35 protein-coding genes, 6 tRNA genes and 1 pseudogene are annotated in these 42,533 nt (G+C 52.0%); 24 read left to right on the top strand and 18 right to left on the bottom strand.

Annotated features, from left to right (window positions below; translation table 11 throughout):
* Positions 1 to 241: 241 nt before the first annotated feature.
* Positions 242 to 1,150, bottom strand: a pseudogene (locus tag IE092_RS18550) (IS3 family transposase); the annotation flags it as partial.
* 63 nt (positions 1,151 to 1,213) lie between these two features.
* Between IE092_RS18550 and IE092_RS18545 the strand changes: the two are divergent.
* Entirely contained in the window at positions 1,214 to 2,257 is a 1,044-nt protein-coding gene (locus tag IE092_RS18545; protein ID WP_189359175.1) for an IS110 family RNA-guided transposase, read from the top strand.
* 221 nt (positions 2,258 to 2,478) lie between these two features.
* On the opposite strand, the gene IE092_RS18540 is transcribed toward IE092_RS18545, so the two are convergent.
* Positions 2,479 to 2,760, bottom strand: a complete 282-nt coding sequence (locus tag IE092_RS18540; protein ID WP_189359183.1) for a transposase — start codon at positions 2,758 to 2,760, stop codon at positions 2,479 to 2,481.
* A gap of 375 nt (positions 2,761 to 3,135) precedes the next feature.
* Here IE092_RS18540 and pilV point away from each other — a divergent pair, with 375 nt between their 5' ends.
* From pilV to IE092_RS18475, 13 genes are all read left to right on the top strand, one after another.
* The gene (gene pilV / locus IE092_RS18535) at positions 3,136 to 3,705 is read left to right on the top strand and encodes a type IV pilus modification protein PilV (protein WP_189359173.1); all 570 of its coding nucleotides are present in this window, start codon (positions 3,136 to 3,138) and stop codon (positions 3,703 to 3,705) included.
* Positions 3,706 to 3,713: 8 nt separating this feature from the next.
* A complete protein-coding gene (locus IE092_RS18530; protein ID WP_229793266.1) occupies positions 3,714 to 4,733 on the top strand; it encodes a PilW family protein in 1,020 nt (339 codons plus the stop codon).
* 23 nt (positions 4,734 to 4,756) lie between these two features.
* Entirely contained in the window at positions 4,757 to 5,377 is a 621-nt protein-coding gene (locus IE092_RS18525) for a pilus assembly PilX family protein (protein ID WP_189359171.1), read from the top strand.
* On the top strand, positions 5,374 to 9,321 hold the full coding sequence (locus IE092_RS18520; RefSeq protein ID WP_189359169.1) for a pilus assembly protein: 3,948 nt from the start codon (positions 5,374 to 5,376) through the stop codon (positions 9,319 to 9,321). The genes IE092_RS18525 and IE092_RS18520 overlap by 4 nt, the downstream gene beginning before the upstream one ends.
* A gap of 18 nt (positions 9,322 to 9,339) precedes the next feature.
* On the top strand, positions 9,340 to 9,795 hold the full coding sequence (locus IE092_RS18515) for a type IV pilin protein (RefSeq protein WP_189359167.1): 456 nt from the start codon (positions 9,340 to 9,342) through the stop codon (positions 9,793 to 9,795).
* A gap of 4 nt (positions 9,796 to 9,799) precedes the next feature.
* Positions 9,800 to 10,357 (top strand): GspH/FimT family pseudopilin, encoded by a 558-nt coding sequence (locus tag IE092_RS18510; RefSeq protein WP_189359166.1) that lies wholly within the window; start codon positions 9,800 to 9,802, stop codon positions 10,355 to 10,357.
* Positions 10,358 to 10,662: 305 nt separating this feature from the next.
* Positions 10,663 to 11,400, top strand: coding sequence for an isoprenyl transferase (locus IE092_RS18505; RefSeq protein WP_189359165.1), 738 nt, complete (start codon positions 10,663 to 10,665; stop codon positions 11,398 to 11,400).
* 10 nt (positions 11,401 to 11,410) lie between these two features.
* Positions 11,411 to 12,862 (top strand): mannose-1-phosphate guanylyltransferase/mannose-6-phosphate isomerase, encoded by a 1,452-nt coding sequence (locus IE092_RS18500; RefSeq protein ID WP_308427158.1) that lies wholly within the window; start codon positions 11,411 to 11,413, stop codon positions 12,860 to 12,862.
* Between the two features lie 114 nt (positions 12,863 to 12,976).
* Complete coding sequence (locus IE092_RS18495) at positions 12,977 to 14,203, top strand: flippase (protein ID WP_189359162.1); 1,227 nt, start codon at positions 12,977 to 12,979, stop codon at positions 14,201 to 14,203.
* A 279-nt stretch (positions 14,204 to 14,482) separates the two neighbouring features.
* The gene (apbC, locus tag IE092_RS18490) at positions 14,483 to 15,574 is read left to right on the top strand and encodes an iron-sulfur cluster carrier protein ApbC (RefSeq protein WP_189359160.1); all 1,092 of its coding nucleotides are present in this window, start codon (positions 14,483 to 14,485) and stop codon (positions 15,572 to 15,574) included.
* Positions 15,571 to 16,662: a bifunctional diaminohydroxyphosphoribosylaminopyrimidine deaminase/5-amino-6-(5-phosphoribosylamino)uracil reductase RibD gene (gene ribD / locus IE092_RS18485; protein WP_373295343.1), complete on the top strand. Its 1,092-nt coding sequence runs from the start codon at positions 15,571 to 15,573 to the stop codon at positions 16,660 to 16,662. The genes apbC and ribD overlap by 4 nt, the downstream gene beginning before the upstream one ends.
* 189 nt (positions 16,663 to 16,851) lie before the next feature.
* The gene (locus IE092_RS18480) at positions 16,852 to 17,727 is read left to right on the top strand and encodes a glycosyltransferase family 2 protein (RefSeq protein WP_189359156.1); all 876 of its coding nucleotides are present in this window, start codon (positions 16,852 to 16,854) and stop codon (positions 17,725 to 17,727) included.
* 87 nt (positions 17,728 to 17,814) lie between these two features.
* The gene (locus IE092_RS18475; RefSeq protein ID WP_189359154.1) at positions 17,815 to 18,783 is read left to right on the top strand and encodes a glycosyltransferase family 2 protein; all 969 of its coding nucleotides are present in this window, start codon (positions 17,815 to 17,817) and stop codon (positions 18,781 to 18,783) included.
* A gap of 197 nt (positions 18,784 to 18,980) precedes the next feature.
* On the opposite strand, the gene IE092_RS18470 is transcribed toward IE092_RS18475, so the two are convergent.
* The 3 genes from IE092_RS18470 to IE092_RS18460 form a co-directional block, all read right to left on the bottom strand.
* Positions 18,981 to 19,057: transfer RNA gene (locus tag IE092_RS18470), tRNA-Pro, on the bottom strand.
* Positions 19,058 to 19,119: 62 nt separating this feature from the next.
* A tRNA-Pro gene (locus tag IE092_RS18465) sits at positions 19,120 to 19,196 on the bottom strand.
* A gap of 18 nt (positions 19,197 to 19,214) precedes the next feature.
* Positions 19,215 to 20,162: a pseudouridine synthase gene (locus IE092_RS18460; protein ID WP_189359152.1), complete on the bottom strand. Its 948-nt coding sequence runs from the start codon at positions 20,160 to 20,162 to the stop codon at positions 19,215 to 19,217.
* Between the two features lie 165 nt (positions 20,163 to 20,327).
* Here IE092_RS18460 and gltX point away from each other — a divergent pair, with 165 nt between their 5' ends.
* From gltX to IE092_RS18435, 5 genes are all read left to right on the top strand, one after another.
* Complete coding sequence (gene gltX / locus IE092_RS18455; RefSeq protein WP_189359150.1) at positions 20,328 to 21,716, top strand: glutamate--tRNA ligase; 1,389 nt, start codon at positions 20,328 to 20,330, stop codon at positions 21,714 to 21,716.
* A 75-nt stretch (positions 21,717 to 21,791) separates the two neighbouring features.
* A tRNA-Ala gene (locus IE092_RS18450) sits at positions 21,792 to 21,867 on the top strand.
* 21 nt (positions 21,868 to 21,888) lie between these two features.
* A tRNA-Glu gene (locus IE092_RS18445) sits at positions 21,889 to 21,964 on the top strand.
* Between the two features lie 54 nt (positions 21,965 to 22,018).
* Positions 22,019 to 22,094, top strand: a tRNA-Glu gene (locus IE092_RS18440).
* A 39-nt stretch (positions 22,095 to 22,133) separates the two neighbouring features.
* A tRNA-Glu gene (locus IE092_RS18435) sits at positions 22,134 to 22,209 on the top strand.
* Between the two features lie 514 nt (positions 22,210 to 22,723).
* On the opposite strand, the gene IE092_RS18430 is transcribed toward IE092_RS18435, so the two are convergent.
* Positions 22,724 to 23,062, bottom strand: a complete 339-nt coding sequence (locus tag IE092_RS18430; protein ID WP_189359149.1) for a winged helix-turn-helix transcriptional regulator — start codon at positions 23,060 to 23,062, stop codon at positions 22,724 to 22,726.
* 89 nt (positions 23,063 to 23,151) lie between these two features.
* On the opposite strand from IE092_RS18430, the gene IE092_RS18425 reads away from it, so the two are divergent.
* Positions 23,152 to 23,445, top strand: coding sequence for a YciI family protein (locus IE092_RS18425; protein ID WP_189359147.1), 294 nt, complete (start codon positions 23,152 to 23,154; stop codon positions 23,443 to 23,445).
* A gap of 78 nt (positions 23,446 to 23,523) precedes the next feature.
* Here IE092_RS18425 and IE092_RS18420 read toward each other — a convergent pair whose 3' ends face one another.
* From IE092_RS18420 to bcsZ, 6 genes are all read right to left on the bottom strand, one after another.
* Positions 23,524 to 24,372, bottom strand: coding sequence for a hypothetical protein (locus IE092_RS18420; RefSeq protein WP_189359145.1), 849 nt, complete (start codon positions 24,370 to 24,372; stop codon positions 23,524 to 23,526).
* A 144-nt stretch (positions 24,373 to 24,516) separates the two neighbouring features.
* Entirely contained in the window at positions 24,517 to 25,161 is a 645-nt protein-coding gene (locus IE092_RS18415; protein ID WP_189359143.1) for a CatA-like O-acetyltransferase, read from the bottom strand.
* A gap of 66 nt (positions 25,162 to 25,227) precedes the next feature.
* Entirely contained in the window at positions 25,228 to 26,163 is a 936-nt protein-coding gene (gene tal / locus IE092_RS18410; RefSeq protein WP_189359141.1) for a transaldolase, read from the bottom strand.
* A gap of 1 nt (position 26,164) precedes the next feature.
* Positions 26,165 to 27,241, bottom strand: coding sequence for a selenide, water dikinase SelD (gene selD / locus IE092_RS18405; RefSeq protein ID WP_189359139.1), 1,077 nt, complete (start codon positions 27,239 to 27,241; stop codon positions 26,165 to 26,167).
* A gap of 374 nt (positions 27,242 to 27,615) precedes the next feature.
* On the bottom strand, positions 27,616 to 29,217 hold the full coding sequence (locus IE092_RS18400) for a DEAD/DEAH box helicase (protein WP_189359137.1): 1,602 nt from the start codon (positions 29,215 to 29,217) through the stop codon (positions 27,616 to 27,618).
* Positions 29,218 to 29,540: 323 nt separating this feature from the next.
* Positions 29,541 to 30,698 (bottom strand): cellulose synthase complex periplasmic endoglucanase BcsZ, encoded by a 1,158-nt coding sequence (gene bcsZ, locus IE092_RS18395; protein WP_189359135.1) that lies wholly within the window; start codon positions 30,696 to 30,698, stop codon positions 29,541 to 29,543.
* A gap of 118 nt (positions 30,699 to 30,816) precedes the next feature.
* On the opposite strand from bcsZ, the gene modA reads away from it, so the two are divergent.
* The 4 genes from modA to IE092_RS18375 are packed head-to-tail and all read left to right on the top strand — an operon-like array spanning position 30,817 to position 33,576.
* On the top strand, positions 30,817 to 31,587 hold the full coding sequence (modA, locus tag IE092_RS18390) for a molybdate ABC transporter substrate-binding protein (RefSeq protein WP_189359133.1): 771 nt from the start codon (positions 30,817 to 30,819) through the stop codon (positions 31,585 to 31,587).
* Positions 31,584 to 32,012, top strand: a complete 429-nt coding sequence (locus tag IE092_RS18385; protein ID WP_189359131.1) for a TOBE domain-containing protein — start codon at positions 31,584 to 31,586, stop codon at positions 32,010 to 32,012. Before modA ends, IE092_RS18385 begins: the two co-directional genes overlap by 4 nt.
* Entirely contained in the window at positions 32,009 to 32,698 is a 690-nt protein-coding gene (gene modB / locus IE092_RS18380) for a molybdate ABC transporter permease subunit (protein WP_189359129.1), read from the top strand. Before IE092_RS18385 ends, modB begins: the two co-directional genes overlap by 4 nt.
* The gene (locus tag IE092_RS18375; protein WP_189359127.1) at positions 32,695 to 33,576 is read left to right on the top strand and encodes an ABC transporter ATP-binding protein; all 882 of its coding nucleotides are present in this window, start codon (positions 32,695 to 32,697) and stop codon (positions 33,574 to 33,576) included. The genes modB and IE092_RS18375 overlap by 4 nt, the downstream gene beginning before the upstream one ends.
* 100 nt (positions 33,577 to 33,676) lie before the next feature.
* Here IE092_RS18375 and fabI read toward each other — a convergent pair whose 3' ends face one another.
* The 6 genes from fabI to IE092_RS18345 all read right to left on the bottom strand — a co-directional run bounded on the left by fabI (position 33,677) and on the right by IE092_RS18345 (position 41,519).
* The gene (gene fabI, locus IE092_RS18370; RefSeq protein ID WP_189359125.1) at positions 33,677 to 34,471 is read right to left on the bottom strand and encodes an enoyl-ACP reductase FabI; all 795 of its coding nucleotides are present in this window, start codon (positions 34,469 to 34,471) and stop codon (positions 33,677 to 33,679) included.
* 316 nt (positions 34,472 to 34,787) lie between these two features.
* Positions 34,788 to 35,270 carry a type 2 periplasmic-binding domain-containing protein gene (locus IE092_RS18365; RefSeq protein WP_373295342.1) on the bottom strand — a complete coding sequence of 161 codons (483 nt, stop codon included), beginning with the start codon at positions 35,268 to 35,270 and terminating at the stop codon, positions 34,788 to 34,790.
* Positions 35,271 to 35,885: 615 nt separating this feature from the next.
* Positions 35,886 to 37,601, bottom strand: coding sequence for an ABC transporter ATP-binding protein (locus IE092_RS18360; protein WP_189359120.1), 1,716 nt, complete (start codon positions 37,599 to 37,601; stop codon positions 35,886 to 35,888).
* A 7-nt stretch (positions 37,602 to 37,608) separates the two neighbouring features.
* Positions 37,609 to 38,706, bottom strand: a complete 1,098-nt coding sequence (locus tag IE092_RS18355) for an ABC transporter permease (RefSeq protein WP_229793265.1) — start codon at positions 38,704 to 38,706, stop codon at positions 37,609 to 37,611.
* Between the two features lie 11 nt (positions 38,707 to 38,717).
* Entirely contained in the window at positions 38,718 to 39,656 is a 939-nt protein-coding gene (locus tag IE092_RS18350) for an ABC transporter permease (protein WP_189359117.1), read from the bottom strand.
* A gap of 42 nt (positions 39,657 to 39,698) precedes the next feature.
* Positions 39,699 to 41,519 carry an ABC transporter substrate-binding protein gene (locus tag IE092_RS18345; protein WP_189359115.1) on the bottom strand — a complete coding sequence of 607 codons (1,821 nt, stop codon included), beginning with the start codon at positions 41,517 to 41,519 and terminating at the stop codon, positions 39,699 to 39,701.
* Positions 41,520 to 42,533: the final 1,014 nt, after the last annotated feature.

The following is a 42,533-nucleotide window of genomic DNA, read 5'->3' as shown; positions in this document are numbered from 1 at the left end:
TCGAATGAGGCGGGGGTTTTGCTTTGTGCGCGCCAAAAGTGCGAAAGCGGAAAAAGAACAAGAACTAAGCAAAAAGCACAAACAACACAAAACCGGAAAGACAAAAACAAACCCGGCTGCCGCCGGGTTTATGTTTTAAGAGCCAAATGCTGATTCATGCATACCAGCTCCCCGCTCCACGGCAGAATGTCCGGCTCTCCGCAAAGGGCGCATGCGGATAACTGCACAGGCAGTGTAGCGGTCAACTAATTTTGGCCACATCATTATAGCCAAGCCTATAATTGCGCTCTGCCTCGTTGGGTGCCAAACCACCATTATGGTGATGCGGCCTGAGCTGGCTGTAGTAGCCCAGCATGTAATTCAGTATTTCCCGCTCAGCTTGCGCAAATGAGTTGTAGCCAACCTCTGGCACCCATTCTGTTTTCAAACTCCTGAAGAAACGCTCCATCGGGCTATTGTCCCAGCAATTACCTCGTCGACTCATGCTTTGCTGAATTTGGCATCGCCATAATAATTGCCTGAACTTGACGCTGCTGTAATGGCTGCCCTGATCAGAATGGCACATCACTCCGTCAGGTCGACCTCTGCTTTCAAATGCATGAACGAGCGCTTTGCAGGTTAAATCACTATCGGGCGAGAGCGACATGGCCCAGCCAATCGGCTTTCTGGCGAATAAATCCATCACCACCGCCAGATACGCCCAACGATTACCTACCCAGATATACGTTACATTGCCGCACCAAACCTGATTGGGTTGAACGACTGCAAACTGGCGCGCCAACAAAATCGGCACTTCAGTGTGCTCACGCGCAGTCTTTTTGTACGCATGACTTGGCTGCTGGCAACTCGTAAACCCTAGCTGCTTCATGTACTTGGCTGCCAGATAGCGACTCATCTGGATGCCTTGCGCACTGGCCATCGTGGCAATACTGCGTGAGCCTGCAGAACCATTGCTGGCGTTAAACAATTCGCGCACTTTACTTAAACGTTGCACCTGCTCTGGCCTGATTGGCTTAGTGCGTTTCCAGGCTTTAAAGCTGCTTCGGTGGACTTCAAACGTACGGCACAACTGTGCCACAGCGTAGCTCTCTTTGAGCTGAGCAATTATCTTAAATTGTTCAGCGAGTCCGACATCAAGAGAGCAGTAGCCTAATGGAATGGTCTGCCCCACCTGCTGATAATCGGCATACTGAGGTTTTTACGGGAGGTCATTATGAGCACACAAGCGATTCACATTATTGGCATTGATCTTGGCAAGAACTGGTTTCACTTAGTTGGCATGGATGAGAAAGGCAAGCCGCTGTTACGTAAGAAACTCAATCGCACTCAACTTGCCGAATTTGCGACAACTGCGTCAACATGCATCGTTGTCATGGAGTCCAGTCCTGGTTCGCAATATTGGGGGCGCAAATTTCAGAACGCCGGCCACACTGTTCGCGTAATTCCGGCGCAGTTCGTTAAACCTTATCTGAAATCCAACAAGAACGATTTCAATGATGCTGAAGCAATCGCTGAAGCCGCCAGCCGAGGCACAATGCGCACCGTGCCGTTGAAGACGACCGACCAGCTGGAGATGCAAGCAATGCATCGGGTACGTCAGCGACTGATTGTGGAACGCACTGCGCTCGTGAATCAGATGCGTGCGTTACTTCTCGAACATGGCATTGTTATTCCTGTAGGGCGTGCGTTATTCGCACGAGCATTGCCTCGTATTCTTGAGGCCGTTGACAATGCTCTGTCTCCCAGAATGCGACAACTGCTCTACAGATCGCGACAACGCTGGCTGGCGTTGGATGATGAGATTGACATTGCCTCTGTTGAAATCCATCAAATCGCCAAGGAGTCAGAATTATGCCGGCTTGTTTCAACAGTGCCGGGTGTGGGGCCTATTGTGTCAAGTGCACTGATCGCTGCCGTAGGTAATGGCCAGGCATTCGGTAAGGCCCGGGATATGGCAGCCTGGCTAGGCTTGGTTCCACGGCAATATTCGACTGGCGGCAAATCCAATCTTGGCAGTATCAGCAAGCGTGGCAACGGATATCTGCGAATGCTGGTGATTCAAGGCGCGCGAGCGCTTATGAGCCATATGAAGCGCGATCAGTCGCGAATGGAGCAGTGGCTTCATGAGATTGAGAGGCGTAGCCATCCCCACGTTGCGTTGATTGCATTGGCAAACAAGATCGTATGGATATGCTGGAAAGTCCTTACTGGTGGCGAAAACTATCGACCATTCCCGTATGAATCTATAAACGCATAACGAAGCACCATTGCAGTACCGTAGTAACACCTTCTGGTTTTTGCGAGCCGTAATTGTTGATGACAGAACCGTTGACCGACGTACTTTAAGCCTGACTAAAAAAGCAGTCTTCAATGACTGCACGCTTTATGAGGAAAGGTGCGTGCGGATTCCATCAAGGCCAGGAAATAGTCATTTCCAAACATAGGCCGGATACATTGACGCAAAACGTTTGTCTGAACTCAACAAAAACATGCTTGCAAATCCGGGGCAGACCATACATTTTTTAATATTTCTTTCTCAAGCTCGACCTGCTTCAGACGTTTTTCTAATTCACGAATTCTGAGTTGGTCCGGCGCCATCGGTGTCGCTTTGGGCGTTACGCTAGCATTCTCTTTACGTAGTTGCCGAACCCATTTATCCATGGTCGATTTGCCCACATTCATTGCTTGAGCGGCTTTGGCAACAGAATAGCCCTGATTCAGTAAAAGCTGCGCACATTCGAGACGGAATTCAGGACTGATGTTGGTCGTGTTTTTTTATTCATCATGTCACCTAATTGCTTACGAGGTGCAGCATAACACCTCTAATCAGGTGGCCAAATTCAGTATGCCACTACACCCTTATTGGCTTCCGTGTTTAAGTGTATTTGCAGAAAACATTTGCTAAAAGATAAGTGAGAGATTCTTCCTAGATCGTTGTTGTAAAAATAGTACTCTTGTTTGGAGTGTGCTAATTTTTGATTAAAATATTTCCATTTTGAAATTAATGTTTGAATCTCATTGTCATTTAATGACCTCGATAAGATGAGTGGTAAAAAACATCTGACAAGTGGCTAAAAAAGGCACAGTCAGTTGAATTAAACTGTATCTGTTGACCTTGGGAAAATGTAAGCAGCTATGAAGAATCGATCTCATGGATTTTCACTGATTGAAGTGCTGATTGCGGTATTCGTTGTGGCGATGGGTATCGTTGGCGCGGCGGGCTTGCAACTTGCCGCGATTCGTACTTCACAGCAAAGTGGATACCAGTCTACCGCTGTAGCGTTGGCTAATGAGCTTGCAGATAAGATGCGGGCAAATGATGCACAGATGCGGCTGACTGATGCTCAAAATCCTTTTTTAAAAATTAGCTACAACAAGGCAACGGACCCTGCTCCGACAAAGCCAGCCTTGTGTTACACAGCATCTGCCAGCTGTGATGCAACTGCACTGGCAAATGCCGAGATCTACGAATGGCTTATGCGTATGCGCGAGGCTCTTCCGGAGGGGCGTGTGGTGGTTTGTCGTGATTCAGCTCCTTTCGACAGTACAAAAAAAATGCTCACATGGACGTGTACCGCAGATACTAAAGCGGGAATTACGATCAAAATTGGTTGGAAAAGTAAGAATCCAGACGGTAGCTTCGTTCTTTCCGGTACTTCTGCCCCCCCGGGAGTGGCCATTACGGTTGAGTCATATGTTCAATGAGTGACGAAATGATAAGTCCTATTTTAAAAAGTCATACTCAGCGAGGTGTGACGATTGTTGAATTGCTGGTGTCAATTGCAATTGGCCTCCTGGTGGTTTTGTCAGCAACAGGTCTGGTTGCGTCAACCAAGACCTTATTCCAGGCGCAAACTGAAGGAAAAGAAACTCAGGATACTGCGCGGTTTGCGCTGGACAACATTGCGGCATCTATTCGGCAGGCCGGTTACGTTAACTACGACTTCAATAACTCTCCTCAAATCACACCATCGACAGCAAGCGCTGATATTGCTGGATTAGACGCGAACAGCGTTTCGGCGACTTCGACGGATATCTCAACCCCGCTTGGAACAGCGGTGAATTTCAGTGATGTACTCGCGGTACGTTTTTTTGGCTCAGGAACAGGTGCTGGAGACGGGATTGTTACAAACTGTGCAGGTTTTCCCGTGCCTGCTCCAACTTCTCCCAGTACAGCTGATCAGGATCGCGGGTGGAGTATTTACTATGTTGCTAACGACGCCAACGGTGAGCCGGAGTTGCTCTGTAAGTATTACAACCCTGTATCCGGAAAGTGGAGTGCGCAGTCGATTGTGAAAGGTGTGGAGTCGTTTCAGGTCTTGTACGGTATTGATCGTAGTGATCCGCCAGACGGAACGGTCAATCAGTATCTGAATGCAACAGCGTTAAATGCACTGGATGCCGGGATTGTTCTTTCCGGAACGAATGCTCAGGAGAGGGCGCAGGATCTGAACCGTAAAACTTTTTGGAAAAAAATCTCGACCGTTAAGATCGCTATGCTTGTGAGGGGGAGCCAGAATGCCCGTACTGATACGACATCTTCAAAATACGATTTGTTCGGTTCGGACTATGCAAGCGTAAACGGTGGAAACGATAAAGGAACGACGATTCAGGAGTCACAGTTACCTGCTCAGACGCTGAATCGGATCAGAAAGGTTTATGCAGCGACGGTCCAGGTTCGGAATCTCTGCTATGTCGACAGTACTCGCGGAACTTGTGTTCCACCTCCCTGATGAATGGTAAAACAGTGAAAAACATGATGAAACCGACTTTTGTATTATTGCGTCGGCAAGATGGTGCAGCTCTGATCGTTTCTTTAATGATGCTGATCGTCGTGCTGATATTGAGCATCGCTCTTGCGACAGTGTCTCTTCAGGGTGAAAAAGCATCGCGCAGTGATCGCGATCGTCAGATCGCGCTGATGGCTGCCGAAGCGGCATTGAAAGATGCCGAAATGGATATTGATCCGCAGGTTGCACTGGCAAACGGACGTGCAAATTTATTTGATCCGACCTCAAATCTTTATTTCGAGGCAGGCTGTGCCAGCGGTGACGGAAACGTTTATCAGGGATTATGCCTGCCTTCACTGGCTGGTCAAACGCCAGTGTGGTTTATCGCAAATATCGCGTCTGATGATTCGAGCTCGCCCTCAGTGAAATTCGGTAGATTTACCGGACAGACAATGGTTACCGGGAAAGGATCTTTTCCGGCAAAACTGCCACGCTACATTATTGAGGCGGTGCAAGATCTGGAAGCAGGTCGCAAAGCCGACGAACAAACAAAATATATATTTCGTATCACTGCTATCGGATTTGGCGCGAACTCTGATACTCAGGTTGTGCTGCAGTCCTTTTACAGAAAAGCGGAACGGTCATGAAGAAAATTTTTAAACGAACTTCCGGTATTGTTGTTGGCCTGCTAGGGGCTTTGCATTTATCTGCTTTTGCGGCGCCACCGACAGTAAATCTTGCAACGACACCTTTGTATTCGGGGGGCGGTAATGTTCGACCAAATTTGTTGCTCGATTTGTCCGTTGAATTCCCGACTGTTAAGGCGGCTTATACAAATTCGAATGACTATAACAAGCAGGTTGAATACATCGGTTACTTCAATACCAAGAAATGTTATCTGAATGGCACTTTTAAAACGTTCACAAAGGATAAAAACGGTAATGCCATCACAGCCAAAACGGTCAGTGTTTCGGATATGAGCAATGGGTATTTTTATATTTATAAAGATACTGATGCAAATTATGAGTGTGGCGGTGATTCTTTTAGTGGAAACTTTCTGAACTGGGCTTCCTCATCCGCTATCGATATGCTGCGCCTTGCGCTCACCGGTGGTGACAGGATTGTTGATACTGCGACACAAACAGTGCTGCAACGTGCATTTTTATACAGTGGTTTCTATAACTCCGGTGGTTACTTCCCGCGTAAGGTTGTGACGTCATCCGCAACAATGAGTGCGCCGAGTGCTGTAACACCTTATAACGTCACGACACTGTATGTATTAAATTGTGATAATAAAATTTTATTTACGGATGTAAATAAGACAGGTAACTGCGGTACACAAAGGACATATCCGACCAATAATGCGACGTCTGACAGTTGGCTGGACGTTTCAACTGATCGTGTACTCGGCGAATTTCTTGTCCGAGTACAGGTATGTGATAGTAAAGAAAATAAGACCCGTACCGACTTGTGCTTGCAATATCCAAACGGTAATTACAAACCGGTAGGGCAGATGCAGCGCAATCAGAATAGTGTACGTTACGGTGCGTTCGGATATCTGATGGATAACGTAAACACCCGTTACGGCGGCGTCCTGCGTGCTCCTTTAAAGTATGTTGGTAATAAGCAATATCGTGCTTCTAACGGTTTTGTTGAGGAGGTAAATGATCGTCCTGAGTGGAATGAAAGTACCGGGGTTTATGTAGTTAATCCAGAGGGAGATAGTACTGGTAACAGCGGTGTTATCAACTATCTCAATAAATTCGGACGAACCGGGACAGCAGGTGTTTATAAATCCTACGATCCGCTGAGTGAGCTTTTTTATGAAAGTATTCGCTATCTGCAAGGAAAGGCGCCAACCAGTAACGCGACATCCGGCATGACCACGGCGATGCAGGATAATTTCCAGGTAATCCAGAACTGGACTGATCCTATCGAGGCCTCATGTCAGAAAAATTATATTATCGCTATTGGTGATGCGAATACTCACCAGGATACCTTTATCCCGGGTACTGCGCGCACAGGTGCTGGGCGTGCCTTACGTGCAGCAGAGGCGGCGACGTCGCAATGGCCAGCATTTGACGTGAAGGCTGCAACTCAAACAATTGCAGATATGGAGTCGAGTAGTGCGTCTGGTAACTCTGCCCCGGTTGCAAGTCTGGCAAATATGGCCACAGTCGGTACCGGATCTGGTGGTAGTGCAACTTTCTATATGGCTGGTGCAGCTTACTGGGCGCATGTGAATGACATCCGTTTTGACAAACCTGTCAGAGTAAAAACGTTCACAATTGACGTAGACGAAAATGGCAATGGCTCGATTGATAATGCTACTCGGAGTGCAACCGCCCCTCGTTTATCGCAACTGTATTTAACAGCAAAATACGGTGGCTTTGGTGACTTAAATCTGGATGGTAATCCTTTCAAAACCTTTGATGCAGATGGTAAGACCGTGATCGCGAACAATAAGGAATGGGCTGCCGGTAATAACACCGATCCGGATAATTTCTTCCTGGCCAGCAATCCAAAGAAAATGATTGCTGCTATTACAGCCATTTTTCAGAACGTGACTTCGGCAGGCGGTACGGTTGCCGGTGTAGGTATCAGCTCTACCAGTGCCAGCGATAATCCGTTTGTCTACGAACCCGGGTTCCGATCGGATAAATGGTCGGGCAGTCTGCGCAAACAGTCGGCGACAATTGCGAATCCTCCAACAATCTGGGATGCCGGCGTAATCCTGACTGGCGACCCGGTGAAACAAGCGGCTCCAAGCCCGTTGCCGAACGACCGTAAGATTTATACGTCAAAAATTTCCACTGACGGATCTTTGAGTCTGCTGCCGTTTAGCTGGTCCGGTGGTGCGAACTTCAGTTCCGCACATCAGACTGCACTGAACACAGACCCGCACACCGGAACGCTTGATAATTTTGCCGCAGATCGTATTGCTTATCTCCGTGGTGACCGGACTCAGGAAATTACAAAAGACGCCAACGGAGTTGCGCAAGGAAAGTTCCGCCCACGAGACAGCGTTCTGGGTGATATTGTCAACAGCGCACCAGTTTATTATGGTGCTCCGGCGAAAAATGTTTCGGGTAATGGTTACTCTACTTTTTACGAAGCCAACAAAAACCGTAAGAAAGCAGTGTATGTCGGTGCAAATGACGGAATGCTGCATGCATTCGATGCAGACAGCGGTACAGAGTTGTTTGCATACGTGCCGAACACTCTTTTGTCGAAAATTTCCAATCTGACGGATCCGTACTATAGCCACCAGTCATTTGTAGACGGACGTATTTCTGTTCGTGAAGCGCAGGTTCGTGGCGCATGGAAAACATTGCTGGTCTCGGGATTTGGTCCGGGCGCAAAAGGTGTTTTCGCTCTGGATGTGACGAATCCTGATAATTTCTCCGGTGGGCTTGGTGCTCTTTGGGAGTTCAACGAAAAAATCGATAAAGATATGGGCTATGTTGTCGCGCCACCATTGATTGCAAAATTCAGAACGGGTGGTACTACGGCGAATCCGCAATTTACCAATTTCGTCGTTATTTCCAGCGGATACAATAACTATGACTCTGATGCAACGTCAACCGGCGCACAAGCCCTGTTTTTGTTGTCACTGGATAAGAGATCGTCCGACCCCTGGGTGCTGGGTAGTAATTATTTTAAGCTGGTAACACCAATTAAGGATGCTACGAAGAAAAATGGTCTCGGTGCGCCGAATGTTGTGTATGGTCCGAATGGTGCAGTTTCGTACGCATATGCCGGTGATTTGCAGGGGAATATGTGGCGTTTTGATTTTACCTCCGGCAACCTCAGTACGGCGACAACGTCAACCAAACCAGTCTTTACTGCGAAGACTTCGGGCGGCGTAACTCAGCCAATTACAGTTCAGCCGCAAATTGTTTTTGCGCCGGGTGGCGGATATATTCTGTTGTTTGGTACCGGCAAATATCTTGAGAGTTTTGATGCAACGCCTGCGAATTACATTACCAATTCGTATTATGCGATTCTCGATACGACATATGATGCCGATGCGGTTGCCAGTCGTTCAGAGCTGGAGGCCAGAACACCGACAACTTCCGGCAATGGTTTCCAGATTTCCGGTGCTAATTTCACCTACGGTGTGGGGACGGGTACGAAAAAAGGCTGGTATATGGACTTTTATAATTCGCAAACGACTGGCGAGCGCGTTCACCATACACTGACGAGCGCACTGGCTGGCAACTATCTGTTCTTTAATACGCTGATTCTGAGTAATGACCCATGTTCCGGCGGTAGCGGGCGTAAATATGCCGTTGATGTTCTTACTGGATTAAATTCAGATGTGACGGGTACCTTGTCGACAATCGGCTTGCTGACTTCTCCGATCGTTATCAATATCAGCACCAGCGCAGCGAGCAGAAACAGTACCGGTGCTCGTAAAATTACCACCAAGATTTCAGTCAGAACTGCTGGTACAGGCAATTCTTCCGGTGCAACTAGTGAAAATTCGTCCGCAGCTGATGCTGTTACACGTGCAGGTCGTATCAGCTGGCAGGAGATTCGCAACTGGCAGGAGTTGAAAAAGACGATGAACAGCACAACAGGTACCTGATATAAAAAGGATAAAAAGATGAAAAAGCAATTGGGGTTCACGATGATCGAGCTGATGATCGTTTTGGTGGTGATCTCGATTCTGGCTGCGTTTGCATTTCCGTCGTACCGTGACAGCGTACGAAAGTCAAATCGCGCACAGGCCAAGACGGCATTGATGCGCTTAATGCAGCAGCAGGAGCAGTACTTTACGCAAAATAATTCTTATATTGTGTTCTCTCAGTCTTCGACGGATGCCGCTGAAAAGAAATTTAACTGGTTTTCCGGTGATTCTGCCGGTACTAGTTATTACGAGATTAAAGGTGAGGCTTGTACCGGCGATACGATTCAGAATTGCGTGATGCTGACCGCGACACCGGGGACGGCCAATGTTATCTCCGGCTATACAGATCCTGTTTGCGGTAACCTGACACTGACCAGTACAGGCATCAAAGGCTATAGCAGCAGTTCGGGTTCGAAAGAATTGTGCTGGTAATGCGATGAACAGGGTAAATCATATGCGCGAGCGCGGCTTTTCGATGGTGGAACTGATGATCGTTGTGGCGATTACCGGCATTCTTATGGCACTCGCCATGCCCGCTTACCGTGATTTCATCAATCGGCAGCAAATGCAGGCTGCTGCACTGGAGTTCTATGCAGCGGTGAATCTGACGCGCGCAGAAGCCATTAAGCGTGGGGATCAGGTAACGATGGCGGCGGCTGACGGTGCTGACTGGAAGTCCGGCTGGACGATTTTTCTGGATGCAAACAATAATCTGCGTCGTGACAGCGGAGAACAAATTATCATGACGCATGACGCGCTGCCTGCGACGCTGGCAGTAGCCAGCGCTTTTACCGATGCTACTGCGCCGTACATATCCTATACAGGTAATGGCCGCAGTCGTACCAAAGCAAGTGTCTTTCAGCCGCAGGCTGGGACGGTCAGTTTTACAGCGGTGAATATGACCCGCAGAATTAAGGTCAACTTCCTCGGGCGTGCCAGGATGTGTGATCCGGATAAAGATTTAACCTGTGATGCAACAGCATCCGGTGGTTAAGTCCTGTTTTCACTACCTTTTCTGGTAGAATTTCGTCTTGTTGAAAAAATAACCAATTTGTCATCAAAATGGCATGTGTGACCATATTGTGCAAAATGTTGTTGTTTTTAAATTCAAGCAAACGTTGTTGTCGGGTTTTGGCATGTAAATGCAATACGAAGGAGGTTTTTCGTTGCATTGTCATACAGAATCCCTAATATAGACACGTTTAACTGACAGGCAGATGGCAATCGGCACTACTGCAATGGTATGTGCCCCGTTCTGTGAAGTGTATTCCGGAACAGGACGAAATTGAAACAGAGATTATGATTGAAAAATTAAAAAAAGCAGGCGAGGTTTCGGTGCCTAAGCACATCGCGATCATTATGGATGGAAACGGGCGATGGGCAACAAAACGCTTTCTGCCGCGTTTTGCCGGTCATGCCAAAGGTGTGAAATCTGTTCATCGTGTTGTGGAAGCCTGTGTTAATCGTGGTGTGCAGTATCTGACCTTGTTTGCGTTCAGTTCAGAAAACTGGAAACGTCCGGAAGAAGAAGTTTCTTTGCTGATGCAACTGTTTCGCAAAGTGCTGGTCAATGAAATCCGCAAGATGAATGAGAACAATATTCGTCTGAAAGTGATTGGTGACTTATCGCGCTTTGATAAAGATCTGCAAGCGCTGGTGGAGCTTGCTGAGTCTCAGACAGCATCAAATAATGGCCTGACCTTAACAATTTGCGCCAATTACGGTGGTCGCTGGGATATGGCGAATGCTTGTCGTCGCCTGATGAATGAAGGTTACCGCCCCGAAGATATCACTGAAGAGTTGTTATCGAGCCGTCTGGCGATGGCATATGCGCCGGATCCGGATATGCTGATACGCACTGGCGGGGAAGCACGTATTTCCAATTTCCTGCTGTGGCAGGCAGCGTACTCTGAGTTTTATTTCACAGAAACTTACTGGCCGGACTTCGACGGCGATGCACTGGATGAGGCGATTGCATCCTTCCAGAAACGGGAACGCCGTTTTGGCAAAACCAGTGAACAAGTAAAAGCATCCTGAGGAGAGTATTGTGAGGGCCGTAGTTCCTGTGATTTTGTCAGGTGGATCGGGAACGCGGCTCTGGCCACTTTCCCGTGCCGGGTTTCCAAAGCAATTTCTGAGTTTTGACGGAACATTCAGTTTGTTTCAGCACGCGGTAAAGCGCTTGCTGGCGATCCGCATGGAAGGTGTCAGTATTGCAGACCCAGTCATCGTTGCAAACGAAGAGCACCGGTTCATTATTCAGGATCAGTTAAAAGCCATCGGTGTGGTGCGCTTTGATATCATCCCCGAGCCAGCCGGACGAAACACCGCACCCGCATTGACGCTGGCGACTCTGCGCGCTGCAGAGCGTGAACATGACCCGCTTTGCTTTGCCGTGCCGGCAGATCAGCAAATCCCCGATCTGGCTGCTTTTCAGGCCGCTGTTCAGGCGGCCATCTCTGCTGCAGATCAGTTTTCCATCATGACGCTGGGCATTCAGCCAGACCGGCCTGAAACCGGTTTTGGTTACATCCGTTTTGACGAACAGACGCAAAATGGCATGCAGGCAGCGTACAAAGTCAGTCAGTTTGTTGAGAAGCCGGATTTGGCGACGGCGGAATCGTACGTAAAAAGCGGACTTTATCTGTGGAACAGCGGTATGTTTATGGTACGTGCCAGTGTTTGGCATGACGCTTTGCAACGCTTCCGTCCTGACATCGCTGATGCTGTGAAAAATGCATGGCAGGAGCATACGCAGGATGGTTGCTTTTTGCGCCCGGACGCGGTCTTGTTCAGTCAGTGCCCGTCTGAGTCGATTGACTATGCCGTGATTGAGCCCTGCGCTGCATCGGGATATACGATCGGCGTTGTGCCGCTGAATGCAGGCTGGAGCGATCTGGGTGCTTGGAATGCCGTCTGGCAGACCGGTGTGCAGGATAAACACCAGAATGTATGTTACGGTGATGTGATTGCACATGATACAACCGGTTCTTTGTTGTATTCCACCGGTCGTTTGCTGGCAGTCGTCGGTTTGCGCGATATGGTGGTCGTGGAGACGCCTGACGCGGTACTGGTTGCCCCGCTGGAAAAAAGTCAGTCTGTGAAAGATGTGGTCAGTATTCTGCAGCAACAGCAGCGGCCAGAAGCCGTAACACAACGTCAGGTGCACCGCCCGTGGGGCTGGTATTTGTCGGTGGATGAGGATAGCCGCTTTAAGGTTAAGCGCATCATGGTGAAACCGGGCGCGAGTCTGAGTCTGCAGATGCATCATCATCGTGCAGAGCACTGGATTGTGGTGAAAGGGACTGCGGAAATTACTTGCGGCGAACAGGTGTCCTTATTTACCGAAAACCAGTCGACGTATATTCCGCTGGGGATGAAGCACCGCTTGCGTAATCCCGGTACCATCCCGCTGGAAATTATAGAAGTGCAGTCCGGTAGCTATCTTGGCGAAGATGATATCGTCCGGTTTGAAGACACGTATGGCCGCGCAAAATAAACGCGTGTGGTGATCAGAGTCAGAAACCTGGTAAGGCCTCCTGCTCAGGAGGCTTTTTTCTGTCTGGCGTTGCAGAATTTGTTAAATACGCACTTTTTCGGGAAATAGTCTGAATTGAGAAACATCATTTATCTGGTCATCGTGCAGGGTGCAATTTATCTGGCACCGTTGCTGATGCTGCCATATCTGACACGCCTGCTGCCGGTTGCCGACTTTGCAGCCATGGTCGCGGCACAAGCCTTTGTGCAGTATTTTGTGCTGGTGACGGATTACGGATTTACGATCACCGCGACGCGTCAGATTGTGTTTGCAAGAGATGATCAGCAGCAGGTATCGCGTATTTACTCAGCGACCATGTCAGCGAAATTGCTGCTTGCGGCAGGGAGTATGCTGATCTGCATGCTGCTGACGCTGACGATTCCGGCGCTGCGGCTGAATCCTGTGATTACGCTCGCATGTATGATCGGCATTCTGGGTAATGCTTTGTTTCCGATGTGGCTGTTGCAGGGGCTGGAGAGAATGAAGCATCTGGCACTGATGACAGCGATATCCCGATTTTTACCATTGCCGGTTTTGCTGTTGCTGGTGACCAGACCGGATCAGGCGGTGCTCGCCGCACTGATTGTTAACAGCCCTGCGGCGATCGGAGCTGTATTCGGATTAGCGTATGTGCGCAAGCACCGACTGGCAGTATGGCATCGTGTCGATCTGGCCGCGATCCGGTATCAGTTAAGCGAAGGCTGGGCTGCCTTTATTGGCGGTATGGCCACCAGTTTTTACACGACCATGAATGTGTTGCTGCTGAATGGCTTCAGCACGCCGCAACAAGTCAGTTATTTCAACGCCAGCGACAAAATCCGTTCGGCGGCACAGGGATTTATTCAGCCGGTCGCTGCTGCCTTGTTTCCGAAGTTTTCGCTGCTGGCGCAACAACCCGACCCTGTCCGCCTGCGAAAGCTGATGCAGATGGGGACGGCAGTCATGCTGCTGTTGCAGCTGGCGGGCGGGCTGGTGATGTATTTCGGCGCGGAGCTGATTGCCCGCTATTACCTTGGCGCCGGTTTTGCGGAGGCTGCATGGTATTTGCGTTCGCTGGCCTTTTTACCGCTGGTGATTGCAGTTGCAACAATTCTGTCGCAATGGCGCCTGCTGGCCTGCGGTGAGAGCCGCGCTCTGAGCAAAATCTATATTTTTGCCGGCCCTCTGCATTTGCTTTATGCCGCGTGGATGACACATGAGTGGGGCGCGGCGGGGCTGGTACTCAGTCTTTTTATCACTGAAGGGGGCATCACGCTGGCGATGCTGTTGCTGGCGAAAAAGAAACGCATTCCCCTGTACTGACCCGGTGAGAACTGGCTCACAGCCGGCTTGTCCATGTTGTGCCATTGTGCAGATTTGGAAAAACAGGCACCCCGGAGCGCCAGCGTTTTCGCGGACGTCCTTGTTTTTCTTTGCCTGTTTCGTCATTTCAGTCGGTTTTTACCGTTTCCGGGCAGTTTTCGGCTGACTGCGGGTGATGCCCGGGAAGTGCAACACCTGCCATTATTGTGATCTGTGCAGGCAGTCCGGAGCCGGAAAGGCTAATTTACGTTAGACTTGCGGGATTCGATGGAGAACCGCATGAGAATCACAGAAGACTTAATCCGCCAGACCCTTTCCGCCCAGATTGATCCGAATACCGGAACTGATTACGTATCCGCAAAAAATGTCCGCCAGATCAGCGTGACAGCCGAGGGTGATATCAGCGTCCGTATCGTGCTGGGTTATCCGGCAAACAGTCAGCTCGCACCTTTATCCGAACAAATCCGTAGCGTACTGGCGGCATTGCCTGATGCAGGTAAAGTCGATGTGCAGATGACATTTGAAGTGGTTGCGCACGCGGTGCAGCGTGGCGTGAAAGTTATGCCGAATGTGAAGAATATTATTGCTGTCGCGTCCGGTAAGGGCGGCGTAGGCAAATCGACGACAGCAGCGAATCTGGCACTGGCGCTGGCTGCTGAAGGCGCAACGGTTGGTTTGCTGGATGCGGACATTTACGGTCCTTCACAACCAATGATGATGGGTATCAGCGGCCAGCCTGAAACGACTGACGGCAAAACCATGGAGCCAATGGAAAACCATGGTATTCAGGTGTCGTCGATCGGCTTTATGATTGATCCGGATGAACCTATGGTCTGGCGTGGCCCGCTGGTGCAGCAAGCCTTGCAGCAATTGCTGACGCAAACGAACTGGCGCAATCTGGATTATCTGATTATTGATATGCCACCGGGTACCGGCGATGTGCAACTGACACTGTCGCAAAAAGTACCGGTCACGGGCGCCGTAATCGTAACGACACCGCAGGATGTGGCATTGCTGGATGCGCGTAAAGGCTTGCGCATGTTTGAGAAAGTCGATATTCCTATCCTCGGTGTGGTAGAGAATATGAGCATGCATATCTGCAGCAATTGTGGCCATGCGGAACATATTTTTGGGCAGGGTGGTGCAGAAAAAATGTGCGCAGACTTCGGTGCAGACTTCCTCGGCTCGCTGCCGCTGAATCTGCAGATCCGTGAGCAGGCAGACTCTGGCAAACCGACGGTTGCCGCTGAACCGGATGGTCAGGTCGCCGCAATTTATAAAGCCATCGCCCGCAAAGTTGCTGTGCGTGTTGCGCAAAAAGCGAAAGACATGTCACTCAAATTCCCGACCATCACCGTGCAGAATACCTGATGAAAGAACAGGATCAACGCTGGCTGCGTCATGCTGTGCAATTGTCTGAGCGTGCCGGTATCGAAACCTCGCCGAATCCCCGTGTCGGTTGCGTGATTATTCGCGACAACCAGATTCTGGGAGAAGGGTGGACGCAGCCGGTGGGACAAGCACACGCTGAAGTACAGGCATTGCGTGATGCGCAGCAGCGTGGACACGATGTGCGCGGAGCGACTGCCTATGTTTCGCTGGAGCCTTGCAGTCATTTCGGCCGCACACCGCCTTGCGCATTCGGGTTACGTGATGCCGGAATTGCGCGGGTTGTCGCGGCTGCCGGTGATGCAAATCCGCTGGTATCCGGCAAAGGCTTTGCGATTTTGCGTGAAGCCGGTATCGAGGTACTGGCTGAACCGGATCCTGCGCTGGCGCAGCAGGTCAGGGAAATGAATATCGGTTTCTTTCATCGTATGGAAACCGGTTTGCCCTGGGTGCGCTTAAAAATGGCAGCCAGTCTGGATGGCCGAACCGCCTTGCCGAACGGACAAAGTCAGTGGATTACCGGACCGGACGCACGCGAAGACGGGCACCGCTGGCGGGCGCGTGCAGATGTCATACTGACCGGAATCGGCACAGTGCTGGCAGATAATCCGCAACTGAATGTGCGTGGCACCGATATCCCTCGTCAGCCACCGAAATGGGTGATTGACTCGGCCTTCCGCACGCCGCTGAACTCTCATGTGACACAGGGTGCTGCGCTGACGGTCATCGGCGCATCCGATAATGCACAGCGACTTGCATTGCAGGATGCCGGTGTGCAGACTTTTCTGATGCCAGATCCGGAAGGAAAAGTGGATTTGGCGGCTGTGGTACGGGCACTGGGAAAACAGCAATGCAATGAAGTGCATGTGGAAGCCGGTGCTGCACTGTCCGGTGCGCTGGTAGATGCAGGACTGGTCAATGAAATCCTGTTGTACATGGCTCCTAAATTTCTGGGGGCGGGCGCTGGCGTGCTGGCGCTGCCGGAAATGCAGCATGTGAGTCAGGCGCGAGTATGGCAGATCACGGAGCTTGCACAGATTGGACCGGATATCAGGCTGCGCTGCCGCTAAGTCCTGCGCCGTAGCGGAGCATATTGTGCGCCATTGAACGGATGGCTGCCTCTTATCAAAGCAGATCGGCGATCTGCTTTTTTCATGTCTTAAGCATTCAGCAGTAATCCCGCCAGCACGGTAATTTGCTGTTCCCGCAAGCCGCGGCGATTCTGCGACAATAGCGGGATATTCAATCGTCCGATCAAGATGTCTGCCCCTAATCAAAAAATCGTTGCCGTGATTGTCACTTACCGGCCCAATCCAGAACTCTTAATGCGGAATTTTCAGGCACTGGCGCCGCAAGTTGCTGAAATTGTCGTTGTGGATAATTCAGATGATGCCACGCAGGCGGAAAGTGTCAGGCAATTGTTTGCCGGGCGTGAGCAAGTTCATTATCTGTGGAATCAAGGAAATCAGGGGATTGCCTTTGCGCTTAGCGCGGGTATCAGGTTTGCTGAGCAACTGGGTGCTGACTGGGTGCTGACAATGGATCAGGACAGCGTGCTACCGGATCATTATGTTGCTGTGCTGACGGAAGATGTACGGGCCTATGGTGATCGTGCTGTCTCCATCGGTACGCCTTTCGTGAGCGCGAGTCACCGCTTTGCAGATACAAGGTCCGGCGGGCCGGTAAAGTTGCTGATTACGTCCGGCAATCTGATCAGAGTCGATGCCGTAAAGCAGGCTGGCTACTTCCGCGATGAGTTCTTTATCGATTATGTGGATTTTGATTTATCGCTGCGTTTGCGCAAACTTGGTTATTTACTCATCGAAACACACAGAATCAGTTTTAACCATCAGCTTGGTAATGCGACACGTAAAACACTGTTTGGTAAAGCCTTCAGTTGTACGAATTATTCGCCACTGCGGTTTTACTATATGAGCAGAAACCGTATTGTCTTTTTTAAAGAAAATATCTGGTTTGATCCCGCACTGGTTTTCCGATGTGCAGCCGATATGTGCAAAGAAACGCTGAAAATGCTGATTGGTGAAGAGGACAGGAAAAAGAAGGTGACGGCAATCTTGTCCGGTATTCGTGACGGCTTGCTCGGGCGTATGGGTAAGTATAACGGGCGCTTCTGAGTTGGCGCATGCTGTGTGAGAGCGATTTGTTCTTCACACATAAGGGCATTCCTGTTCAGGAATCTGAAAAAAACAGTAAACATTTTTATGCTGAAAATAGATGTAGCACTCGCTTCGTATAATGGCGAAGCCTTTATCGCAGAACAAATACGATCGATTCTGCATTGCAACCGTCAGGCTGGTGATGTGACCTTCGAGCTGGGAAATATCAATGTATCAGACAATCTGTCTTCCGATCAGACTGCGGCAGTGGTGAAAGCGCTTTCATCAGAGCATTCGAATGTCCGGTATTTTCCGAACAGTCAGCGCGGCGTTATTCATAATTTCAATCATGCAATTCAGCAATGCAGCGCTGATTACGTCATGCTGAGTGATCAGGATGATGTCTGGCTACCCGAAAAAATGACGTCATCGCTGCAAAAGCTGCTTGAGCTTGAACAGAAATACGGCAAGGATTGCCCGTTACTGGTTTTTACTGATCTGCATGTGACAGATAGTCAGTTAAAGGTAACAGCGCCTTCATTTTTTGCCGCGCAGCGACTCATCCCTGACAGCTACCATTACCCGAAGCATATTTTTCTCGCGAATGTTGCACCGGGTTGTACCATGATTATGAACCGTAAATTGCTTGAACTGGCGATGCCTGTGCCAGTGGAAGCCTCCATGCATGACTGGTGGTTTTTGCTCGTGGCTAGTACCTTTGGTCAGGTGGCGCATATTGAGCGACCAACGATGCTATACCGTCAGCATGAAAATAATCAGGTTGGCGCGCCGAGCAAGCGTTATGGGGCATTTTTGTTCTCGCCGCTAAGTCAGTATCAACTGGCCGGGAAGCGACTTGGTCAGGCTGAAGTTCAGGCAAATGCATTTCTTGCGCATTTCCCGGTCGTGCCGGAGCGATGTGCCGAGGCCGTCAAGTTTTTGGCATCGTTTCGCCGTTTATCAAGACTGGAGCGTTTGCGCGGATTGATGTGTCATAAGATTGAACACAGAACGCGCGCAAAGAAAGTGATTTTGTATTTGCTGGCGCTGACATTGTCGCGTACGCGAAGCTGAGTGCTTAGCACCGAGTGACAAAGCCATCATGTGAAAATATGATGGCTTTTTATTTGGGAAAGACTGTACCGGACTGATTGCCGGATCGCTGGTAATCCGATCGGCTGGAACAGATCTAAAGGCAAAAAAGTGTGCAAACTGCGAACTATTGCCGGAAAAAGAAAAAAGACCTCATTGCGAACAATGAGGTCTTATTCTGGTCGGAGTACAAGGATTCGAACCTTGGACCCTCTGCTCCCAAAGCAGATGCGCTACCGGGCTGCGCTACACTCCGAAAAACTGTCATTCACCGTTTGTTTTCACATTCAGTTATTGCTTATGACTAAGCAGGTATTCTGGTCGGAGTACAAGGATTCGAACCTTGGACCCTCTGCTCCCAAAGCAGATGCGCTACCGGGCTGCGCTACACTCCGAAGACCGAAATAATATCCCTATAGGGGGTTGATGTCAATAGTTGCTGTGTTTTCTGCATTTTGCTGCGGCAGAAAAAGTTGCTGATCTGAATGAAATTCGCGTAAATCACCATTCAGCGGATCGGTAAAGCGTATGGTTTTCGCCAGCAATTGCAGCGGCTTCGCAAAATCGTCGCTGCCTGCGGGCAGGGCGGTCGGGTAGAAGGTGTCATGCAGAATCGGGCAGCCCAGTGCATTCATGTGTACTCTGAGCTGATGGCGTTTTCCGGTTACCGGTGACAGTTCGTATAAGGCCCATTCGCCTTCATGACGCAGAACCCGCAAATGCGTCTCGCTGTTTGGCTCGCCTTCAGTTTCTTCCATAACAAAAAAACGCGGGCTTTCTGTGATGCGGCTGCGGCGTGTGCAGGGTGTTTCCAGTGCTGGAAGATGGCGGGCGACCGCGTGGTAAGTCTTTTGCATGGTTTTCGCCTGAAACATCGCCTGATATTTGCCGCGCGTAGCCGGATTAACGGAAAACAGGATCACGCCGGCGGTTTCGCGGTCCAGCCGGTGTAAAGGTGTGAGCTGGCTGAGTCCGGTGCGCTGCTTCAGTCTGACCAGCAGGGTTTCGCGCAGGTACTGGCCGCCCGGTGTGACCGGCAGAAAATGCGGTTTATCGGCGACCAGTAAGTGTTCATCCTGAAACAGAATCTGCTCCTCAAACGGAATACGTGGCTCGGCTGGAACTTCGCGGTAGTAGAAAATGCACATTCCGCGCCGCACGATGCTGCCGGCCTGTAGTTTCTCGCCGGTTTGGGTGGCGACTTCCTGCTTCGCCAGTCGTTCTTGCCAGATGCTGGCCGGAACGTCAGGAAACTGTTGTGCCAGAAACTGGTGCAGGGGCAGCGGGGCAATTTCCGGAATCCAGATATAACTGGGGGAAACACCGTCACGGTCGGGAAGCGGGGCGGGCAGGGCTTGCATACGATCAGTCAGAATTCGGAACCGGTGCCGATGTTAACACGGCGCGCCAGTTCATCGTTGCCGCACGGCTGTGTTGTCGTGGTATGCGCTGATCGAACGCGGTAAAATGGCAGCTTTCATTGATACTTTTGCGGCAGCAGGAAACTGGCTGCCGTCTTCACAGATATGACAGTTCGTACCCGTTTTGCTCCTAGTCCCACCGGTTATCTGCACATTGGTGGCGCCCGTACTGCCCTGTTCAGCTGGGCGCTTGCGCGTCATTTTGGCGGCACTTTCGTTTTGCGTATTGAAGATACCGATCTGGAACGTTCCACGCCGGAAGCGGTGCAGGCGATTCTGGATGGTATGAACTGGCTGGGTTTGCAGCATGACGAAGGTCCGTTTTACCAGATGCAGCGCATGGATCGCTATCGCGAAGTGCTGGCGCAGATGCTGGAAAAAGGTCAGGCTTACTACTGTTATTCTTCCCCGGAAGAAGTAGAAGCGATGCGTGAGCGTCAGCGTGCTGCTGGTGAAAAACCGCGCTATGACGGCACATGGCGTCCGGAAGAAGGCAAGGTGCTGCCACCGGTGCCTGCAGACCGCAAACCGGTGATCCGCTTTAAAAATCCGCTGGATGGTGATGTGACCTGGAATGATCTGGTTAAAGGCCCGATCACGATCAGTAACCGCGAGCTGGATGACCTGGTGATTGCGCGTCCTGATGGCACGCCAACCTATAACTTCTGCGTGGCGATTGATGACTGGGATATGGAAATCACCCATGTGCTGCGCGGCGATGATCACGTCAACAACACACCGCGTCAGCTGAATATTCTGAATGCGCTGGGTGCAAAATTACCGCTGTATGGTCACGTACCGATGATTCTGGGTCCGGATGGTCAGAAACTGTCCAAGCGTCGTAATGCGGTCAGCGTCATGGATTACGCCGATAAAGGTTATCTGCCGGAAGCGATGCTGAATTATCTGGCGCGTCTGGGCTGGAGTCACGGCGACGACGAGATTTTCTCGATGGAGCAAATGTGCAGCTGGTTCGATATGACGCATTTGTCCGGCTCGGCATCGCAATTCAACCCTGAAAAACTGGACTGGGTGAATAACCATTACATCAAGGCAGCGGACAATGCACGTCTGGCGGATCTGATTCGTCCGCGTATGCTGGCGGCAGGTGCGCAGTTCGATGGCGCGCCGGATCTGGCGCAAGTCATCGCATTACTGAAAGACCGTACTAACACGCTGGTGGAGCTGGCAGATGCGGCGATGCTGTTCTACCGCACACCGGCGGCAGAAGCAGAATTGCTGAACCAGCACCTGACCGATGCGATTAAACCGGCGCTTGCGGCGTATGTGGAAGCACTGCGTACCGTCGAGTGGGATAAGGCGGCAATTTCAGCTGCAATGAAGGCGGTACTGGCAGCGCATTCGCTGAAAATGCCACAACTGGCGATGCCGATGCGCTTGCTGCTGACTGGTCAGCTGCAAACGCCGTCGATCGATGCGGTGATTGCATTGTTTGGTCGTGAATGCGTTCTGGCGCGTCTGACTGCGTATTAAGAACTGCTGAGATCTGCAGGCGCAGGACTTTACAAAACAGCGTTTGGTCTCTATAATCTCGTTTCTGTTCTGCACGGGGGTATAGCTCAGCTGGGAGAGCGCTTGCATGGCATGCAAGAGGTCAGCGGTTCGATCCCGCTTACCTCCACCAACAGAATAGAGTAAGTCCTGAGTCCCCATCGTCTAGAGGCCTAGGACACCACCCTTTCACGGTGGGTACAGGGGTTCGAATCCCCTTGGGGACGCCATTTAAGTGGTCAGATTCAGGATTTTATAGGTCAGTAGTAACGGACAGATTTTATGTCCCCATCGTCTAGAGGCCTAGGACACCACCCTTTCACGGTGGGTACAGGGGTTCGAATCCCCTTGGGGACGCCAGTAAAAAGCGTTTGTTATACTTAGTCGGACAGACGTTCTGTCCCCATCGTCTAGAGGCCTAGGACACCACCCTTTCACGGTGGGTACAGGGGTTCGAATCCCCTTGGGGACGCCAAATAAAAAAGCCTGCACTTGTTGCAGGCTTTTTGCTTTTCTCTTGCTGATTTTTCGCCTGATGTCTGCAGAGACCGGCAGAACCTTGTCGGTTCAGTCTGGTATCCGGCATCGCGCTGATCCGGCGAAAGAGCACAACCTGATCCTGAAGGTTTCTGTGTGACTTACTTGCAGCTGCGGGTGGTTTGTTGCGCGGAATATCGCACGCAACACCGCTGCGCTTTACGCCATCAGCGATCTGCCCATCAGTCTTCTGTCTTTTATCAGTTATCAGGCATCAGATATTGACTGAGATTTCTTTTTTATCAGACTACTTTTCCTGAGATCCAGAGATATTCCGGCTTGCGCAGTCAGGGTTGCAGCGAACAGTTGAGAGATCCAAAGATGATGCAGGAATCCGCATCCGGCATTTTTGAAGGCCCGGACTTTTCGCCGACGACCGCCGGGGTGCTGTGCTGAACACCGCATTTAAAGCAATTCCGGGGCAGGTTTGGGGGAGAAGGTGCTTACGCGACTTACTCAGTCTGATCGTTCAGTGCGCCTTCCCATTCATCAGCCCAGTCGCGCAACGGATCGAGGGTTATCATCAAGGAGTTGCCCAGTGCGCTGAGCTGATAACCGTCTGGCGAGGAGTAAATCAGTTTTGCGACGGATAAATGCTTAATTCTGTCATTCAGGACCGAAGGCGACATGCCATCGCATCGGTCTTGCAGTGCTCTGAAACTCTGGGGGCCGGCACGTAATTCCCACAAAATGCGCATCGTCCATTTTCTGCCGAGCAGATCGAAAACAGCCATCAGCGCGATACCTGAGTTGGATCCTCTGACTTTTTTCTTTGGTAGTGGAGTATTCATTCTTCTTGTGCTACTAAAAAAGTAGCGCTATAGTTCGCTACGGAATGAGTAGCATTCTATCGAGGTTTTCTTATTAAGGCGAGGCAAGTATGTTTTTAGTAGATATGTGTTTCAATGACATGACAAAAATTACCCCGGAACTCAGCGCGCTGCACAGAAGCTATTTGGAGCAGCACTACCAATCGAATCAACTCTTATTCGGCGGGAGAAAAGTCCCAAGAACCGGCGGCATCATTATTTCGAGGCACAGCCACGAGGCAGAATTGCGTGAAATCTTAGCCGCAGACCCGTTTATACGCAGTGGTGCGGTCAGTTACACAATTACAGAGTTTTCTCCTGTGATGGCCGCGCCGGATTGCGCAAACCTGTTCATGGCCCCGTGATGGCATTGGTGCTACAGGCAGAATCGGGCTGCGGTGATTAATTACAGTTTACCAGCCAGCAATGACTGGCGACCGGATTCAGGAACTACTGCCACAGCTGCTACCGCAGCTACTTCCGCAACTGCTGATACTGCTGCTGGTGTCGGTGCAGTGTGTATCGCTGCTGCCCGCATCAACGGGTTTGCAATGCGTATCGTCGGTGATTGCAGCGCCTGCGCCGGAACTGAACGCCAGCGGTGCGGCTATATCAGATGTCCCCGTGTCATAACGACGGCGCTGTTCGTCCTGTGCTTTCCGATGATCATCGGCACTGATCCAGCCTTGCTGAAAATACCAGTCATGTGTCAGCGTTTCCGGTTTGCGCGGTGCGCCGCCGGATCGACCGTAAGCATCAATGGATTGCCAGTAAATTTCACCCCGACTGGCGTAGTAAGCGTAGCCACCGGGCATATTCAGCCGCTGGTCCAGTGTGAATAAGGCGGGAATGCGTGCAGACCACATAGGCATGCCTTCCAGATGCCGCGCTGCCAGCAAGGTGGCACCCACTGCGGCGTCGATGCCGCCGGGCATGTTGTCATCGGCGATATGCGGAATATCGCGCCCGTACCAGTTGGCACAGAATTGCTGCAACTGCATCGGCGAAAAGCGCAGCCAGGCATGCCAGACCGAATCGGCAGCGCGTGAAGGCAGGGCGCAGGCGTGCGGGCTGTGGCGTACGCAGGCAAAAAATTGCAGTAAGCCTTCTGCTGCCTGCCAGAAAAAATGCGGGTCTTGCGGAATGCCGGGAAATTCGTGGTGCGCGGTATCGGTCCAGTATTGCAGCAGACCGGTGGGCAGGGTGCGCAATTGCGGGCGGTAGCGCGAATTGCGTAAAAACTTCCGGGCGCGGTACTGTTGAATGCGAGCCCTGAAGGCTTGAATCAGCATAGTGTCTCCTCGTGGGAAGTCATTGTGAATGCTGAAACCAGTATAACGAAGGACTTTTTTCTTGCTATGACGGAAACTACTTATGCCTGTCGTCCGGTTGCGACAGGCATATGGTCTGGCCGGATAAAGTAGTGCCTTTTTGCTTCAGGTCAGGCAGGGCGGGTGGTTCAGGCCGTATTCCAGCCGCTCTAAGAACTGATGAATATGATACGCATCTGCGAGTCCGTGATGCGCAAAGGTGGCGACTGGCAGAACCAGTTTGCCATCGCGCTGATGTAGTTTGCCAACCGATACCTTCGGTACGCTGTCAGGAAAACCGTTGTGATACGCATGGGTCAGGCCTTCAAATGCCACCCACGGAATCGCGGAAAAATGGATCACATCCTGACGCTGGCATTCTTCATTGAAACATAAACCGCCGGCGCTGATCACGGCTTGCATCGCCGGTTCGGCCTGCGTACGGAATTGCTGAAAATCCGGATCGAACTGCACCGGACAAAAGCCAAAACTGTGATCGGGGCGGCCAATGGTGGTATTGGCATGAATGGTGTCGTACTGCACGACATTGTCGCCTTCCACACGGTAACGCAGATTATCGCAGGCATTCACGGCGATCAGGGTCTGATGCAGATAATGCAGAAAGAAAGAAATGCCGTGTTCGCGGCAATAGCGGTAGGCGGGTTCGCAGGAAACCTGTGTCGTCAGGCTGTGCATAGGGTTGGACATGCGGCCGAAAAAAGCGAAATGTTCGCGCCGTGCCCATTGTTCTTGCTGTATCAGGGTTTTCATAAAAAAGGGGAGTGCTTAACACTCCCCGCATGATACTGCAGTGCAGCCTGGCTGGTTTAAGGCAAATCAGCGCAAAGCGGCAATCATTTGTTCCAGCTTACGGGTATCTGCACAGAAAGCGCGGATACCTTCCGACAGTTTTTCGGTCGCCATCGCATCTTCGTTCAGCGCAAAGCGGAAAGCAGCTTCGCTGACATCGATACGGCTGATGTCGGCGGCCTGCGCATTGGCGGCATTCAGGCGTGGTGTGACTTCCGATTCAGTATCCGCCAGTTTTTGCAGCAGATCCGGGCTGATGGTCAGCAGATCGCAACCGGCCAGTTCCAGAATTTGTGATGTGTTACGGAAGCTTGCACCCATAACTTCGGTTTTGTAGCCGAATTTGCGGTAGTAGTTGTAAATGCGGCTCACGGATTGCACGCCCGGATCATCAGAACCCGTGTATTCCTGACCGGTTTTGGCTTTGTACCAGTCGTAAATACGGCCGACAAACGGAGAAATCAGTTGCGCACCTGCTTCCGCGCAGGCGACTGCCTGTGCCAGACAGAATAACAGCGTCATGTTGCAGCGGATGCCTTCTTTTTCCAGAATTTCCGCAGCGCGGATACCTTCCCATGTGGAGGCGATTTTAATCAGCACTTTTTCACGCGGAATACCGGCGGCTTCATACAGCGCGATCAGCTGACGGCCTTTGGCAACGGTGGCTTCGGTATCAAATGACAGGCGTGCATCGGTTTCGGTGGAAACGCGGCCCGGGATTTCCTGCAGAATGCGCTGACCGAAAGCTACCAGCAAATGATCGATGATTTCTTCGGTGCTGGCGCCGGCGTGTTCGCGCACAGCCTGTTCCAGCAAATGCTGGTATTCCGGTTTTTGTACGGCTTTCAGAATCAGCGACGGATTGGTGGTCGCATCACGCGGTGTATAGGCTTTGATCGCTTGAAAATCACCGGTATCCGCGACGACGATGGTATGTTGTTTGAGTTGTTCGAGTTGATTCATATTAACGTCCAAGTGATGAAGGCAGAACCCGTACTGCGGGTTCACCGGATGTCAGCGCACCGATCACGGTGGCATGGCTGAAACCTTGTTGATGAAATAATGCTAACACATCCTGTGTCGCTTCCGGCGCACAACTGACCAGTAAGCCACCGGAAGTCTGCGGATCGGTCAGAATGGCGCGCTGGGCCGCGCTGATGCGCTCGTCCAGTTGCACCTGATGCCCGTAAGCCTGCCAGTTGCGACCGGAAGCGCCGGTCACGATGCCTTGTTCGGCAAACGCGGCAATGCCGGGCAGCAAAGGCAGCGCATCGAATGCAATATCTGCCGCCAGGCCGGAACCACGGCAAATTTCGAGTAAGTGCCCGCACAGGCCGAAACCGGTCACATCGGTGAGTGCATGCACACCGGACAGACCTGATAAATGCTGGCCCGGACGATTTAACTGGGTGGTGGTCGCGATCATTGCGGCATAACCGGCTTCGTCCAGCATTTGCTTTTTCAGCGCAGCAGACAAAATACCGACACCCAGCGGTTTGCTCAGGATTAACTGGTCACCGGCTCTGGCATCGGCATTGCGGCGTATGCGGTCAGGGTGGGCAATTCCCATCACCACCAGACCATAAATCGGTTCGACTGAATCAATGGTATGGCCGCCGGCGATCGGAATACCTGCATCGGCGCACACAGTTTGTCCGCCGCGCAGAATCTCGCCGATCATTTCATGCGGTAACTGATTGACCGGCATGCCGACAATCGCCAGCGCCATAATCGGCGTGCCGCCCATCGCATACACATCAGAAATAGCATTGGTGGCAGCGATGCGGCCGAAATCAAACGGATCATCCACCACCGGCATAAAGAAGTCAGTGGTCGCTATCAGCGCTTGCTCGTCATTTAAACGATACACCGCTGCGTCATCGCTGGTTTCAATGCCGACCATCAGTTGCGGCGGTACCGGAAACTGGCCGGATTTTTTCAGAATCTCGGACAACACGCCGGGGGCAATTTTGCAGCCGCAACCGCCGCCGTGCGACAGCGAGGTCAGGCGAACCGGATAACTGGCAGTGAGTGTGCTCATAGTCTGTTGTTCGTGCAGAAAAAAGAATCCCGATTATACGCTTGGCCTGTGACGCCTATTTCACTAAACGCCGGATGATGTCCTGAAAATCATGCTGTCCCGCCACTGATACGTGCTGATGCTTGCTGATCAGTGCAAGGGAAGCTTTCCAGTATAAAAAAAGCAGCGCGGAGGAAGTTCGGGAAATGCTGATATGCAGTATTCGTCAGACCCTATGTCCGGAGCGCCAGCGTTTCTGCGGACGTCCGTGATTTTCTGTGCCAAAGTCCGCATTTGAGGCAGTTGGGGAGCTTCAGACAACAAAAAAGCGGCCCGCGGGCCGCTTTTGAGGAGACTGGTGATGATCCTGCGTCAGGACATCACCGTGTCAGCAATTACTCGCCGCTGAAACGACGCTGGGATTCGCGACGCTGACCGTAGCCACCCTCACGACGCTGGCCGTAAGCGCTGCCACCTTCGCGGCGCTGACCGCCGAAACCGCCGCCGCCTTCACGACGCTGGCCGTAGCCTGCGCGCTCACCGCGTTCGCTGCGTTCCTGACCGCCGCCGAAGCCGCGCTGACCACCGTTACCGGCAGCTGCTGCGCCTGCACCGGCGCCGAAAGAACGCTGACCACCGTAAGAGCTGCCATTACCTGCACCGGCACCGGCTCCTGCGCCGAATGAACGCTGACCGCTGCGGCCACCGGAAGAACTGCCGCTGCGTGGCTTACCACGGCCTTCGCCCGGTTTCCAGCCTGGTTTGCGGTTGCCGCGTGCCGCTGCCGGTGCGCGTTGTGGCTCGTAGCCTTCAATCACGTCAACCGGAATGGTTTGTTTAGTGAAACGCTCGATACGGCGTACATGCAGACTTTCTGCGTGGTTCACCAGAGAAACTGCGATACCTTTACGGCCTGCACGACCGGTACGGCCGATACGGTGAACGTAGTCTTCTGCAAATTTCGGCAGATCGTAGTTGAATACGTGGGTGATGCCCGGAACGTCGATACCACGGGCAGCAACGTCGGTCGCTACCAGTACGCGAACGTGACCATTACGCATCGCAGACAGGGTACGGTTACGTGCGCCCTGATGCATGTCACCATGCAATGCAGCAGCGGCGAAACCAGCGATGTTCAGACGGTCAGCGATACCATCGGCATCACGTTTGGTCGCAGTGAACACCACAGCCTGATCAATCGCTGTATCACGCAGCAGATGGTCCAGCATACGGTTTTTGTGCAGCAGATCGTCCACATAGTGAACGCGCTGTTCAATGTTTTCGTGTTTGGTTGCAGAGCTGGCGATCTGAATGATCAGTGGCTCATTGGTAATACGTTTTGCCATGTTGCCGACAACGCCGTCCAGTGTGGCGGAGAACAGCATGGTCTGACGTGTGGCCGGTGTTGCTGCAACGATTTTTTCGATATCGTCGATGAAACCCATGTCCAGCATACGGTCTGCTTCGTCCAGAACCAGCATTTGCAGTTCGGAGAAATCGATTTTGCCGGATTCCATATGGTCGATCAGACGACCCGGTGTTGCCACCAGAATTTCAGGATTGCGTGACAGCAATTGCATTTGTTTCGGGTAAGGCATACCACCCAGAATCGACACTGCGCGCAGACGGCGTGTGTGCGCACTGTATTTGTCGGTGGCAGTTGTTACCTGCAGCGCCAGTTCACGGGTTGGTGTCAGGACCAGCAGTTTTGGTTTTGCTGCGGTAAAGCGAGGACGGTCGCCGCGAGCGCGCGCAGCCTGACGTTCCTGATTTGCAGTACGTGCTGCCGGTGCAACTTCAGCTGTTGCCAGTTTGTGCAGCGCAGGCAGCATGAATGCTGCGGTTTTACCGGAACCGGTCTGGGAAGAAACCATCAGATCGCGGCCTTCGATCGCCGCAGGAATTGCTTGTTGCTGTACAGGCGTAGGCTGGGTGTAGCCAGCGTCAGTCAGGGCGCGAATGATGTTCGCGTGCAAACCAAGTGCTTCAAAACTCATGAAAAACTTTCAAAAAATAATTTAACGCAATGCCATCGGACACGCGCAAACATGCAGCGTCAAGCAAACGAAATGACCAAAGAAAGTTCCGTAGGAACGACAATGAATTTCGGCACAAAAGCTTTGCGCCGGGAAGATGTCTATAGCGGAAATGCTGACATGCAGGGCGGAGGGCTTTTAGGTTGCGCCACCAGCTAGGCGGGCGAGGGCTTGCGATGCTACTGATTCATGCAAACTGCGCTTTATTGCAGTGCAAAAACGGAATAATACAGCATTTCCCTGTTTTTCGCAGGAAAATTTCAGGAGAAGCGCAAAATAAGGCATTATCCTTCGCGTTTACACTGGCGTTGCCAGACAAATTCTGCTTTACCCTGCGGATTGAAACGGAATTGCTGCTGCAAAAATCCCTGACCGAACAGGCTCAGCACCTGATCGTAATAGGCATCCGGCCGTATGCCCTGCGCCTGAATACGCAGCATTTGCTGGCGCAGCACTGGCTGATGTCCGCCGGCTTTCAGAAACGGCAGCAGTGCAGCTGTAAATCCGGTCGAACCCGCGCCTTTCGGTTCGCCACTGTGTACATCGATATATTCCGGCGGAAAACCGAGATTGCCGGTCAGTTCTGCCATTGGCTGCCATAACTTCAGTAAGCGGCTGCGGTCAGTATCCTGCTCATGCAGCATACCCGCCCATAAATACACGCGAATTGCGTTATAGCCGCCCATGCCTTTTTCCGCGCCTTGTAAGTCCGGGCTGAAGCTCGCGGTTTGCTGTGGGGTGGTCTGATAGATTACCCAGTCCGGACTGAAGCCGCGCGGCGCGGTTTGCAGTAACAGTAAGCGTGACGCGTTCAGCATCTGTTGCCAGCGCGTATCGCCGGTACTGACCGCCAGCCAGCGCAGCAATTGCAGCGGCACATAGCTGGGGTTCAGTTTCCAGCGTTGTTCGCCCAGATCAAAGCCCATCGGTGCCGGTAACAGGCTCAGGCCCAGCCCCGGCAGTTCGCGGCTTTCTTCGCGCAAAATACGCTGTGCCAGCAATTGCCCCGCAGCGTTATACGCAGGTTGCTGCCAGACTTCACCGGCCAGTATCAGCGTGTAGGCAATCCAGAGATCGGCATCCGACGCTGCATTCGGATCGATCACGCCCCAGCTCTGATCAGCGCGTCGTCCCCATTGCCATGCAGGCAGGCGTACGGTCAGATCACCACCCGCCAGATTATTCGCGGTCCAGCGCAGTAGTTTTGCAAAACTTTCCTTATCGTTGGCAGCCAGCGCAAAAAACATCGCATACGCCTGACCTTCCGACACGGTGTGCAGCATTGGTGTACTGTGATCAATCACGCGTCCGTCATCACTGACAAAGGTCTGACGGAACTGCTCCCACTGCGGCCAGTTGCATTGCGCATGGGCTTCAGAGAGGGCAGACAAACTGAATATCGCGCCGCCGATGCAGCGTAACAGGCGTTTCTTGGTAAGCATCAGGATTTTCAGAGTCGGATTTGTAAGCAGGAGATAAGACTGTTAGCATTTCTGAACTTCGCCAACGCTGGCATTGTACTGTAATCTTTTGCGGCAGCATGCCGTTCTGAGACTGGAAATGATGATAAAAAAAACTTATCTGCTGTTGTCTGCGCTGTTGTCGTTGTTCTGCCTGCATGCGCAGGCTGCAACTGTATCGGTGGCGGTGGCAGCCAATGTACAGTTTGTGTTTGATGATTTAAAGGCAGCCTTTAAACAGGAAAGCGGACACGATCTGCAAGCCAGTGTGAATTCTTCCGGCAAACTGACGACGCAAATCATGAACGGCGCACCGTTTCATGTGTTTCTGTCGGCGGATACAGAATTTCCAGACAAGCTGGTGAAAGAAGGATTCGCCGCAAATACGCCCAGAGTGTATGTGTACGGAGCACTGGTTTTGTGGAGTACGAAGCTGAACAAGGTCAGCGACTGGCAGGCAGCGCTGCAACAGGCGTCGGTCAGTAAGATTGCGGTAGCTAATCCGAAAACCGCACCGTATGGCCGCGAAACCATGCGGGTGCTGGCAGCAGCCGGGCTGGATAAAAAACTGGAGAACAGACTGGTATTTGCCGAAAGCATTGCGCAAACCAATCAGTACATTCATTCCGGCGTGGCGGATGTTGGCTTTACCGCCAAGTCTGTCGTGCTCGCGCCGGAAATGAAGGGCCAGGGGAAATGGGTAGAAATTCCGCATCACTTATATCAGCCGATTGCGCAAAGTGCAGTGATTCTGAAAGCGGGTAAAGAGCAGCAGGCGCAGGCGGCACAGCAGTTTTTTGATTTTTTATATTCGGCCAAAGGCCGCGCGATTTTTGAGAAATACGGCTATCTGCTGCCGGACAATAAATGAATATTCTGCACGGAGAAATCATCGCGCGCGAAGCGCACGGCAGTGTTTGTCTGCTGACAGTGCAGGCCGGCGGTGTGCAACTGAGCGCCAGTCTGCTGGCGCAGCCTGCGGTCTGGCAGCAGTGGGAATGCGGACGTGCGGTCAGTTTGCAGGTGCCGGAAATGGATGTCGCAATTGCCAAGGATTTTCAGGGTAGTTGCAGTATCCGTAATTGCCTGCCGGCGCAAATCACCGCGATTGAATCCGGTCAGATCTTAAGCAGAATATTATTATCGCTGCTGCCACAGCAGCAAGCGATGGCAGCGGTGATCACGACCCGTGCCGTACAGCAAATGCAATTGCAGCCCGGTGATGCGGTGCAGGCCATGATCAAGTCCAGTGCCTTTTGTGTCATCGCTCAGCACGATGCAGCGGAGGTCCGATGAACTGGCAGCAACTGGATTGGCAACCGGTGTGGCTGACCTTGCAGCTGGCAGCAATCACCACCATCATTTTGCTGTTGCTGGGTGTGCCGCTCGCTTACCGCATTGCGCACAGCCGCAGCCGTTTCAAGCCTGTGTTGGAAAGTCTGGTCAGTTTGCCGCTGGTATTGCCGCCTTCGGTGCTGGGCTTTTATCTGTTACTGATCTTCAGTCCGCGCTACGCATTTGGTCAGTGGCTGGAGCAGACTTTGCATCTGAAGCTGGTATTCAGTTTCAGCGGACTGGTGATTGGTTCGGTTTTATTCAGTCTGCCGTTTATGGTGCAGCCGGTACAGGCAGCATTTCAGAACCTGCCGCGCAGCTTGCTGGAAGCATCGCGTACACTGGGGAAATCCGATACCGAAAGTTTTTTCCGCGTGATACTGCCATCGGTGCGACCGGCCTTACTCAGTGGCACGGTACTGGCGTTCGCGCATACGATAGGTGAATTCGGTGTGGTGCTGATGATAGGCGGGAATATTCCGGGACAAACGCGGCTCGCATCGATGGCCATTTATAACGAAGTCGAAAGTCTGAATTACGATGCGGCCCATGCCTACGCTGCCGTGTTGTTTGCGATCAGCTTTGTGATTCTGCTGACAGTCTACGGACTGCAGCGCCGCAGTCCGGGCGCGGGAGTGGTCCGGTGATTGAAATACGCATACAACATCCGCTGACGTCCGCAGACGGTGCAGACATGCTGAAACCGGATCTGCAGATTGCAGCACAGCAGAGCGCCTGCCTGAGCGGTGCATCCGGTGCTGGTAAAACAACGCTTCTGCGCATCATCGCGGGCTTGCTGAAACCGCAACAGGGCTTCATCCGCGCCGGCGATCAGGTCTGGCTGGATACGGAACGCGGCATTTGTCTGCCGCCGCAACAGCGCCGTGTCGGGATGGTCTTTCAGGACTACGCATTGTTCCCGCATATGACGGTGCAAGCCAATATTGCATATGCCTTAGCACGCAGCCAGCCTGCACTGGTAACTCATCTGTTGCAGCTGACCGGCCTGCAGGCGCTGGCGCAACGCAAACCTGCGCAGTTGTCCGGCGGACAGCAGCAGCGCGTCGCGCTGGCACGTGCGCTGGCAAGAATCTGGGATCAGCCCGGCAGCTTGCTGTTGCTGGATGAGCCTTTGTCCGCACTGGACGCAGAAACACGCAGTCAGTTGCAGGATGTGCTGCAGCAGGCAATGCAACAGAGCGGCTGTACCAGCTTACTGGTTTCGCATGATATGGCGGAAATTTTCCGCCTGTGTCAGCAAGTGTTTGTGCTGGAACATGGTCGCATTGCACGCAGCGGATCACCGGAACAGGTATTTTTGCAGGGCGGGCAGGCCGGGCAACTGACCTTGCAGGCGCAGGTACTGGCGGTGCGGCGTGAAGAAGTGGTGTATGTGCTGTCGCTGCTGATCGGGCAGGAAGTGACGGAAGTGTTTGCCAGCGCAGAACAGGCAGCCGGATTGCGGCCGGGCGATCGTATTGCCGTGGCGGTACGCAGTATTACACCGCTTGGCAGGGCTGGTTGAAGGCTGATCGCTGCGGCATGCAGTGAATAGTCGTGCGGAACAGAAAATAAAAATGGCGCTGATGCAGCGCCATTTTTTTTACATCATCACCGTCCGCAGATCAGCGATTGTAGGTGTCTGCATTCAGACCCATGATGTGGGAGAAACCACCGTCAACATAAGTGATTTCGCCGGTAATGCCGTTGGACAGATCCGACAACAGGAAGGCTGCAGTATTGCCCACGTCTTCAATCGTCACGTTACGGCGCAGCGGTGCGTGATCAGCAACAAAGCCCAGCAGTTTGCCGAAGTCTTTAATGCCGCTGGCTGCCAGCGTTTTGATCGGGCCAGCAGAGATACCGTTAACACGGATACCTTTTTTGCCCAGATCTTCTGCCAGATAACGTACCGATGCTTCCAGTGATGCTTTTGCCAGACCCATGGTGTTGTAGTGCGGAATCGCGCGGATCGCACCCAGATACGACAGCGTCAGCAGAGCGGATTTGTCACGCAGCATCGGCAGTGCAGCTTTTGCCAGTGCAGGGAAAGAGTAAGCAGAGATATCGTGCGCAATGCGGAAAGATTCGCGGGACAGGCCGTCCAGGAATTCACCGGCAATCGCTTCGCGTGGTGCAAAACCGATGGCGTGTACAAGACCATCCAGCTGATCCCAGCTCTGACCCAGATCGCGGAACAGCGCTTCGATTTGTTCATCGCTGCTGACGTCGCATTCAAAAATCAGTTTGCTGTCGAATTCTGCTGCGAATTCTGTGATGCGGTCTTTGAAACGTTCACCCACATAGGTGAATGCGAGTTCGGCACCTTCACGTTTACACGCTTGCGCAATACCGTAAGCAATCGAACGGTTTGACAGCAAACCTGTGATCAGAATTTTTTTACCTTGCAGAAATGCCATGTTGACTCCAGATGGTTTCCGGCTGCGCTTTGCAGTCCTGTCGTTATTATTCGGGACCAGCCAGCCGGGCATGGGTTTTCGGAAACGAGTACCGGAATTTTTGTCCGGTATTGATCCCTGTCAGTAACAGGGAATTCATAACAGGGTCGAATTGTAGTGGCTTCCCTCGAATCGGGCAAATGTTCAATGTATTGAAAGGATGAAGGAAATCAGACGATGTGGTTGCTGCTGCAGATCTGATCAGCGGATATCAGGGGTTTGTCTGTCCTTGTGTCAGGAAAAAGCGGGTTCCAGCTTACCTGTTGCCCCATTGTACTCAAATGCCTAGGCCGTAGCGCTTCAGTATCGACTGCCATTCAGCATCCTGCGGCATGCGGTTGATGATGAGCAGTATTGCTGATTTGTCGGCTTCGTTCCGGACTCTCAGCATAATTTTCAACTGATGGGGTTTACTGTTACGCTTAGATTTACTGATGTATAAATCTGCCATCAGAGCAGGGTGCCGGTGAAGGTAGTACTGGACTGCATGATCTTGCAGAAACAGAAAATCGATACGTTGCTTGCGTAACTTCATCAGATTGGATGCATCGTCAGGCGCATCGTCGCGAATGATCGTTCCCTGTGCAAATGCTGTCATCAGGTCTGTGTATACATGCCCCAGTATGCCACCGAAGCGCAAGCCGCTGGCGCTGACCGGTCCCTGCCATTCCAGCGGTTTTTGCTGTGACGAAATCACCAGGTCGTTGCTTTCCATGATGGTATCGCTCCAGTCCGGACGAAAACTGATAGCTTCGGGCATCCATTCCGGTGTGACCCAGGGAACAAGGGCGTCCTCGGTATTTGATCTCAGCAGGTTCAGCAGACGTCGTTTCGGCAGGATTTGCGATTGAAACCGGTAGCGGCCGCCGCTTTTTCTTGTCAGATAATTTGCGAGTTCAAATGTAAGACCATCGCTGGTAGATGTGACGTATGGCGGATGCTGATAATGACTGAGGATAGCAAAGTTTTGCGTTGAAGCGCTGACATGAACTGCTGGCAAGAACATGAGAACTAGTAGCCAGATGGCAGCCAGTACGTTGCCTGAAGATCTGACGGAGACACAGAATGCACGTGACAAAAAAACGGCAGTTAGAAACGAATTCATGATTGGGATTGGTAAATACAGCTGGCATGTCATCAGTAAAGTCACCGGCAGGCATTCCGTCAAGCGCATTTGTTCGTCCGGCGGGCAGTACCGGTGTCGGCGAACATCCGTACATTGTGCAGAACACCGCATCTGCAATTTCCGGACAACCAGACTTTCTGCCGACGACCGCCGGATTGCTGTGCTTAAATCCGCATTTGGGGCATTTCCAGCGGTTTTCAGCCGGTTTTCAGGCAGCTGCGCTGACCCGTTGAAGAATTGCGTCTGCGCTCAGTCATGTCCCTGTTGTGCGGTGTAGCCGCGCGGTACCGCTGCCAGCAGCTTGCGGGTGTAATCATGCTGCGGACTGGCATACAGTGCATCCGCATTGCCGCATTCGATTTGCTTACCGTGCTGCATCACCAGCACCTGATCAGAAATGTATTTCACTACAGCCAGATCATGTGAAATAAACAGATAAGACAAACCGAACTCATCCTGCAAATCCTGCAGCAGATTCAGCACTTGTGCCTGCACCGATACATCTAGAGCGGAAACCGATTCGTCGCAGATCAGGATTTCCGGCTTCATACTCAGGCAGCGCGCAATTGCAATCCGCTGGCGCTGGCCGCCGGAAAACTCATGCGGATAACGCTGCAAGGCAGTGGCGGGCAGGCTGACTTTATCCAGCAGCGCTGTTGCCATCTTCAGCCTTTCTGCATCGTTATTGCCGATTTGGTGTAATTGCATCGGCTCGGTCAGAATCTGGCCTATCGTAAAGCGCGGATTCAGCGAGGCATACGGATTTTGGAAAATGATCTGGATTTTCGGTTTCAGCGGATGGAATGCTTTTTCCGGCATGCTCAGAATATTCTGGCCTTTGTACCAGGCTTCGCCACCCGTGGCCTGATGCAGGCGCATCAGCGTCAGTCCGACCGTGGTTTTGCCGGAGCCGGATTCACCGACAATGCCCAGTGTTTTTCCTTTCGCCAGCTCAAACGAGACATGATCAACAGCGCGCACGGTTTTGCTGCGGAACAGTCCGTCCGGCACGCTGAAATGCTTACTCAGATTGCTGACTTTCAGAATGATTTCATCATCGCTGTTCCAGCCGCGCTGGCGTTCCGTGGTGCTGGCTAGTGGCGCGTTTTCCTGCATGAAGTCGGCGATGACCGGCAGGCGCAAAGGCCGGTGGCTGACATCCGGACGGCAGTGCAGCAGGGCGCGGGTGTACTGATCCTGTGGTGCGGTAAAAATCTGACCGGCTTCGCCTTGTTCGCGAATTTCACCATGCCGCATCACAATCACCTGATCCGCCACTTCGCCGACCAGTGCCAGATCATGCGTGATAAACAGCACTGCCATCTGATGTTTTTGCTGCAGCGATTTGATCAGATCAATAATCTGCTTTTGTATTGTTACATCCAACGCCGTGGTCGGCTCATCCGCAATCAGCAGGCGCGGTTCGCAGGCAATCGCCATTGCAATCATCACGCGCTGTTGCTGGCCACCGGACATCTGGCATGGATAGCTATCGACTTTGCTGGCCGGATCGGGAATACCGACTTCTTCCAGCAAGGCAATCGCACGTGCGCGCGCTTGTTTCCGATTCATGCCCTGATGCAGACGCAGCACTTCACCGATCTGGTAGCCGACGGTCAGCACCGGATTCAGCGAGCTCATCGGCTCCTGAAAAATCATCGCGATTTCTTTGCCGCATAAAGCACGCCGTTCGGCGGGCGAAAGCTTCAGTAAGTTCACGCCGTTAAACAGGATTTCACTGGCTGCTGAAATACGGCTGGTGTCGGCGGGAAGCAAGCCCATCACTGCGAGCGAGCTGACCGATTTACCGCTACCGGATTCACCAACCAGCGCCACTGTCTGGTTCGCGGGGATGCTGAAGCTGACATTTTTTACAGCTTCGTGCCAGCTGTGTTTGCCGTTTTTAAAGCTGATATTCAGATTGCGGATCTGCAGCAGGGCATCAGAGTTTTTTTTAGTATGCATAACAAGCTCAGCGCAATTTCGGGTCCAGCGCATCGCGCAGGGCATCGGTAAATAAAGAGAAGGCCGTTACCAGGGTGGCCATCGCAACGGTTGCGGCAGTCAGTTGCCACCATTTGCCGAGGATCAGTTCATTCTGTGCTTCGTTCAGTATGCTGCCCCACGAGACTGTGCCGACCGGAACACCGAAGCCCAGAAAACTCAGAATGACTTCAGATTTGATAAAGCCGACGACCAGAATCGAAATCTGTACCAGTGCAACATGGCTGACATTCGGAAAAATATGTACGGCCATTTTGCGCCAGTGCGATGCACCAATGGCTTGCGCAGCCCAGACATATTCACGGTTTTTGTGTTTCAGATACTCAGCACGCATCAGGCGGAAAGGACCGGTCCAGCCGGTTAAGGCCAGAATCAGGATAATGGTGCCAACCCCTTTTTGCTGCAGCACAGCGGCGACCGCCAGTATCAGCAGCAGATACGGAATTGCTGTAAAGATGCTGTAGAACCAGTTGAAGAAATCATCGGTGCGGCCGCCAAAGTAACCTGCCAGTGCGCCGAATACTGTACCGAGGACGGTGGCGAGTACGGCAGCTACTATCCCCACCACAATGGAGGTTTCCGCGCCCTTAATGGTTTTCTTCAGTACATCGTGTCCCCATTTGTCAGCACCGAACAGCAGGCTTTCTTTTTTACCGCTCTCCTGCACGCTGCCTTGCTTCGCCAGATCGCTGTATATGGCTTGTATATCCGTCGCCAGCGGATCCTGAACGCCATACCAGTCAACCTGTGGCGCAGCGCCTTTCAACTGCTGCTGAATCTGCAGGATATCTTCGCGCAGCGGATCATAGGGATTATCGGGCAGCGCTGCGCTTTCATCTGTTGCAGGACCTGCGCTTTTCGCAGCCTGCTGGCTCCAGCCGGGTGGCGCGTAACTGACCGCGATTTCCGCATCCCAGTCGGCGGCGATGAATCCGGCAGCAGACAGACTGATGATCAGCAAAAATACAGCCACCACAGCAAGGCTGATCATCGCGGTGGTATCGGCTTTCAGCCTGCGCCATGCCAGCAGCCACAGGCCGGCAGAATGGGGTTGTTGAGCAATCATAGAAACCGGATTCATTTGAGTTGTACGCGCGGATCAACTGCCTGATACAGTAAATCCGTCAACAGATTAAACAGCATGGTCGCAGCAGCGACGCAAACGGTAATGGCTTTAATCACGGGAAAATCACTGCGTTCAACCGCAAGGATGACTTCGCGGCCGATACCCGGAATGGAAAAGAAACGTTCGATCAGGAATGCACCAATCAGTAAAGCGGGCAGATTTGACATGACATGGGTCAGAATCGGAATTGCTGCATTCCTCAGCACATGTACCCAGCGTATGCGGTGTTCCGATAAGCCTTTGGCGCGTGCCGTACGCACATAGTCCTGATTCACTTCATCCAGCACAAAGGTGCGGAACAAACGCAGATTCGGTGCCAGCCCTACCATCAACGCAATCAGAATCGGCAGCGCTGCATAACGGATCAGATTTTCTGAAAACGCATTGCCCCAGCCTTGTACCGGAAACCAGCCAAGCTGATAAGCGAAAAAATATTGTCCGAGAATGATATACACCAGAATACTGACCGACATCCCGGCGGTGCAGGCAATCATCACAGCACGGTCGGTCAGACTGCCGCGGCGGAATGCAATCACCAGTGCCAGTGCAACGGCCAGCAGTGTTTCCAGAATCGTCAGCGGAATCAATACTGTCAGTGAAGGTCCGAGGCGGCTGGCAATCAGATGACTGACGGATTCACCGGTACTCCAGCTGTTACCGAAATCCAGATGCACAATTTGCTGGATAAAAATCCAGAGCTGAATGTAGTAGGGCTGATCCACACCAAGCTGGCGGCGGATATTGGCGATTTGTTCGGGGCTGGAAATTTTTCCGGCCAGTATATAAGCCGGATCGCCGCCAACCCAGTTGAATAAGAAAAACACCAGCAAAATGACGCCCAGCATGGTGGGAATCATTTGCCAGATCCGGCGCAGCAGGTAAGCACTCATGATGTGTATAAAGAAAAATATTAAGCCGGAAGCGGGCAGTAATCAGCGTTTTGTATCCAGATCCAGATACGGCCACTCGATATGCATGACCGGATGTTTCTGGTAACCAATCACACGAGGCTGGGCCAGCATATTAAAGTAACGCGCAAACCCGATGCGCTGCGCGGAATAAGCTTCCATCAGCCTTGCCATCTTGTGATAAAGGGCGTCACGCTCCGGTCCGGCTGGCAAGCGCTGGCTTTGCTCATACAGCGCATCGAACTCCGGCAGACTGACGCAGCCATTATTATTCAGGTGAATATTCTTTCCGTAGAATAATTGCATGAAATTATCACCGTCCGGATAGTCTGCCATCCACGGCGATATACGCTGTTTCAACTGACACTGCTTTTCTGCCTTCAGGATTTCACTGAATGGCCGGAAATCCGTTTCCATGCGGATGCCCAGCCGGTCATAGGTTTTTTTCCAGACTTCCGCCTGCAGATGACCGCGCGATTCTGTTTGTGAAGTAAAACGAATGACCAGCGGACTGCCATCCGGCAAAGTACGGTAACCATCGGCCCCTTTTTTGTAGCCGAAGCGATCCAGCAGGGCATTGGCTGCGGCAGGGTTGTACTGAATGCTGCTTTTATATTGGGGATCGTGTCCGACCACACCCGGCGGTATCGGAAACTGCAGCGGAATTGCCTGGCCGTTATCGACGATACGGATTTCCTCTTCGACCTGATGCGCCATCGCAATCGCACGGCGCAGTGCGATTTTTTCTTTACTCAGACCACCCAGCACCGGATCCTGCATATTCCAGTAGTAAATGGTGAGTTCCGGCGAAATGATGCGGGATAACTGTACGCCTTTGCTGGTAAATTCCGGCTTCAGTTTGCCATCCTGCAGCACTTGCGGAGCGAGGCCGCCGTATAACTGAAATAAGTCGGTCTCATCTTTCTGGAATGCCAGCAGGCGCGACTGATCTTCGAGTATGACCTGCACAATCACTTTACCGATTTGCGGAATCCGTTTGCCCTTCATCTGGCGCGCAATTTTTTGCTTTTCAGGATCTGCGCCGGGATCAGAGTCCCAATAGTGCTCGCGATAGCCGGGATTGGCTTCCAGCACCATACGGCTGCCGCGCACCCACTCGGTCAGCCGGTAAGGCCCGCTGCCTACCGGATTCGCCATGACCTGACCTTGTCCGTCGCGATATTTTTCGACCACTTCACGTGCGACAGCCGAAGTCGCGGTATAGGCCAGTATCATCGGCAGGTTGTAATCCGGCCGGTGCAGGCGGATTTTCAGTGTGTACGGATCAGGTGCCTGCAAGCCGGGAACGACCGCGTCGTAATCAAATTTGCCGGTTTTTTTTGCCTTCTCCGCAAGTTCATCCAGACCAATGATTTTCCCTTCCAGCAGCCATCGGTGCGAAGATGCAATCGCCGGATCCATCAGGCGCATCAGCGAATAGATAAAATCTTTTGCCTGTAGTTCACGCTCTTTTCCCTTGAAAGCAGCATCCGGTGTGAAGCGTATCCCTTTGCGCAAGCGTATGGTGTAGGTGCGGCCATCTTCACTGATTTCCGGCAATGCTGCAGCAGCTTCAGGGATGATGCGTGCCGGCGAAGCCAGATAATCGTAACCATACAAGCGCTCAAACACTGCTTCAACGATGGCATTTGAGTAAAGGTCGCGGGCAGCCGCCGGATCGAAGCCGGTTTCTGCCACAGGAAATACTGTTCGCAATACTTTCGCCGGATCCCCGAACCCGGGTTGCTGAGCAGCGATGCCGGGCGGAATGGCGGAGCAGAGAAGCAGGGCAGTACCCAGCAGGCAGGCAGTGTGGCTTCGCAGAAAAGGAAATGGCAATTTCATAGGCAGCGCTTCCGTGGTCCGGGTCGGACGATTTGTAACTGTTTGTGTGCTCTGAAGCTGTTTAAGGTACGGCCGTATGCAGCGATTCCCGTCAGCTTCAGCGAGAAGCCATAAACATAACGTAAAGTCTGTACTTACAGAATGGCGGAAGAAAGGGAAGGGAATTCGCCGGTGTGCGCTGATGGTGCGGTCAGGCCAGTTTGCTGCACGAGACAGGTGCAAAGTGTTGTTTTTCGATGTTATTTTTGTTGTAACGCATTAAAACCACGCTGCAATACACCCTAATTTTTGTGCGATTTTCGGCTGAAAAGAAGGCTTGTCGGGAATTTTATTTTGTTGCCAGACGTTAATTTCGAATAATTAATCAATTTGGCGTCTTGCTCTTGCTGCTGCACCAAAAAAATGCTGCAAAGCACAAAAATATAGGTTTCCGTTTCAGGTTTTTTTTTGGCAAAATGCCTCCCTGTTGTTTTTACGGGAAATGCGGCGTGTTTAGAGTTGACAGTCACAGACTGAAAATGATTCTATGCGCCTTCCGAAAAAAAGCTGTGTTACTTGATTTGCCGGATCTGTGTCATTTTTTATAAATGTTACATCCGGTAACATGCTTTTCCTGCGTTTTTTCACTTTCCTGGCACGACGTTTGCTCAACGTCAGGCTAAGTTTGCAGTGCCTACCGGCCTGTTCGCGTTCACGCCAGATTCCGGGTTGCTGAATATCTTTCAGCGTTCCGCCAGCCTCAGTACGCGAATTCCGGATTTCCGGTGCCGGTGTGTATGTGACCCTGTTTTCCAAGAATACTTTGCGTGGAACCCGAATTTTCAGGCCCGCTACGCTTTGTAATCTTTTTTTGTGTGAGCGGTTCTGATCCAGATCAGACAGCAGATCTAGTGGTTTTGGAGGAGTATTAATGGATTTTTCAAATCGCCAGCAAGAGCCGGGCAAGAAGTTTCTCGGCATAGGGCTGGTCATCGCATTTCACGCGATACTTGTGTACGCGTTACTGAACGGTCT

It is taken from the genome of Cognatundibacterium squillarum (genome assembly GCF_014652435.1).
In the GTDB taxonomy this organism is placed as follows: domain Bacteria; phylum Pseudomonadota; class Gammaproteobacteria; order Burkholderiales; family Burkholderiaceae_D; genus Undibacterium; species Undibacterium squillarum.
This window is presented reverse-complemented; position numbering and strand designations above follow the sequence as displayed.

Coding starts and splice junctions, on each gene's coding strand:
- IE092_RS18545 (WP_189359175.1), top strand. CDS start 1,214: ATGAGCACACAAGCGATTCACATTATTGGCATTGATCTTGGCAAGAAC.
- pilV (WP_189359173.1), top strand. CDS start 3,136: ATGAAGAATCGATCTCATGGATTTTCACTGATTGAAGTGCTGATTGCG.
- IE092_RS18530 (WP_229793266.1), top strand. CDS start 3,714: ATGATAAGTCCTATTTTAAAAAGTCATACTCAGCGAGGTGTGACGATT.
- IE092_RS18525 (WP_189359171.1), top strand. CDS start 4,757: ATGATGAAACCGACTTTTGTATTATTGCGTCGGCAAGATGGTGCAGCT.
- IE092_RS18520 (WP_189359169.1), top strand. CDS start 5,374: ATGAAGAAAATTTTTAAACGAACTTCCGGTATTGTTGTTGGCCTGCTA.
- IE092_RS18515 (WP_189359167.1), top strand. CDS start 9,340: ATGAAAAAGCAATTGGGGTTCACGATGATCGAGCTGATGATCGTTTTG.
- IE092_RS18510 (WP_189359166.1), top strand. CDS start 9,800: ATGAACAGGGTAAATCATATGCGCGAGCGCGGCTTTTCGATGGTGGAA.
- IE092_RS18505 (WP_189359165.1), top strand. CDS start 10,663: ATGATTGAAAAATTAAAAAAAGCAGGCGAGGTTTCGGTGCCTAAGCAC.
- apbC (WP_189359160.1), top strand. CDS start 14,483: ATGAGAATCACAGAAGACTTAATCCGCCAGACCCTTTCCGCCCAGATT.
- IE092_RS18480 (WP_189359156.1), top strand. CDS start 16,852: ATGTCTGCCCCTAATCAAAAAATCGTTGCCGTGATTGTCACTTACCGG.
- IE092_RS18475 (WP_189359154.1), top strand. CDS start 17,815: ATGCTGAAAATAGATGTAGCACTCGCTTCGTATAATGGCGAAGCCTTT.
- IE092_RS18460 (WP_189359152.1), bottom strand. CDS start 20,162: ATGCAAGCCCTGCCCGCCCCGCTTCCCGACCGTGACGGTGTTTCCCCC.
- gltX (WP_189359150.1), top strand. CDS start 20,328: ATGACAGTTCGTACCCGTTTTGCTCCTAGTCCCACCGGTTATCTGCAC.
- IE092_RS18430 (WP_189359149.1), bottom strand. CDS start 23,062: ATGAATACTCCACTACCAAAGAAAAAAGTCAGAGGATCCAACTCAGGT.
- IE092_RS18425 (WP_189359147.1), top strand. CDS start 23,152: ATGTTTTTAGTAGATATGTGTTTCAATGACATGACAAAAATTACCCCG.
- IE092_RS18420 (WP_189359145.1), bottom strand. CDS start 24,372: ATGCTGATTCAAGCCTTCAGGGCTCGCATTCAACAGTACCGCGCCCGG.
- IE092_RS18415 (WP_189359143.1), bottom strand. CDS start 25,161: ATGAAAACCCTGATACAGCAAGAACAATGGGCACGGCGCGAACATTTC.
- tal (WP_189359141.1), bottom strand. CDS start 26,163: ATGAATCAACTCGAACAACTCAAACAACATACCATCGTCGTCGCGGAT.
- selD (WP_189359139.1), bottom strand. CDS start 27,241: ATGAGCACACTCACTGCCAGTTATCCGGTTCGCCTGACCTCGCTGTCG.
- IE092_RS18400 (WP_189359137.1), bottom strand. CDS start 29,217: ATGAGTTTTGAAGCACTTGGTTTGCACGCGAACATCATTCGCGCCCTG.
- bcsZ (WP_189359135.1), bottom strand. CDS start 30,698: ATGCTTACCAAGAAACGCCTGTTACGCTGCATCGGCGGCGCGATATTC.
- modA (WP_189359133.1), top strand. CDS start 30,817: ATGATGATAAAAAAAACTTATCTGCTGTTGTCTGCGCTGTTGTCGTTG.
- IE092_RS18385 (WP_189359131.1), top strand. CDS start 31,584: ATGAATATTCTGCACGGAGAAATCATCGCGCGCGAAGCGCACGGCAGT.
- modB (WP_189359129.1), top strand. CDS start 32,009: ATGAACTGGCAGCAACTGGATTGGCAACCGGTGTGGCTGACCTTGCAG.
- fabI (WP_189359125.1), bottom strand. CDS start 34,471: ATGGCATTTCTGCAAGGTAAAAAAATTCTGATCACAGGTTTGCTGTCA.
- IE092_RS18365 (WP_373295342.1), bottom strand. CDS start 35,270: ATGCCCGAAGCTATCAGTTTTCGTCCGGACTGGAGCGATACCATCATG.
- IE092_RS18360 (WP_189359120.1), bottom strand. CDS start 37,601: ATGCATACTAAAAAAAACTCTGATGCCCTGCTGCAGATCCGCAATCTG.
- IE092_RS18355 (WP_229793265.1), bottom strand. CDS start 38,706: ATGATTGCTCAACAACCCCATTCTGCCGGCCTGTGGCTGCTGGCATGG.
- IE092_RS18350 (WP_189359117.1), bottom strand. CDS start 39,656: ATGAGTGCTTACCTGCTGCGCCGGATCTGGCAAATGATTCCCACCATG.
- IE092_RS18345 (WP_189359115.1), bottom strand. CDS start 41,519: ATGAAATTGCCATTTCCTTTTCTGCGAAGCCACACTGCCTGCCTGCTG.